This is a genomic window from Pseudomonas putida (genome assembly GCF_028682635.1).
Taxonomy (GTDB): Bacteria; Pseudomonadota; Gammaproteobacteria; order Pseudomonadales; family Pseudomonadaceae; genus Aquipseudomonas; species Aquipseudomonas putida_AE.
This window is the reverse complement of the sequence record NZ_JANHLK010000005.1, coordinates 55,824-112,451: the sequence shown is the minus strand read 5'-3', so window position 1 is coordinate 112,451 and position 56,628 is coordinate 55,824. Positions and strand designations below refer to the sequence as shown.

Here is a 56,628-nt window from a genome sequence, read left to right as displayed (position 1 = left end):
GTCGCCCATGAACTGCGCTCGCCGCTGACCAACCTGATCGGCCAGACCCAGGTCGCCCTGACGCGCGGGCGCTCGGCAGAGCATTATTTCGAGGTGCTGCAATCGAACCTTGAAGAGCTCGAGCGACTGCGCTCGATCATCAACGACATGCTGTTCCTGGCCAGCGCCGACCAGGGCAGCAAGGCCACCAAACTGACGTCCACCTCGCTGGCGGAGGAAGTGGCCACGACTCTGGAATACCTGGATTTCATTCTCGAGGATGCCCAGGTACGGGTTCAGGTCAGCGGCGATGCCCTGGTGCGAATCGAGATCGCCCACCTGCGCCGGGCCTTGATCAACCTGCTCAACAACGCCGTGCAGCACACCAGCCCCGGACAAATCATCGAGGTACGGATCGAAGCCGGCGAGCACCAGGTCAGCATCGGCGTGGCGAACCCGGGCGTACCCATTTCCAGCGAGCATCTGCCGCGCCTGTTCGAGCGCTTCTACCGGGTCGATGCCTCACGCGCCAACAGCGGCAACAACCACGGGTTGGGGCTGGCCATCGTCAAGGCGATTGCCCTGATGCATGGCGGGGATGTGTTCGTGCGCAGTGACCATGGGATGAATACCTTTGGTATGCATTTGCCGGTCTGACGGCCGCAATGGATTGTGGCATGACAGAGGATTTGCGGGGTGTGTTGGATTTGTGCTGTGACACCGATCTGTAGGAGCCGGCTTGCTGGCGATGGCTTCGATGGGATCGCCATCGCCAGCAAGCCGGCTCCTACAGTGGATCGGGTACAGCCACGAGCGATCTTTGCTCTTTGCGTAACAGTCCTTTCATGAATCCGCTCTTTTTCCTTTCTCCCAAGCCCCTTATCTTTGCCCGCACCAAACAGCACTTGCCAAGCAAGAAGGTTTAAAAGATGTCCAACAGTATGGGTATTGCCAGCGCTTTCGTTCTGTCTTCTCTGTTCCTGTCTCCGTTCGCCATGGCCGAAGAGTCGCAGGCCTTCGTCGCGCAAAATGCCGCCCGAGCCGCCGCTTACGAAGAGCACCAGATCGAGATGACCGCCAAAGCCCAGGAGGCCACCCAAGCCCCACAAGCGTCGAGCATTCAGGTCAAGCAGGCTGAAAAAGACAGCTGATTTGCGCGCATCGCTCCAGTTTCCCTCGACACTTTCCATCGGCTCTTCCCAATGAAAAGTTGTCTTCAAAGCCGCTGCCATCAGCGGCTTTTTTTCGTTGTGGTTTTACAACCCGCTGCGTCCTCCCCGCTCCAAAAAAAACCGCTGCAACTGCAAGAACAATGATGTTCCCCCGCTGACCCAGGAGCTTTACCCCCCGTGCGTTTCCCACTCAGTTCCCCTGCGCTGTTCGTTGCAGTCGCTGCAACGATGGCCACTAATACTCACGCTGCCGATGCTGCCCAAGGTTTCACCGAAGACGCCAGCCTCACACTCAACGCACGCAACTACTACATGAACCGCAACCGCCTGCAGCAGGCAGACGACAACATTGAATGGGGCCAGGGTTTTCTCGGCATCTTCGAGTCTGGCTTCACCGAAGGCACGGTCGGGTTCGGCATCGATGCCCATGCCATGCTCGGGCTCAAGCTCGACGGTGGCGGCGGCACGGACAATTCGAGCATCCTGCCGGTCGGCGATGGCAACGGCAAAGCACCGCGCTCGTTTTCCACCGCAGGCGGCACCTTGAAAATGCGCGCCTTCGATACCGAATTGAAGGCCGGCGACCTGTTCCTCACCAACCCGGTGATTGCCGGCGGTGAAACCCGCATGCTGCCCCAGACCTTTCGCGGCGTCAGCCTGAGCAACCACAGCCTTGATGGCTGGTTGATCGAAGGGGGTCAGGCGAGCTTCACCAAACCCTATAACCAAAGCGGCCACATCCGCATCGGCACTTCCTATGGCAGCCTGCCGGAGGGTGACGAGAGCCAGCATCTCAATTGGGCCGGCGTGGCCTGGAGCGGTTTGCCAGGCCTGACCAGCAGCCTGTATGCCGCCGAGCTCAAGGACATCTGGAACCAGTACTACTACGACCTCGATTACACCTATGCGCTCAACGAGGTTGTCAGCCTCAACCCGGGCCTGCACTTCTATCACACGCAAGACACCGGCGATGCGCTGCTCGGCCGCATCGACAACAACACCTACAGCCTGCATTTCACTGTGGGCGTGGGCAATCACAGCGTCACTGCCGCTTACCAGCGGGTCAACGGCAATACGCCGTTCGACTACATCAGCCAGGGCGACAGCGTCTTCCTCGACAACTCCCAGCAATACTCGGACTTCAACGGCCCGAACGAACGCTCATGGAAACTCAAGTACGCCTATGACTTTGTCGGACTCGGCCTGCCGGGTCTGACTTCGGCGCTGTCCTGGTCCCGAGGCGAACTGGACCTGACCAAGGTCGATCCCGACAGCCCCGGGTATAGCGCGTGGTACAGCGCCGACGGCAAGAATGCCCGGCACTGGGAGCGCGACGTCGAACTCAAGTATGTGGTCCAGGCCGGCCAGGCCAGGAACCTGGCACTGCGTCTGCAATGGGCAACCAACCGCGGCGGCAACGGCTATGGGGCACTGGACCAGGACACCGACGAGTACCGGGTGATTTTCGACTACCCGCTCAATGTCTTCTAAGCTTCTATAAACAAAAAGGCCGGCAGGTTTTGCTGGCCTTTTTTTTATCCGGGTGTCCGGGACGCTGCCCGATTCTTGTCAAAGAATGTCCCCGACGTCTAGACAGCAGAAGCCAGAACCATGAGCGAGCGCGCGACAACTCACCCAACAACCCGATCCAGGCAATCCGAGCGGCTGGTGATGCTCGGCAGCGTGTTGCTGGTGCTTGCCATCCTCAGCATTGTCGCGTTTCTGCTGGTGCGTGAACGCGCCAATGCCGAACTGTCAGCCAGCCGCTCCGCCTCCAACATCGTGCAATTGATCGAAGCCGACGTCCTGCGCAACGTCGAGCTCTACGACGTGTCCCTACTCGGCTTGATCGCAGCCTCACGACGTGAAGACCTCATGCAGGTCTCCCCGCAGATCCGTCATCTGGCCTTGTTCGATCGCGCCACTGCGGCCCCCTACAAGGGTGACATTCTGTTGCTCGATCGGGAGGGTAACGTGCTCGCCGACTCGGCTTCACGAGAACCCAGGGCAGGCAACTTTGCCGACCGCGAGTACTTTCAGACCCACGTGAACAACAGCGACCCGGGCATGTTCATCAGCCGGCCTTTTCGCTCCCGGATGGCCAACAACGAATGGCGCATCAGCTTCAGTCGCCGGATTAGTGGCGCTCAAGGCGAGTTCCTTGGCGTCGCCGAGGCGGCCATGCGCCTGAGCTACTTCGAACAGCTGTTCAACAGCCTGAACATCGGTCCCGACAGCTCGATCAGCCTGATCAACAAGGATGGAATCCTGTTGGCCCAGGTCCCTCGCCTGGGCGAAGACCTGACCGGCACCGACTTCAGTACCCGTCCCAACTTCCAGCGCATCGTCAAGGAAGGCAACGGCAGCTTCAGCAGTGTCTCCAGTCGTTATCAAGACCAGCGGCTCTACACTTTTTCCCAGGTGGGCAATCTGCCGCTGATTGTCATCGTGGCGCTGTCGGGCGCAGAAGTGTTCGATTCGTGGCAACGCACGGCGTTGGTGGTCAGCCTGGCGACCATTGCCCTGTGTGCGTGCCTGCTGTGGCTGACCTGGCTGCTCTGCCGCGAACTGCGCCTGCGCCACCATGCCGAACTGGAACTGGCGCAACTGGCCGCCACCGACGCGCTGACCGGCCTGGCCAACCGCCGGACGCTGGACCAGACGTTGCGCCATGAATGGTTTCGCGCCCAACGTTCCGGCAAGCCATTGTCGTTACTGATGATCGACGCCGATCACTTCAAGGCCTTCAACGACCGCCATGGCCATCAAGCCGGTGACGAGGCCTTGCGCACAGTGGCCCAGGTGTTGCGCAGCCACGTGCGGCGGCCGACCGACCTGGTCGCGCGCTACGGTGGCGAGGAGTTTTCGGTGGTCCTGGCGGAAACCGACATGGCGGGCGCGCAACTGATCGCCGAGCACATTCGAGAGGCCGTCGAACAGCTTCCATTGATCGACGGCGCCGACTCGCCGATGACCGTGAGCATTGGCATCAGCACCTGGAACGCCTGCAGCGACATCAACCTGGAGGTGCTGATGTTTGCCGCGGACAAGGCGCTGTACCAGGCCAAGGAGACGGGACGCAATCGGGTGGTGGCGTTGTAGCGAGCGGCGAGCAAGATCGACAGACATAAAAAAAGGCCGCCCGAAGGCAGCCCTTAAAAAACTAGAGAGGTTTTTTACTTACACGGCCGCAACAGGGCGCATGTAAGAGATCGGTGCGGTGCTGGCATCTTCGAACGTCACGACTTCCCAGGCATCTGTCTGCTCAATCAACTTGCGCAGCAGCTGGTTGTTCAGTGCGTGGCCGGACTTGAAGCCCTTGAACTCGCCAATCAGGCTATTGCCCAGCAGGTAGAGGTCACCAATTGCATCGAGGATCTTGTGCTTCACGAACTCGTCTTCATAGCGAAGGCCGTCTTCGTTCAGTACACCATCAGCGTCGACCACAATGGCGTTTTCAACGCTGCCGCCGAGTGCGAGGTTGTGCTTGCGCAGGTACTCGATGTCACTCATGAAACCAAAGGTACGGGCGCGGCTGACTTCTTTTACGAACGAAGTGCTGGAAAAATCCACGCTTGCACTTTGTGTGCGGTCACGGAAAACCGGGTGATCGAAATCGATCTCGAAGCTCACCTTGAAACCTTCGAAAGGGACGAAAGTGGCGCGCTTGTCGCCGTCTTCCACAGTCACTTCCCGCAGGATGCGGATGAACTTCTTCGCGGCGTCCTGTTCTTCCAGGCCAGCCGACTGAATCAGGAATACGAAAGGTCCAGCGCTACCATCCATGATTGGCACTTCGGACGCGGAGAGCTCGACGTAGGCGTTATCGATGCCCAGGCCAGCCATGGCCGAGAGCAAGTGCTCCACCGTGTCCACTTTGACGTCACCGTTGACCAGCGTGGTCGACATGGTGGTTTCGCCAACGTTTTCCGCGCGTGCAGGGATCTGCACCACAGGATCGAGGTCGGCACGACAAAACACAATGCCGGTGTCGATCGGCGCAGGCTTGAGGGTCAGGTATACCTTCTCCCCGGAGTGCAGACCTACACCTGTGGCACGGATAATATTTTTCAGTGTGCGTTGTTTAATCATGGCTTGGGCCGCTTCAGCGCAAATTGCGAACTGGTATCAACAAAGGCTGGCGATGATAGCAGACCATGCCTTTGCTGAACACCAATCAACTTCATAGCCCTGATACATTTCATCAATCGGCCTGACGACGCAGGAAGGCCGGGATGTCCAGGTAGTCCAGATCATCTTGCGGATTCATCTTCGCGGCAGTCGCAGCACCGGCCTGGGCCTGGTTGCGCATGACGGTCGGACGGTCCAGGTCACGGTAGTTCACCGCTGGAGCTTCCTGACGAACAGGGGCCTGTTGTTGCGGCTGGGAAGCCATCGACGTGTGCACGGTATTGTCGATGATCTTCACCGGCTTCTCGATTTTAGCGCCAAGACCGGTCGCAACGACAGTCACGTGCAGCTCGTCGCGCATGTCCGGATCGATAACGGTACCGACCTTGACCATGGCGTGCTCGGAAGCGAAGGCTTCGATGATGCTACCCACGTCGGAGTACTCACCCAGGGACAGGTCAGGACCGGCGGTGATGTTCACCAGGATGCCGCGTGCACCTTGCAGGTTCACGTCTTCGAGCAACGGGTTGCGAATGGCCGCTTCGGTGGCCTCGCGTGCACGGTTCGGACCGCTGGCGCAGCCAGTGCCCATCATCGCCATGCCCATTTCGCTCATCACGGTACGCACGTCGGCAAAGTCGACGTTGATCATGCCCGGACGCTTGATGATGTCGGAGATACCGCGAACGGCACCGGCCAGAACATCGTCAGCCTTGGCAAAAGCCGACAAGAGGCTTGCGTCCTTACCGAGGATGGTCAGCAGCTTCTCGTTGGGAATGGTGATCAACGAGTCGACGCTTTCCGACAGCAGGCGGATGCCTTCATCGGCGATCTGCATGCGCTTGCGACCTTCGAACGGGAACGGACGGGTCACCACCGCAACGGTGAGGATCCCCATTTCCTTGGCCACTTCGGCAATGATCGGCGCAGCACCGGTACCGGTACCACCGCCCATGCCCGTGGTGATGAACACCATGTTGGTTCCCTGCAGGACTTCGGCAATGCGCTCACGATCTTCGAGAGCGGCCTGACGACCTACTTCAGGGTTGGCGCCAGCGCCCAGACCTTTGGTCACGCCGGTACCCAGTTGCAGGATGGTCCGCGCGCCAATGCTCTTGAGCGCCTGGGCATCAGTGTTGGCGCAGATGAATTCAACGCCTTCAATGTTGCTCTTGACCATGTGATTCACGGCGTTGCCGCCGCCACCGCCAACACCGATAACTTTAATCACCGGGCTTGCGGGGATGTTGTCTACGAGTTCGAACATTTTCCCTCTCCTTTACGTTCTCTAGTTTTTTCGCCTACTGCCTGTATCTACAACGGTGTTGCGGTGTTGCGGTAAATCTTAGAAATTGCCCTGGACCCAGCTCTTGATGCGATCGAGCAAGGCGCCTTTGGGTTCTTCGTTGCTGAAGCTGTCGCGGCTGCCGATACCCGAGAACGAGATGCCGTCGGATTGCTTCTGCAAGCCGTACATCAACAGGCCAACGCCCGTGGAATAAATCGGGTTGCGCACCACGTCATCCAGGCCTTTCACGCCGTGAGGCACGCCCAGGCGCACCGGCATGTGGAAGATTTCCTCGGCCAGCTCGGTGGCGCCTTCCATCTTCGCCGTACCGCCGGTCAGCACGATGCCGGCCGGGATCAGGTCTTCGTAGCCACTGCGACGCAGCTCAGCCTGGATCAGCGTGAACAGCTCGTCGTAACGCGGCTCGACCACTTCGGCCAGGGCCTGGCGGGACAGCTCGCGCGGCGGACGGTCGCCAACACTTGGCACCTTGATGGTTTCACCGGCGCCGGCCAGTTTGGCCAGGGCACAGGCGTAGCGGATCTTGATTTCTTCGGCGTACTGGGTCGGGGTGCGCAACGCCATGGCGATGTCGTTGGTCACCTGGTCGCCCGCGATCGGGATCACCGCGGTGTGACGGATCGCGCCTTCGGTGAAGATCGCGATGTCGGTGGTGCCGCCACCGATGTCCACCAGGCACACGCCCAGTTCTTTCTCGTCGTCGGTCAGCACCGAGTACGCGGACGCCAGTTGCTCGAGGATGATGTCGTCGATTTCCAGGCCGCAGCGACGCACGCATTTTTCAATGTTCTGTGCGGCGTTGACGGCGCACGTGACCACGTGGACCTTGGCTTCCAGGCGTACACCGGACATGCCCAATGGCTCGCGGACGCCTTCCTGGTTATCGATCACGTAATCCTGCGGCAAGGTGTGCAGCACCCGCTGGTCAGCCGGGATCGCCACGGCCTGGGCGGCGTCGAGCACACGCTCGAGGTCGGCCGAGCTGACTTCGCGATCACGAATCGCCACGATGCCGTGGGAGTTCAGGCTGCGGATGTGGTTGCCGGCCACGCCGACAAATGCCGAGTGGATGCGGCAGCCGGCCATCAGCTGCGCTTCTTCGATGGCGCGCTGGATCGACTGCACGGTGGACTCGATGTTCACCACCACGCCCTTCTTCAGGCCACGGGACGGGTGGGTGCCGATCCCGACGATTTCCAGCGTGCCGTCGTCCGCGACCTCGCCGACCAGCGCCACCACCTTGGAGGTGCCGATATCGAGACCGACGATCATTTTGCCGCTTTGCACGTTTGCCATGGTCCTGCCTCTCTTAATTCTTCGCGACAGCGGGTTGGGCTGTCGTAGGCGCTACTGGTTCCCGCCAGCCAACAGCGAGGCCGTTGGCGTAGCGCAGATCGATGCGCGCAATGTTCGTAATCTGTTCTTTGAGCGTCTTGTCATAGATGGCAATGAAACGGCGCATCTTCTCTACCAGGTTGCCGCGTCCCAGCAGCAGTTCGATCCCGGGCCCGGCACTGCCAGGGCCGGTCGTCAGGAACCAGCTGCCTCGTTCGCGCAACTCCAGGCGCGCAATCGAGAAGCCCAATGGCCTGAGCAGCTGGCTCAGTACCTGGTATTGCTGCATCACTTGCTGCTGGGCCCGCTGCGGACCGAACAACTGCGGCAAGTGTTCGTAATTGGCCAGCTCGCGCGGGGTAAACGCCTGCCCCTGGTTGTTCAATAGCGATTCGTCGCCCCAACGGGCCACCGGCAATTGTTCTTCCAGGCGAATCACCACCTGGTCCGGCCACACCCTGCGCACTTCGGCATGGGCAATCCATGGCATGGTTTCAAGCTCGGTGCGCATGCCCGCCAGGTCGATGGTGAAGAAGCTCGACGCCACGAACGGGGCGATTCGCTGCTGTACCGCCTGCTGGCTGATGTAGCTCAGGTCGCCCTGCACCGCGATCCTGGTGATCGGACGGTCGGCGTACGGCAACAAACGCTGCGCGCCTTCGTAGGTACCGAACCCCAACGCGACCAGCAGCACCGGCCAGAACAAGGCTTTGAGAACACCGAAGTTGGCTTTCGGCAGGCGCGCGGACATCGGCTCTTTGGCCACCATTCGGCTGGCACCCCGCGGCACCGGCTTGCGGCCGGGTGCGGGTGGCTGATGTCTCAACTGTGCGCCTTGCATGGTATTAACCTCGCGGCTCTTCGGTGCCGGCAGCGGGAACGCTGGCGGCCAGAATGGCCAGAACCAATTGCTGGAAATCCAGGCCGGCAGCGCGGGCCGCCATCGGCACCAGGCTGTGATCGGTCATGCCCGGTGCCGTGTTGACTTCCAGGAACCAGAACTGCCCTTCGGCGTCCTGCATCACGTCCGCCCTGCCCCAACCGGCGATACCCAGCGCTTCACAGGCTTTCGCCGTGAGGTCCATGAGTTCCTTTTCCTTGGCGCTGTCCAGGCCGCACGGAATGCGGTACTGGGTATCGTTGGCGATGTACTTGGCGTCGTAGTCGTAGAAACTGTGCGTCGTGCCCAGGGCGATTGGCGGCAACACCTGGTCACGCAGGGTGGCGATGGTGAACTCCGGACCGTGAATCCATTGCTCGACCAACACTTGCGAATCGTAGGTACTGGCCGCTTTCCAGGCGTCGATCAACTCAGACGCGGAACTCACTTTGGCCATCCCGATACTCGAACCTTCATGGGCCGGTTTGACGATCAAAGGGAAGCCCAGTTCCGTCGCCGCCGAAATACAATCGGCTTCGCTGCTCAGCACTGCGTGACGTGGCGTCGGAATGCCCAGGCTGTGCCAGACCTGCTTGGTGCGCAGCTTGTCCATGGCCAGTGCCGAGGCGAGGATGCCGCTGCCGGTGTAGGGAATCCCCAGGCACTCGAGCAGGCCCTGCATGCTGCCGTCTTCACCGCCACGGCCGTGGAGGATGATGAAGGCGCGGTCGATCTTTTCGTTCAGCAGACGCTGCAGCAGGTCATCGCCGACGTCGAGGCCAAACGCGTCCACGCCTGCGCTTTGCAGCGCATCCAGAACGGCATTGCCCGACTTCAACGACACTTCGCGTTCGGCACTCTTGCCGCCGAACAGCACGGCGACGCGGCCGAAGTCTTTCGGCGCGACGGTGCTGACGAGGTTGGCGTAGGCAGCAGTCATTTCAACTTCCCCTTCTCCGGCGCAGCAACGGCACCGGCGAACAACTCACTTTTCAACAGTTTCGGTGCAAGACCGCCGATATCGCCGGCGCCCTGGCACAGCAGGATGTCGCCGGCACGCAGCAGCGGCTTGACCAGCGGCGCGAGGTCGACTCCGCGCTCGATGTAGATCGGGTCGAGCTGCCCGCGCTGGCGGATGCTGTTGCACAGCTTGCGGCTGTCGGCGCCCGGAATCGGCTCTTCACCGGCCGGGTAGACTTCCATCAGCAGCAGGACGTTGGCGTCGGCCAGTACATTGACGAAATCGTCGTACAGGTCGCGGGTACGGCTGTAACGGTGCGGCTGGTAAACCATCACCAGGCGACGCTCCGGCCAGCCACCGCGGACGGCCTTGATCACAGCCGCGACTTCGGTCGGGTGGTGACCGTAGTCGTCCACCAGCATCACGTTGCCGCCGTCCACCGGCAGTTCGCCGTAGACCTGGAAGCGTCGGCCAACCCCCTGGAACCCGGACAGGCCCTGGACGATGGCTTCATCGCTGACGCCTTCGTCGGTGGCGATGCAGATGGTCGCCAGCGAGTTCAGTACGTTGTGGTTGCCCGGCATGTTCACCGAAACATCCAGCGGCTCGCGGTCTGGGCGCAGCACGGTGAAGAAGGTCTGCATGCCTTGCTGGCGCACATTGATAGCGCGCACGTCGCAGTCTTCGCCGAAGCCGTAGGTGACGGTCGGACGCTTGACCAGCGGCAGGATTTCACGCACCACCGGATCGTCCAGGCACACCACCGCCAAACCATAGAACGGCAGGTTGTGGAGGAACTCGACGAAGGTTTTCTTCAGTTTGTTGAAGTCACCGTCGTAGGTCGCCATGTGGTCGGCGTCGATGTTGGTGACCACGGCCACCAGTGGCTGCAGGTGCAGGAAGCTGGCGTCGCTTTCGTCGGCTTCGGCGATCAGGTAGCGGCTGGTGCCGAGCTGGGCATTGGTGCCCGCGGCATTCAGGCGGCCACCGATGACGAACGTCGGGTCCAGGCCACCGGCGGCGAACACCGAGGCGATCAGGCTGGTGGTGGTGGTTTTGCCGTGGGTACCGGCGACGGCGATGCCGTGGCGGTAGCGCATCAGCTCAGCCAGCATTTCTGCACGGGGCACTACTGGAATACGACGCTCCAGCGCGGTGGCGACTTCCGGGTTGGAAGTGTTCACGGCACTGGACACCACCAGCACGTCGGCAGCCGCGGCATTCTCGGCGCGGTGACCGATGAAAATCTGCGCACCGAACGATTCCAGGCGCTCGGTGACCGGCGAAGCCTTCAGGTCGGAACCGGACACTTCATAGCCCAGGTTCAGCAACACTTCGGCAATCCCGCACATGCCCACGCCGCCGATCCCGACGAAGTGGATGCGCCGGATGCGGCGCATTTCCGGTTGCGGCATGGCTTTCTGATTCTCAACCATGGGCCACCTCCAGGCAGGTATCGACCACGTTACGGGTGGCATCGGGTTTGGCCAGGCGGCGGGCCGCAGTGGCCATATCGTTGAGTCGTTGTGGTTGCATCAGGACCTCTGTCAGGCGCGCGGCAAGATCCGCTGCACCGGTCGTTCTTTGCGGCATCAGGAAGGCAGCGCCTTCACGGGCCAAATAATCGGCGTTGCGGGTCTGGTGATCGTCGATCGCGTGGGGCAACGGCACCAGCATCGAGGGCAGACCGGCGGCGGCCAGTTCACTGATGGTCAGCGCACCTGCGCGACATACCACCAGGTCGGCCCAGCCATAGGCTTGGGCCATGTCTTTGATGAACGGCTGCACTTGCGCCTCGACGCCAGCCGCGAAGTAGCGCTGCGCAGTCACTTCATCATGGTTTTTACCGGCCTGATGGAACACTTCCGGGCGCAGGTCGACGGCGACTTGCGACAGGGCTTCAGGCAGCAGCTTGTTCAACGGTTCTGCGCCCAGGCTTCCGCCCAGGATCAGCAAACGCGCCTTGCGACCGGCCAGGGCCGGGCGCGGTGTTTCGAGGAACAGCTCGGTGCGCACCGGGTTACCGGTGGTCCGTCGGCTGCTCGACAGGGTAAAGGTGTCGGGGAACGCTTCACAGACTCGGGCGGCCAACGGCACCAGCAACCGATTGGCGGTACCCGCCACGGCGTTCTGTTCGTGAACGATCACCGGCACACCGGCCAGTTTGGCTGCGACACCACCAGGGCCGGTCACATAACCGCCAAAGCCCACCACGCAAGCCGGCTGCAAACGACGAATGATCGCCCGCGCCTGCCAGACCGATTTGAGCAACATGAACGGCGCCTTGAGCAGCGACAGCTTGCCCTTGCCACGCAAACCGCTGGCGTTGATCCGGTGCAGTTCGATACCGGCCATCGGAACCAATTCGTTCTCGATACCGCGTGGCGTCCCGAGCCAGTGCACGGTGTAACCGCGGGCCTGGAATTCGCGGGCACAGGCCAGTGCCGGGAACACGTGGCCCCCGGTGCCGCCGGCCATGATCAATACGTTAGCGCCCATGGTTCGGCTCCTCGGCGAAGTCGCTCTCATGGAACTCCATCTCTTCGCTGCCCAGGTGGGTTCGACTCTCCCACTCGATGCGCAGCAACAAGCCGAGACAGGCACAGCAGATCACCAACGAACTGCCGCCATAGCTGAGGAACGGCAGCGTCAGGCCCTTGGTCGGCAGCAGGCCGACGTTCACACCAATGTTGATCAGGAACTGACCGATCCACAGGAACGACAGGCCGTAGGCGACATAGGCGGCGAAAAACTGCTTGGCCTTCTCGGCCCACAAGCCGATGTACATGCCACGAATACAAACGAAGACGAACAGCGCCACCGTGCACAGGGAACCCACGGCACCCAGCTCTTCGGCCAGGACCGAGAACACGAAGTCAGTGTGGGCTTCCGGCAGGTAGAACTGCTTCTGCACGCTGTTGCCCAGGCCAACGCCCAGCCATTCGCCGCGGCCGAAAGCGATCAATGCCTGGGACAGCTGGTAGCCGGCACCGAACTGGTCGGCCCACGGATCGGCAAAGTTGGTCAGACGCGCCATTCGATACGGCTGCATCTGAATCAGCAACACCACCGCCCCGACCGCCAGGACCACCATCAGGGAAAACCGGAACAGCCCGACCCCGCCGAGGAACAGCATCGCCGCCGCCGCACCCATCATCACCACGGTGGCACCAAAGTCCGGCTCCATCAGCAACAGGCCCGCCATCGGCAGCAGCACGATGAACGGCTTGAAGAAACCCATCCAGCTTTCACGCACTTCTTTCTGGCGACGCACCAGATAACCGGCGAGGTAGATCACCACGAACACCTTGGCGATCTCGGAAGGCTGGACGTTGAAAAAGCTGAAGCCGATCCAGCGCATCGAACCGTTCACTTCACGCCCGATCCCGGGAATGATCACCATCACCAGCAAACCGAATGCCCCCAGCAGCATCAACCAGCCCAGGCGTTGCCAGGTGGCGATCGGGATCATCATGGTGACGATGCAGGCAGCAAGGCCCAGCACCACGTAGATCAGGTGGCGAATCATGTAGTACAGGGCGCTGCCGGACTGCACCGCCGCCACTTCCGTGGAGGCCGATGCAATCATCACCAGCCCCAGGCCGAGCAGCGTCAGGCAACCGACGAGCATCGGGAAGTCGAGGTCGATGCCGCGCCCGGTGATCAGCGGCGATGGGTACGGCTTGATGATGCCCCGAAGACTCATGCCAGTTCCTCCACGGCTTGGACGAACTGGTGACCACGGTCTTCGTAGTGCTTGAACATGTCGAAACTGGCGCACGCCGGCGACAGCAGCACCACGTCGCCCGGCCGGGCAGCGGCGCGGCATTGCGCGACGGCTTCGAGCAGGGAGCCTGCACGAATCAGCGGAACGGCATCGCCGATGGCCTGGCCGATCTTGTCGGAGTCGCGGCCCATGAGGACCACGGCACGGCAGTTGGCCGCCACCGGATCACGCAGGTCCTTGAACTCGGCCCCCTTGCCGTCGCCGCCGGCGATCAGCACGATCTTGCCGTCGATGTCCGCACCCAGGCCTTCGATGGCTGCCAGCGCGGCGCCGACGTTGGTGGCTTTGGAGTCGTTGTAGTAACCCACGCCATCCAGGTCGCGGACCCATTGGCAACGATGCTCGAGCCCGGCGAAGGTGCGCAGCGCCGAGAGCATGGCGTCGAACGGCAAGCCGACGGCGTGACCGAGTGCCAATGCCGCCAGGGCGTTGGATTGGTTATGGGCGCCGCGAACTTTCAATTCGCGCACCGGCATCAGGTTCTGGAATTCGAAGGCCAGGTACTTCTCGCCGCCTTCTTCGCGGATACCGAAGGCCTTGAAATCCGGTTTGGTCAGGCCAAAGGTCCAGCACGGCTGGCCCTCGCCCATCAACGGCCGGCTCAGGGCATCCTGACGGTTGACCACAAACTGCTTGGCGCCACGGAAGATCCGGTGCTTGGCCAGGTGATAGGCCGGCAGGCCGCTGTAGCGGTCCATGTGGTCTTCGCTGATGTTGAGCACGGTCGCTACTTCGGCGTTGAGCTGATCGGTGGTTTCCAGCTGGAAACTCGACAACTCCATCACGTACAACTCGACGTCGTCGCTGAGCAGGTCCAGCGCCGGCGTACCGAGGTTGCCGCCTACAGCGACACGTTTGCCCGCCGCCGCCGCCATCTCGCCGACCAGTGTGGTCACGGTGCTCTTCGCGTTGGAACCGCTGATGGCCACGATCGGCGCCTTCGCGTTACGCGCGAACAGCTCGATGTCGCCGGACAATTTCACGCCACGGGCAGCAGCGGCCTGCAGGGCCGGGGTCGCCAGTGCCAGGCCGGGGCTCACGTAGAGCTCGTCGGCACGGCACAGGAACTCGACGTCCAGCTCGCCGCAACGCACTTCCACCTGCGGGTAGTCACGCTTGAGCGTGGCCAGTTCCGGCGGGTTTTCCCGCGTATCGGCCACCGCAAACGCCACGCCCCGGTTCGCCAGGAAGCGAACCAGGGACATGCCGCTCTTGCCGAGGCCGACAACGATGCGGAAGTGGTCAGACGCGATCAGGGACACGGGTTTCTACCTCAGTTTCAGGGTGGCAAGACCAATCAGCACGAGAATCACGGTGATGATCCAGAAACGGACAATCACGCGTGGCTCGGGCCAGCCCTTGAGTTCAAAGTGGTGGTGAATCGGTGCCATGCGGAACACACGGCGACCGGTCAGCTTAAAGGACGCAACCTGAATGACGACTGACAGGGTTTCCATCACGAACACGCCGCCCATGATGAACAGGACGATTTCCTGACGGACGATCACGGCGATGGTGCCCAGGGCCGCGCCCAGCGCCAGCGCGCCGACGTCGCCCATGAAGACTTGTGCGGGATAGGTGTTGAACCAAAGGAAGCCCAGGCCGGCACCGATCAGCGCGCCGCAGAACACGATCAGCTCACCCGCGCCCGGTACATAAGGGATCAGCAGGTATTCGGCGAATTTCACGTTACCCGACAGGTAGCAGAAGATCCCCAGGCCACCACCGACCATCACGGTCGGCATGATCGCCAGGCCGTCGAGGCCGTCGGTCAGGTTGACCGCGTTGCTCGAACCGACGATCACGAAGTAGGTCAGGACGATGAAGCCTGCGCCCAGCGCAATGCTGTGGTCCTTGAGCATGGGCAGGATCAGGGTGGTTTCCACCGGCGTCGCGGCGGTCATATAAAGGAAGATCGCAGCGCCAAGGCCGAACACCGACTGCCAGAAGTACTTCCAGCGGCTCGGCAGGCCACGGGAGTTCTTCTCGATCACCTTGCGGTAGTCATCGACCCAGCCGATGGCACCGAACAACAGGGTCACCAACAGGACGACCCAGACATAACGGTTGGTCAGGTCAGCCCACAGCAGGGTGCTGACACCGATCGACGACAAAATCAGCGCACCACCCATGGTCGGGGTGCCGGATTTGGACAGGTGCGATTGCGGGCCGTCGTTGCGGACGGACTGGCCGATCTGACGGTTCTGCAGAGTACGGATCATCCACGGGCCATAGCACAGCGACAAAACCAGCGCGGTCAGCACACCGAGAATCCCGCGCAGGGTCAGGTACTGGAAGACCGCGAAGCCTTTGTAGAACTGTTGCAGATACTCCGCTAGCAGCAGCAGCATTAATGTTTCTCCAGACTGGTCCCGCACAAAGCGGCAACGATGTTTTCCATCGCAGCGCTGCGCGAGCCCTTGATCAAAATGGTGGTGTTTGTATCCTGCTCGGCCCCCAGGGCCTTGATCAGTTCAGCCTGCGTGCTGAAGTGAAAGGCTTGTGGACCGAAAGCGTCGACGGCGTGAACCATCATCGGCCCGACGGCGTACAGCGCAGAAACCTTGCCACGGGCGTATTCGCCCACGTCGCGGTGCCCCTGCTGCGCCCAGTCGCCCAACTCGCCGATATCCCCGAGCACCAGAACGGTGCGACCGGAAAAGCCGGCCAGTATATCAACGGCGGCGCACATGGAGGTGGGGTTTGCGTTGTAAGTGTCATCAATGACGCGCATGCCATTGCTGGCCAGTTGCGCAACGGTACGACCCTTGACCGGTTGCACCGCGCCGAGGCCGGTGGCGATGCCGAACAGCGACACCCCCAGGGCATGGGCGGCAGCCGCGGCAGCCATGGCGTTGGCGACGTTATGGGTGCCGAGCAGGTTCAGTTGAACGCGCTCCACACCTTCAGGACTGTGCAGGTTGAACGCCGGGCAGCCACGGGCATCGGTGGCCAGGTCGCTGGCGTAGAAATCGGCACTGACATTGCTCAGGGCGAAGGTCAGCACCTTGCGCTCGCCAGCGCGGGTCTTCCAGATGTCGAACGCCTTGTCGTCGAGATTGAGCACGGCGACGCCATTGGCATCCAGCCCATCAATGATCTCGCCCTTGGCTTCGACGATTTTTTCCGGCCCGCCGAACTCGCCGACATGGGCGGTTCCGGCATTGTTGAGAATGGCCACATGGGGTTTGGTCAGGCCCACGGTGTAGGCAATTTCACCCAGGCGCGAAGCACCGAGCTCGATCACGGCGGCGGTGTGTTCCGGTGCCAGTTCGAGCAGGGTCAACGGCGCGCCGAGGTCGTTGTTCAGGTTGCCGCGGGTGGCCAGCACAGGGCCACGGGTGCGCAGGATGCTCGCGAGCATTTCCTTGACCGTGGTCTTGCCGCTGGAACCGGTGATGGCGGCGACTGGCTGGGTGAATGCCGCACGATTGAGCGCGCCCAGTTGGCCCAGGGCCTGGCGGGTATCGGCCACCAGCAATTGCGGCAGCGCGCTGTCGGCGACTTCACGCTCGACCAAGGCTGCCACGGCACCTTTGGCCGCGACTTCATTGAGGTAGTCATGGCCATCGAAGCGCGGACCGGCCAGGGCAATGAACAGCTGGCCCGGCTTGATGGCGCGACTGTCGATGCTGACGCCGTCGAAGCTCGCATCTGCTGCGATCAAGCGTGCATTCAGCGCGCCGGTCAGTTCGCTCAGTTTCAAGGCTTTAAGCATGGGCCACCTCCCACGCGGTCAAGGCATGATCGGCCTCGACCAGATCGGAAAAGGCATGCCGTTCGCCGTTGATTTCCTGATAGTCCTCGTGACCTTTACCGGCCAGGACAATCACGTCATCAGCCGACGCACCGGCGATCAACTGGGCAATTGCCTGGCCACGGCCAGCCACGAAGGTCACTTTATCCACAGCGGTGAAGCCGGCACGGATGTCGTCGAAAATCACCGATGGATCTTCAGTGCGCGGGTTGTCGTCGGTGACCAGTACGCCATCGGCCAGACGCTCGACCACTTCGGCCATCAGCGGACGCTTGCCGCGATCGCGGTCGCCGCCACAGCCGAACAGGCACAGCAGCCGTCCTTTGACGTGAGGGCGCAGGGCCGTCAGGACTTTTTCCAGGGCGTCCGGGGTGTGGGCGTAATCGACCACCACCAACGGCTGGGTACCGCCGCCCAGGCGTTGCATGCGCCCGGCCGGGCCTTCGAGTTTGGGCAGCACCTTGAGAATTTCGTCCAGGGCATAGTCCAGACCGAGCAAGGCGCCGACCGCCGCCAGCACGTTGCTCAGGTTGAAACGACCCAGCAGCGTGCTGCGCAGGTGGTGTTCGCCCTGGGGCGTAACCAGCGTGGCGCGCACGCCGTGATCATCGAACTGCGCTTCGCGGCAATACAGGTAAGCGCTGCTGTCGAGCAGGCTGTAGGTGATCAGACGCGACTCGCGTTTTTCGGCAGCCAGTTGCCGGCCGAAATCATCGTCGAGGTTGACCACCCGGCACTTCAAGTCATTCCAGGCGAACAACCTGGACTTGGCTTCGCCATAGGCCTGCATGGTGCCGTGGTAGTCCAGATGGTCGCGGGACAGGTTGGTCATCACGGCCACATCGAATGCCAGCGCGGTGACCCGGCCCTGATCCAGGCCATGGGACGAGACTTCCATGGCAACCGCCTTGGCACCGGCCTTTTTCAGGTCGCCCAAGGTCGCTTGCACTGCAATCGGGTTTGGCGTGGTGTGCAGGCCGCTTTCCAGCGCGCCATGAAACCCGCTGCCGAGGGTGCCGACAATGCCGCAGTGCTGACCAAGCAGATCCAGTGCCTGGGCCACCAGTTGGGTCACACTGGTCTTGCCGTTGGTGCCAGTTACGCCCACCAGTTTCAGGTGATGGCTCGGCTCGCCATAAAAACGCCCGGCGATGTCCGACAGCTGCGCTGCCAGGCCCTTGACCGGAATCAGCGGCACGTCGGTGATCGGCAGCACGGTAGCGCCTTCCACTTCATAAGCCACGGCCGCAGCGCCTCGCGCAAGCGCATCGGCAATGTGCGCACGGCCATCGAATTTGCCGCCCGGCACCGCGAGGAACAGGTCACCCGCGCGTACGTTGCGACTGTCCAGCGCCAACTCACGGATCAACAGATCGTGGCCGGCGTGGGGGAAAATCTTGTTCAGGCTCAAAGACATCAGCCGCGCCCTCCATTGGCTTTCAGTGGAACGACCGGCGCTGCGTTCGCTTGTTGGGTAGGTGGCAGGTTGTCCGGGGTAACGTTCATCAGGCGCAGGGTGCCGGACATCACGCGGCTGAACACCGGCGCAGACACCAGGCCACCGAAGTAACCGGCCTTGGTCGGCTCGTCGATCACCACCACGATGGCGTAGCGCGGATCGCTCATCGGGCCGAAACCGGCGAACAGCGAGCGGTAGGAGTTCTCGGCGTAGCCTTTGGTGCCGACCGATGTTTTACGCGCAGTACCGGACTTGCCGCCTACGTGATAAGCCGGCACCTGCGCACGGAATACCCCGCGCGGCGCTTCGATCACTTGCTGCAGCATGCCTTGCATGGTTTTCGCGACGGCTTCCGGCAACACCTGGGTGGTCTGCGGCGCCTTGTCGGTTTTGATCAGTGTCAGCGGCGCCAGGCGACCGTTGTTGGCCAGGGCCGAGAAGGCGTGGACCAACTGGATCGCCGTCACGGAAACACCGTAGCCGTAGGACAGCGTGGCGGTTTCAGCCTTGCGCCATTCGCGGTAGTTCGGCAGGTTGCCGACACGCTCGCCCGGGAAGCCAAGGCCGGTATCCTGGCCGAGACCGACTTTCTGCGCCAGGCGGAAAATCGTCTCACCACCGATATCGAAGGCGATCTTGCTCATGCCGACGTTACTGGAATTGATCAGGATACCGGCAAGGTCAAGCACCGGACCTTCGCTCTTGGAGACGTCCTTGATGGTGTACTTGCCGATCTGCAGGGAGCCCGGGTACACCTCGACGGTGTCGCTCGGCTTCCAGCGTCCGGTTTCGATGGCGGCGCTCATCGAGATCGCCTTCATGGTCGAACCCGGTTCGAACACGTCGATCATCGCGCGGTTACGCATCATTGCCGGTTGCAGGTTGCGGCGGTTGTTCGGGTTGTAGGTCGGCTGGTTGACCATGGCGAGGATTTCGCCGGTCTTCACGTCCATGATCACCAGGCTGCCGGCCTTGGCGCCGTTCTCGATGATCGCGTTGCGCAATTCGCGGTTGGCGAGGTATTGCAGGCGCAGGTCAATGGACAACGCCAAGGGCTTTCCGGCCTTGGCGTTTTTGGTGACCTGGACATCCTTGATCAACCGGCCGCGCCGGTCCTTGATCACTTGCCGTTTGCCGGGGACCCCGGCCAGCCATTCATCGTAGGCGAGCTCGACCCCTTCTCGACCATGGTCGTCGATGTCGGTAAAGCCGACCATATGGGCGGTGACCTCACCGGCCGGGTAGAAACGGCGGAACTCTTCGATGCCGTAGACACCCGGCACTTTCAGGTCGAGTACGGCCTGGCCCTGCTCAGGCGTCAGCCCGCGCACCAGATAAATGAATTCCTTGTTGGCTTGTGCTTCAAGGCGCTCGGCCAGTGCCTTGGGGTCCTGCCCCAGTGCAGCAGCCAGTGCTGGCCACTTTTCCTTGGCCAGCTGCATTTCCTTGGCATTGGCCCACAAGGTGGTGACCGGGGTGCTGACGGCCAGGGGCTCGCCATTACGGTCGGTGATCAGGCCACGGTGAGCCGGAATCGGAATATGCCGAACGCTGCGCGCGTCGCCCTGACCTTTGAGAAAGGCACGGTCAACCACTTGCAGGTCAATGATGCGCCAGGCGATCGCCGCCACCATGACGCCAAGCAGACCCAGCACCAGGCGGAAGCGCCATGGAAAAAGAGCGCCTTCGAGTTTCATCATGGCGCCACCATCTGCACTTCGGCGGCGCCGGGAATGCGCATTTTCAGTTGTTCGGTGGCCAGCACTTCGATACGGCTGTGGGCGGTCCAGGTGCTTTGTTCAAGAATCAGGCGACCCCATTCGGCCTGCGCCTTGTCGCGCACGCTCAACTCGCCGTACAGCGTGTTCAGCAACTGGCGGTTCCAGTGGGCGCTGTAGGACACGCCAATGGCCGACACGAGCACGCCCACGAACAACAGCAGCATGAAAAAGCTTCCGCCGGGAAGTGGCTTGGCGAAGAGCTTGCTCACCGCAGCTTCTCCGCCACGCGCATGACAGCACTACGGGAGCGTGGGTTGGCCTTCAGCTCGGCGTCGGAGGCCGTCTGCGCTTTGCCATGGATTTTGATTTTCGGTTCGAAAGCGACATGCCGAACCGGCAGGTTGCGTGGCAGGTTGTCGGCTTCGCCTTTGACCAGCTTGCGCATGAACAGCTTGACGATGCGATCTTCCAGCGAATGGAAGCTGATCACCACCAGGCGACCGCCCACTTCCAGGCTCTCCAGCGCGGCTTCGAGACCGGCTTCCAGATCGCCCAGTTCGTTGTTGACGTGGATGCGCAACCCCTGGAATGCACGGGTAGCCGGGTTCTTGCCCTTTTCCCACGCAGGGTTGGCGACCTTCAGCACTTCAGCCAGATCGGCGGTGCGCTCGAACGGTTTGATATCGCGACGTTCGGCCACGGCACGGGCCATGCGCCCGGAAAAACGCTCTTCGCCGTATTCCTTGAACACCCGGGCGATTTCTTCCACGGGCGCGGTGTTGACGAATTCGGCAGCGCTGATCCCGCGGGACGGGTCCATGCGCATGTCCAGCGGGCCATCGTTGAGGAAGCTGAAACCGCGCTCAGGGTCGTCCAGCTGTGGCGAAGAGACGCCCAGGTCAAGCAGCACGCCGCTGACCTTGCCGTTCATGCCGCGCGCGGCAACTTCCGCACCCAGCTCGGCAAAGCTGCGCTGTACAACGACAAAGCGGCCGTCTTCGGCCGCTAGCGTCTGCCCGGTGGCAATCGCTTGAGGGTCTTTGTCGAACCCGAGCAACCGACCATCGGGACCGAGCTGGCTGAGGATCAACCGGCTGTGTCCGCCCCGTCCGAACGTTCCGTCCAGATAGCAGCCATCAGGACGTACGGCGAGAGCCTCGACGGCTTCGTCAAGCAGTACGGTGATGTGGTTAAAGCCGCTATCTATAGTCACAGGATCAATTCACGCAGGTTATCAGGCATCGCGCCCGGTTCTTGAATAGCAGCCAGGTCAGCGGCAGCAACCGCATCCCAGGCATCTTCGTCCCACAATTGGAACTTGTTCAGTTGGCCTACCAGCATCGCGCGCTTATCCAACTTGGCATATTCACGAAGACGCGGTGGAACCAGAAAACGACCACTGCCATCGAGCTCGAGGTCGACGGCATTGCCAATCAGTAAACGTTGCAGACGGCGGTTCGCTTCGTGAAGCGAAGGCAGTGCGCGCAGTTTGGTTTCAATAATTTCCCACTCATCGAGGGGGTAAACACACAGACACGGATCAACGGCATCAATGGTGACGATCAACTGACCGGAACTACGCGAAACCAGCTCGTCACGGTACCGGCTCGGCATAGCGAGACGGCCCTTTGCATCGAGACTGATTGCGTTGGCTCCGCGAAACACGTCAGCGTTTCTCCAAATTCTAGCGTTTTACGTTCAGAAAACCCACTTTACGCCACTTTCCGCCACTTGCGCACACTATAGGAATGCGCCCACCACACCGTCAAGGCGCGGATTACAGGAAAACCCTTACAGAACTGAGATTTAGGAGCATAAAGAGAGGAGCAATCAGAATCAGACGGATGAAACCGCCCAACAACTTGAATCAGCACAGGAGGCTGCGTTCAGAAGTTAAAGTGATTTATTAAGAGTAAGATTTTTTTGATATTACGAAAGTGATAATGAGGACGAATGTGAAAGGAGGGAAATTGCCATCATCGGACCCCTGCTCAATGATTTAAGCAGAGGGGAGAAAAAAGGTGGAGAGTCGATCTGTAAGCCGGGTTCTGTCTTGAACAGTCATTCGTCTACGATGGCCATCACTGGACATCTTTAGCAACCTACCCGGTCCCAGCGCGGGCCACGCCTTGGGACCCTATTTGGTCTTGCTCCAAGTGGGGTTTACCTAGCCACGAACTGTTGCCAGACGTGCGGTGCGCTCTTACCGCACCTTTTCACCCTTACCGGCGCCGAAGCGCTTAGGCGGTTATTTTCTGTGGCACTTTCCGTAGGCTCACGCCTCCCAGGCATTACCTGGCACTTCGCCCTATGGAGCCCGGACTTTCCTCCCCCCCCTAATTTTCATAGAGGGCAGCGACTGTCCGATCGACTCTCCGCCGCGAAGGTTACCGGCAGAGCGCCCGAAGAACAAGCGTTAAGCGCCGTTGCGCACGCCGGTGCGTCGGGTTTTACTCGCCCTTCTGTTTATCCAGCGCAATCTGATACAGCACATTCTTGCGTTCGCCGGTAATTTGCGCCGCCAACGCCGCGGCACGCTTGAGCGGCACTTCTTCGAGCAACAGATCGAGGATACGCATCGCTTCACTGCTGACCGCGCCCTCCTCCTCGGGGGCCGTCCAACCCGCCACCAACACCACGCACTCGCCGCGCTGTTGATTACTGTCCGACTCGACGAACTCGCGCAACTCGGCCAGCGGCAAGCCCTTGAGCGTTTCGAACGTCTTGGTCAGCTCCCGCGCCAGCAACGCCGGGCGTTCGGCACCGAACACCAGCTCCATGTCCTGCAGGCATTCGAGGATACGGTGCGGCGCCTCGTAGAAAATCAGCGTACGCGGCTCTTCCTTGACGAGTTCAAGACGCGCGCGTCGCCCCACCGCCTTGGCCGGCAGGAAGCCTTCGAAGATGAAACGGTCCGACGGCAAACCCGCCGCCGACAGGGCCGCAATCAACGCACAGGCCCCCGGCACAGGCACAACATTGATGCCCGCCGCACGCGCCTGGCGAACCAGGTGATAACCCGGATCGGAGATCAGCGGCGTACCGGCATCGGAAATCAACGCGACATCGTCACCCGCGAGCAGGCGGGTGATAAAGCGGCTACCTTCATCGCGCTCGTTGTGTTCATGACAGGCAGCCAGGGGCGTGGGAATGCCGAAATGCTGCATCAGGCGCTGGGAGTGGCGGGTGTCTTCAGCGGCAATCAAGGCCACCTCACGCAATATTTTCAGCGCCCGGGCACTGATATCGTCCAGGTTGCCGATGGGCGTCGCCACCACATAAAGCGAGCCAGCAGCGGAATTCAAAGCACCTGGAGCAGTCAAAGCGCACACCTCATGATCGATAAAACGGCCATTGTAGCGCGTAGCGACGTTCGCGATACGGGCAAGCAACACCCGCTTTTGCAGGCTTTTGTAGCGCACGGCAACATTTACACCAGCTAAATTGATCGTTTCTTACCAGCAACATCGCGCCCCGGCCAGTGCTTGGGTACAATTCCACGCTAATTTGATCGAGTATCAGGAACACTACATGATCGCTTGCCTGCGGCTGTTCTCTGCCCTATGCCTCGCTGCCTTGCTGGCGGCTTGCGCCAGCTCGCCCTCCTCCAGCCTTGGCGAACTTCCACGGACCCCGGATGCCAGCATCGAGCAACTGCTCGAAAAGGCCGCCCAAAGCAAAACGCCGGAAGACGCGGCACTGCTACGCCTGAGCGCAGCCGACCTGGCCTATCATCAGGGCAATGCCGGCCAGTCCGCGCAGATCCTGCAACAGGTGCCCGTTGAAACACTCAAGCCAGGCCAACAGATCTTCGCCAACACCCTGGCGGCTGAACTGGCCATGACCCGCAACCAGCCGAAAGCCGCGCTGACCGCCTTGAGCCACCCGAGCTTCCAGCGCCTGGGCGAGATGCCGGAAGAGCAACAGGTCCGCACCGGCACCGTTCGCGCCCGCGCCCTTGAAGCCGATGGCCAGACCCTGGCCGCGGCAAAGGAACGCATTTTTATCGCACCGATGTTGAGCGGTGAAGCGGCGAGCAAAAACCACGAGGCCATCTGGACCCTGATCGCTTCGCTGCCGACCGAGCAATTGCAGCCGACCACCGACGACGATCTTGGCGGCTGGATGGCCCTGGCACTGGCGGTAAAAACCGCTGGCACACTTGAACAGCAGCAGGCGGCGATCGACAACTGGCGCGCCCAGAACCCGAAACACCCGGCCGCCCGCCAGTTGCCGCTGCCACTGACCAACCTCAAGGACCTGGCCAGCCAGCCCCTGAATAAAATCGCCCTGCTGCTGCCGCAGGACGGCCCGCTGGCGTCGGTCGGCAAGGCATTGCGCGAAGGCTTCATGGCCGCCCACTACCAGGCACAACAGTCCGGACAGAAACCGCCGGCCATCGAGTTCTACGACAGCTCGCGCCTGACCTCGCTCGACGAGCTCTATCGCAAGGCCCAGGCCGATGGCGTGCAACTGGTGGTAGGTCCGCTGGAAAAACCCTTGGTCAAACAGCTGAGCGCCCTCCCGCAGCTGCCGATCACTACCCTGGCCCTGAACTACAGCGAAGGTGCTCAAGGTCCGGCCCAGCTGTTCCAGTTTGGCCTGGCCGCTGAAGACGAAGCCCGCGAAGTCTCCCGCCGCGCTCGCGCCGACGGCCTGCACCGCGCCGCCATCATGGTACCGAAAGGCGAATGGGGCGACCGCGTACTCAAGGCGTTCAGCCAGGACTGGCAAGCCAATGGCGGCAGCATCGTCGCCACCGAGCGTGTCGACCAGCCGGTACAACTGGCCCAGCAGATCGCCGACATGTTCCAGCTGCGCCAGAGCGAAGGTCGCGCCAAGAGCCTGCAAAGCACCGTTGGCTCGCAGGTAGCCGCCCAGCCGTCGCGTCGCCAGGACATCGAGTTCATTTTCCTCGCTGCCACGCCGCAACAGGCCCAGCAGATCAAGCCGACCCTGAACTTCCAGTACGCCGGTGACGTTCCGGTCTACGCCACGTCCCACGTCTTCAGCGCCAGCGGCGACGTCAACCAGTACAACGACATGAATGGCGTGCGCTTCTGCGAAACCCCATGGCTGCTGGACGCCAACGATCCGTTGCGCCGCCAGGTCACCGCGCAATGGCCTCAAGCGGGCGGCAGCCTGGGCCGTTTGTACGCCATGGGCGTGGACGCCTACAGCCTGGCACCCCGCCTGGGCCAGCTCAAGGCCCTGCCGGACAGCCGTATCGAAGGTCAATCGGGCAGCCTGAGCATGACCCAGAACCAGCGCGTAGTGCGCGAGCTGCCGTGGGCGCAGTTCGTCAATGGTCAGGTTCAACGCCTGCCGAACACCCCACGCTGATGCCTGAAAGGTCACGCCAGCAATGCGGTAAAGATGCCGAGCGCCATGCGCTCGAGCATCTTCAGCGACAAGGCCTGCAGCTACTGGCGCAGAACTGGTTGTGTAAACGCGGCGAGCTTGATCTGGTCATGCTGGAGGGCGATACAGTAGTATTCGTTGAAGTTCGCTACAGAAAAAACACTCAATGGGGTGGCGCGCTCGATAGCATCGATGAGCGCAAACGGCAAAAACTGATTTTTGCCGCGCAGTATTTTCTTCAGCGTGAGTCGCGCTGGGCCAACGCCCCTTGCCGCTTCGACGTGGTTGCGATCGACAGCGACCTCGATCAGTTGAACTGGTTGCAAAATGCCTTCGACAGCTGATTGCCTACGCCCCGAACCGGACACCACCACTCAACAATTTTGCTCTTTGCTTTGCGGGCTGCACATTCACGTGCCGGACAGCCGCGCTCATTAAGGTCACACAGATGGACATGCAATCCCGAATTCGCCAGCTTTTTCAGGCCAGTATCGACACCAAGCAACAGGCGATGGAAGTACTTGCACCGCACATCGAGCAAGCCAGCCAGGTGATGGTCAACGCCTTGCTCAACGAGGGCAAGATGCTTTCCTGCGGCAACGGCGGCTCTGCCGGTGACGCACAGCACTTCTCGTCCGAGCTGCTCAACCGCTTCGAACGTGAACGCCCGAGCCTGCCAGCCATTGCGCTGACCACCGACAGCTCGACGATCACCTCGATCGCCAACGACTACAGCTACAACGAAATCTTCTCCAAACAGATCCGTGCACTCGGCCAGCCGGGCGACGTACTGCTGGCGATTTCCACCAGCGGCAACTCGGCCAACATAATTCAAGCGATCCAGGCCGCACATGATCGCGAAATGATTGTCGTAGCATTGACCGGTCGCGATGGCGGCGGCATGGCGTCGCTGCTTTTGCCCGAGGACGTCGAGATTCGCGTTCCGGCCAACGTCACCGCACGTATCCAGGAAGTCCACCTGCTGGCGATCCATTGCCTTTGCGATTTGATCGACAGCCAACTGTTCGGGAGTGAAGAATGACCCCTAATCGCCTCGGCCTACTGGCCCTGACCCTATGCCTCGGCATCAGCGGCTGCACCTCGGTGGTCAATGCCAGCCGTGAAGCACCGATTGAAGATGACCGTGGCACCCGCACTTTCGGCAGCAAGATCGACGACTCATTGATCGACACCAAGGTCGGCGTGAACATCGCCAAGGCCGATCCGGCCCTGGACAACGACTCGCACATCGTCGTCACCAGCTTCAACGGCGTCGTACTGCTCGCCGGGCAAACCCCGCGTGCCGACCTCAAGGCCAAGGCCGAACAGGCTGCTGCCGCTGTTCAGCGGGTCAAGACGGTGCATAACGAACTGCAGGTGCTGCCACCTTCCGGCTTCCTTGCCCGCCAGAACGACACCTGGCTGACCTCCAAGATCAAGACCCAGATGCTCACCGACCCGAACATCCCTGGCTCGCGCATCAAGGTGGTGACCGAGAACGGCATCGTTTACCTGCTGGGGTTGTTGACCAAGCAGGAAGCTGCACAGGCGACCAACCTGGTGCAGGGGGTTTCCGGGGTGCAGAAGATCGTCAAATTGTTTGAATACATCGACTGATCTTTGTTTGTCGGGGATGGCGACGCTGGAACGCCATCGACCTGTAGGAGCCGGCTTGCCGGCGAAGGCGTCATTAAACATTGCGCTGGTCTTTCGACCGCTTTCGCCGGCAAGCCGGCTCCTACAGTGAAATAAAAAGGGCGATCCTTGCGGATCGCCCTTTTTTTATTTCACCACCTTCAAGCTCGGTCGACCGCTCGGTCGCGGCGGCTCGCTGTCCGGAGGCGGGATATCGTCATCCGGCTCGATCTCTTCCTCGTCCTCCAGGGGCGACTCCAGATCGAACACCATGCCCTGGCCATTCTCCCGGGCGTAGATGCCCAGGATCGATGCGATAGGCACGTACAGGGTATGCGGTACCCCACCGAAGCGGCCTTCGAAGCTCACCGCCTCGTTGTCCATGTGCAAATGACGCACGGCCTGTGGCGATACGTTCAGGACGATCTGGCCATCGCTGGCAAAACCTTGCGGCACCTGCACCGAGGGATACTCGGAATTGACCAGCATGTGCGGGGTGCAATCGTTATCAACAATCCACTCGTAGAGCGCACGGACCAGATAAGGTCGACTGGAGTTCATAGCGGCTCCTTAAGCCTTAGCGCATGTCGCGTTCGACACCAGACAGACTCGCCTGGAAAGCCTCACGCGCAAACTGGCGCTCCATGTAATCAAGCAGCGGCTTGGCTGGCCGCGGCAGTTCTATACCCAGAATCGGCAATCGCCAGAGTATTGGCAATAGGCAGCAATCCACCAGGCTTTGTTCCTCACTGAGGAAAAATGGCTTGTCGGCAAACAACGGCGACACGCCTGTCAGGCTTTCACGCAGCTCTTTACGCGCCACGGCGCGCGCTGCTTCCTTGGTCCGCGAATCCAGGATCAGATCCACCAGACCACACCAGTCACGCTGAATACGATGAATCAGCAAACGACTGTTGGCACGCGCCACCGGATAGACCGGCAACAGCGGCGGATGTGGGTAACGCTCATCCAGATATTCCATCACCACCGTAGACTCCCACAACGCCAGGTCACGATCGACCAGCGTCGGCAAGCTGCCGTAAGGGTTCACTTCGATCAGTTTAGGCGGCTGGCGACCAGCCTCAACGTAAATGATCTCAGCGCTGACACCCTTCTCTGCCAGTACGATTCGCACTCGGTGGGAATAGTGGTCGGCGGGGTCGGAGTAACAGGCCAACCGATTGGTCACGCCCATGGCGATCCTCCTCGCTTGTTGAAATTATCGGAAGCGGAAAAACGAGCGCGCCCAGAGGGCGCCTCCCGTAACGCCTGGTTCACCAGGCTCGTTACACCTTCAGAGGCGCCCTTGGGCGCGCGCGATTAACAGCAATTGCTTGAAGCTTTATCAGTGCACATCTTTCCAGTATTCGCGCTTGAGCAGATAAGCGAATACGAAGAAGAACGCCAGGTACAGCAATACGTACGTACCGATGCGCTGATGTTGCAACTTAACCGGGTTAGCCGAGTAAGCCAGGAAGGTTACCAGATTCTTGACCTTCTCATCGAACTGCTCTTCGGTCAGGGCGCCACTCTTCGGCACGATGGTCAGCTGATCGCACGCTTCATGAGTCAGCGGCGTACCGGTCAGCGGATCATATTGCTTCTTGCCGTCCTCGACGATCTGCACCTGCTTGCAACCGACGACCTGACGACCCTGCAGGCCGACCAGTACGTTAGGCATGCCGACGTTCGGGAAGACCTTGTTGTTCACACCCCAAGGGCGCGACGGGTCTTCATAGAACGACTTCAGGTAACCGTAGAGCCAATCGGTGCCACGAACACGAGCGACCAGGGTCAGGTCGGGCGGCGCCGCACCGAACCAGGTCTTGGCGTCAGCCGGCTGCATGCCGATGTTCATGTGATCGCCAATCTTGGCGCCGGTGAACACCAGCTTGTCGAGCATCAACTCGTGCGGAATGCCAAGGTCATCGGCAACACGCTCGTAACGCTGGAACTTGGCGCTGTGGCAGCCCATGCAATAGTTGGCGAACGTACGCGCGCCATCCTGCATCGCCGCCTTGTCAGCCACGTCGATGTCGACTTTTTCCAGCTCGGGGCCACCGTGCTCTGCTGCGAAAGCGAACACCGGCAGGGCAGCAAGCATCAATACAGCAAATAGTTTTTTCATCAGCCAGTCACCCTTTCCGGAACCGGTTTGGTCTTCTCGAGCCTGGTGTAGAACGGCATCAGAATGAAGTAGGCAAAGTACAGGAAGGTACATACCTGCGACAGCAGCGTACGGCCCGGAGTCGGCGCCAGGACACCCAGCACGCCCAGGATCACGAACGAAATGCAGAATACCCAGAGCCAGATCTTGCTCATCCAGCCCTTGTAGCGCATCGACTTGACCGGGCTACGATCCAGCCACGGCAGGACGAACAGCACGGCGATGGCCGCACCCATGGCGATTACACCCAGGAGCTTGTCCGGAACCGCGCGCAAGATCGCGTAGAAGGGTGTGAAGTACCAGACCGGAGCGATGTGCTCTGGGGTCTTGAACGCGTTCGCCACTTCAAAGTTCGGCTTCTCGAGGAAGTAGCCGCCCATTTCCGGGAAGAAGAACACGATCGAGCAGAAGATGAACAGGAACACCACCACGCCGACGATATCTTTCACGGTGTAGTACGGGTGGAACGCGATACCGTCCAGCGGCACGCCGTTTTCGTCCTTGTATTTCTTGATGTCGACGCCGTCCGGGTTGTTCGAACCGACTTCGTGCAAGGCCAGGACGTGCAGCACCACCAGGCCGAGAATCACGATCGGCAAGGCCACCACGTGCAGGGCGAAGAAGCGGTTCAGGGTGATCCCGGAAATCAGGTAGTCACCACGGATCCACTGGGTCAGGTCGTTGCCGATGACCGGGATCGCACCGAACAGCGAGATAATCACCTGGGCGCCCCAGTAGGACATCTGGCCCCAAGGCAGCAGGTAGCCCATGAAGGCCTCGGCCATCAGCGCCAGGTAGATCAGCATGCCGAACACCCACACCAGCTCGCGCGGCTTCTGGTACGAACCGTAGAGCAAGCCACGGAACATGTGCAGATAGACCACGATGAAGAACGCCGAAGCGCCGGTGGAGTGCAGCAGGCGCAGGATCGAGCCGTACTCGACGTCGCGCATGATGTACTCGACGGAAGCAAAGGCCTCTTCCGCCGAAGGGGTGTAGCTCATGGTCAGCCAGACACCGGTAACGATCTGGTTGACCAGGACGAGCAGCGCCAGGGAGCCAAAGAAATAGAAGAAGTTGAAGTTTTTCGGAGCGTAATACTTGCTGAGATGGTCTTCCCACATCTTGGTGGCGGGAAAGCGCGCATCAACCCAATCCATGAACTTGCTCATCACGCTTTCTCCGTATCGACGCCAACGACGATGATGTCATCGGTCTCATAGGAATGCGGGGGAACTGGCAGGTTCAAAGGCGCAGGTTGCGACTTGTAGACGCGGCCAGCCAGGTCGTAGTGGGAGCCGTGGCAAGGACAGAAATAGCCACCTACCCAATCCTTGCCCAAATCGGCGGGAGCGACTTCGGGACGGAAGGTCGGCGAGCAACCCAGGTGCGTGCAGATACCGATCAGCAGCAGAACCTCAGGCTTGATCGAACGGGTTTCCGGATCAACATAGGTTGGTTGAGTCGAGTTCTTGGAGGTCGGGTCAGACAACTGACCCTCGATCTTCTTCAGATTCCCCAGGATTTCCGGCGTACGGCGGACGATGAATACCGGCTGGCCGCGCCACTCAGCAATCATCTGCTGGCCTGGCTCGATCTTGCTGACATTCACTTTCACCGGTGCACCTGCGGCTTTCGCCTTGGCACTGGGAAACCATGACCCCACGAACGGGACCGCAGCCCCCACCGCTCCTGCAGCACCCACCACGGATGTGGCTGCTACCAAGAAGCGACGCCGGCCTGCATTCACGCCGTCATTGCTCATTCAGTCCTCTCCCATCAGCTTTGTGGCCTGTTAAATCAGGCATCTACTAAGTAAAACTCTGTACTTATAAAAATTTTGCCGAATGGTAATGAAAAGCCCCAATTCTGACAAGGTAATTACCCCGAGGCACCACTGCCAAGCCTTGGAGTATAGGGGCTCTGCTGATGTGGCAAGTTGTCACAGCGCAATTCTTTGAGAAAATCACAGGCACAAAAAAACGCCCAGCTCCGTGAGGAAACTGGGCGTTCTTTTTTGAACGTGGAAGCGAATTAACGCTTCGAGTACTGCGGACGCTTACGCGCTTTACGCAGACCAACTTTCTTACGTTCAACTTCACGTGCATCGCGGGTTACGAAGCCGGCTTTACGCAGAGCGCTGCGCAGAGTTTCGTCGTAGTCCATCAGAGCGCGGGTGATGCCGTGGCGGATTGCGCCAGCTTGACCACTCACACCACCGCCGATCACGGTGACGTAGATGTCGAACTTCTCGACAGTCTCAGTCAATTCCAGCGGCTGACGAACTACCATGCGGGCAGTTTCGCGGCCGAAGAAATTATCCAGCGAACGGTTGTTGATGGAGATGTTACCAGTACCCGGACGCAGGAAAACGCGTGCGGTTGCGGTCTTGCGACGGCCAGTGCCGTAATTTTGAGTCGCCGACATAATGAACTATTCCGTTAAATCTTCAGTTCTTGGGGCTGCTGAGCAGTATGAGGGTGTGCAGCGCCCGCATAGACTTTCAGCTTACGGTACATGTCGCGACCCAGCGGGTTCTTAGGCAGCATGCCTTTGACCGCGGTCTCGATCACGCGCTCAGGGGCCTTGGCGATCAGCTTTTCAAAGTTGATCGACTTGATGCCGCCCGGGAAACCGGAGTGGGAGTAGTACATTTTGTCAGTGGTTTTAGCGCCGGTAACACGGATCTGCTCGGCGTTGATTACGACGATGTAGTCGCCGGTGTCAACGTGAGGAGTGTACTCAGGCTTGTGCTTGCCACGCAGACGGCTCGCGATTTCGGTGGCCAGACGACCCAGGGTCTGACCAGCAGCGTCGACGACAAACCAGTCGCGCTTTACTGTTTCCGGTTTAGCAGTAAAAGTTTTCATTCTTTATAGCCTCAGGGGCCGCCCTGTAAATTAGACGGCGGATCTTACTGAATAGTGCGTACTTTGACAAGTCAAAGGCAGCCGGATACAGACGCTTTCGGGGGCTCGGGTCGGCGCGTCCGTTCAACGGCAAGATTCTTCGGCGGCGGCGCATCACTTCCACTGCAGAAAGAGGTGCGCAATTATGCAGATTGCGAAAAATAATTCAACCTGCTTTTATGATTGTTTTGCCCAGGGGAGCACCCGATGGACTATCGCCAGCTAGGCCGAACCAACCTGAACGTGAGCGCAATCTGCCTCGGCACCATGACCTGGGGCGAGCAAAACAGCGAGGCAGACGCTTTCGCCCAGATCGAGCGGGCCAAAGGTGCGGGGATCAACTTCATCGATACCGCCGAAATGTACCCGGTGCCGCCCAAGGCCGAAACCTATGCCACCACCGAGCGCTACATCGGCAATTACTTCAAAAGTCGCGGGGACCGTGCCGACTGGATCCTCGCCAGCAAGATCGCCGGCCCGGGCAACACCATCGACTACATCCGCGACAAGAACCTGCGACACAATCGCCAGCACATCACCGAGGCCGTGGATGCCAGCCTCCAGCGCCTGCAGACCGACTACATCGACCTGTACCAGCTGCACTGGCCGGAGCGCAGCACCAATTTCTTCGGGCAGTTGGGCTACAAGCACCAGACCGAAGCCAACCTGACGCCCCTGGAGGACACCCTCGAAGCGCTGGACGAACAGGTCCGGGCCGGCAAGATCCGCCACATCGGCCTGTCCAACGAAACGCCGTGGGGCACCATGCGGTTCCTGGCCCTGGCCGAGCAACGCGGCTGGCCGCGCGCGGTGTCGATCCAGAACCCCTACAACCTGCTCAACCGCAGCTTCGAGGTCGGCCTGGCGGAAATCGCCATCCGCGAACAGTGCGGCCTGCTCGCCTATTCACCGCTGGCGTTCGGTTTCCTGTCAGGCAAGTACGAAGGTGGGGCGCGCCCGCCAAAAGGCCGCCTGAGCCTCTACAGCCGGTTCAGCCGCTATTTCAACCCGCAGTCGGAAGCGGCCTGCAGCCGTTACGTCGCTCTGGCCCGTGAGCACGGCCTGGACCCGGCGCAAATGGCCCTGGCATTTGTGACGCAACAGCCGTTCGTGACCAGCAACATCATCGGCGCCACGACACTGGAGCAACTGGACAGCAACATTGCCAGTTTTGATCTGAAGTTGTCGGAGGAAGTACTGGAAGGGATCGAGGCGATCCACAAGGATCACCCGAATCCTGCGCCATAACCCGCACCTGTAGAAGCGAGCTTGCTCGCGAAAAACCTGAGCACACCGCAGGGTGTCAGCGTTATCGTTGACGCCCATCGCGAGCAAGCTCGCTCCTACAATGACCTGGCAATTATCTCCTTCATGATTTCATTGGTCCCCGCATAAATCCGCTGCACCCGCGCATCCGCCCACGCCCGGGCGATCGGGTACTCCCACATGAAACCGTAGCCGCCATGCAACTGCACGCACTCGTCGAGCACCTTGCATTGCAGGTCCGTGCCCCAATACTTGGCCATCGCAGCCGTCGGCACATCGAGCTTGCCTTGCAGGTGCAACTCCAGGCAGCGGTCGACAAAGACCCGGCCGATCTGGATCTCGGTCGCCATCTCGGCGAGCTTGAACCGGGTGTTCTGGAAGTCGGCAATCGCCTTGCCGAACGCCTTGCGCTCGCGGGTGTAGTCCAGTGTCCATTGCAACGCCGCCTCGGCTGAAGCCAGGCCGCCGATGGCGACGGTGAGGCGCTCCTGCGGCAACTCCTGCATCAAATACGCGAAGCCCATCCCGGCCTGACCCAGCAGGTTTTCCTTGGGCACCCGCACGTCCTGGAAGAACAGTTCCGAAGTGTCCTGGGCTTTCATGCCGACCTTTTCCAGACGCTTGCCCTTATCGAAGCCGGGCGTATCGGCCTCCACCAGGAACAGGCTGGTGCCCTTCGCGCCCGCCTTAGGATCGGTCTTGGCGACGACGATCACCAGGTCGGCGAGGAAGCCGTTGGTGATGAAGGTCTTCGAGCCGTTGATTACGTACTCGTCGCCATCGAGCACGGCGGTGGTCTTCACCCCTTGCAGGTCGGAACCGGCGCCGGGCTCGGTCATGGCGATGGCACTGACCATCTCGCCAGACACCAGTTTCGGCAGGTATTTGTGTTTCAGCGTTTCACTGCCGTAATGCAGGATGTAGGGCGCAACGATGTCCGAATGCAGGGAGAAACCGATACCGGTCAGCCCCAGGCGCCCCACCTCTTCGATGACCACCGCGCTGTACAGGAAGTCTGCCCCCAGCCCGCCGTACTGCTCCGGCAGATGCGAGCACAACATCCCCGCCTCCCCTGCCTTGTTCCAGAGTTGACGATCGATATAGCCCTGTTTTTCCCATTGCCCGTGGTACGGCACTGCTTCTTTTTCGAGGAACGTTCGCACACTGTCGCGAAAAAGTTCGTGCTCGGAACTGAACAAGGTTCTGGGAATCATGCGGCACCCTTTTCTTTGTTGTTAGAAGGATTGGACCTTCAGAGACTATGCCTCGTGTCCGATACAGGACACTGGACACATCCGACAAAAAATAAGACGATCCAGCCGTCTGGTGACCACTTTCCCCTATAAGAATAAAGTTGAATTATGTCTAACCAAGCCTCCACGCCTCTACGGCGCGTCAGCATCCTGGCCATTGACCGGGTTTTCGCTTCCACCCTCATGCAGGCCAAGGATTTCTTCCACCTCGCCAGCCTGCGCTACGGCAAACAACTGGGCCACGGCCTGACTCCCGCGTTCGAAACCCGACTGGTCAGCCCCGACGGCAAACCGGTCAACACCTTCAGCGACGTGATGATCCCGGTGGATGGTGGCCTGGAAAATGCCGACATCATCGTCATCCCCGCGTTCTGGGACGATTTCGATACCCTGAGCAAACGTTATCCACAGGTCCTGCCCTGGCTGCGCCAGCAACATGCGCGGGGCGCCGTACTGTGCGGCGAGGCCACCGGCGTGTTCTGGCTCGCCGAAGCCGGCCTGCTCAATGGCAAGGAGGCGACCACCTACTGGCGCTTCTTCAACGCCTTTGCGGAGCGTTTCCCGAAGGTCCAGCTCAACCAGGACAAGCACCTGACCGACGCCGACAACCTGTATTGCGCCGGCGGCACCACCTCGGCATGCGACCTGTACATCTACCTGATCGAACGCTTCTGCGGCGCCAACGTTTCCCAGGCCGTGGCGCGCGACATCCTCTATGAAGTGCAGCGCAGCTACTCGCCGGGAAGAATCGGCTTCGGTGGGCAAAAGCTGCACCAGGACGTGATCATCCTGCAGATCCAGCACTGGCTCGAGGAACACTTCGCCGATAAATTCCGCTTCGAAGACGTCGCCCGCGAACACGGCATGAGCATCCGCAACTTCATGCGTCGCTTTCAGACCGCAACCGGCGACAAGCCGCTGCACTACCTGCAGCGACTGCGCATCGAAACCGCCAAAGGCCTGCTGTCCGGCAGCCGCAAGAGCATCAAGACCATCAGTTACGAAGTCGGCTACGACGACGCGAGTTTCTTCGCACGCCTGTTCCGCCAGCACACGGAGTTGTCGCCGAACCAGTATCGGCAGCAGTTTCAGCAAGCAGCTTGAGCCAATGTAGGAGCTGCCGCAGGCTGCGATCTTTTGATTTTCAAGATCAAAAGATCGCAGCCTGCGGCAGCTCCTACAGAGGGATCTTCAGTGCATAAAAAAGGCCTGCATTTGCAGGCCTTTTCAATTTTACGAATCGCCTTACGGCTTGTGCGCGCGCGCGAGGAATTCGTGGGATTGCATTTCCAGCAGGCGACTCAGGGTTCGCTGGAACTCGAAGTTCAGGCGGCCGCCGGTGTACAGATCCTTGAGTTCGACTTCGGCAGAAATGATCAGCTTGACGTTGCGATCGTAGAACTCGTCGACCATGTTGATGAAGCGTCGGGCGATGTCGTCGGTGGTGACGCTCATCTGCTCGACACCGCTGAGCAACACGGCGTGGAAGATCTTGCCCAGTTCGATGTAGTCGTTCTGGCTGCGCGGGCCGTCGCACAGTTCGCGGAAGTCGAACCAGGCCACGTCGTCACAAGTGCGCAGGGCACGGATCTCGCGATTCTCGATCATCAGCACGTCGTTTTCGATCGCTGCGGTGCATTCCGGCGTCAGTGCGCGGAAGCTCTTGCGCAGGCTTTCGTGGGACGCTTCGTCGAGCGGGAAGTGGAACAGTTCCGCCTGCTCGAGGTGACGCAGGCGATAGTCGACGCCGCTGTCGACGTTGACGATCTCGGTGTTCTGCTTGATCAGGGCGATGGCCGGCAGGAAGCGCGCGCGTTGCAGGCCATCCTTGTACAGACCGTCCGGCACGATGTTCGACGTTGCGACCAGGGTCACGCCGTTCTTGAACAGCTCTTCCATCAAGGTGCCGAGAATCATGGCGTCGGTGATGTCGGAGACGAAGAACTCATCGAAGCAGATCACCCGGGCTTCGGTAGAGAAGCGCTTGGCAATGATGGTCAGCGGGTTTTTCTCGCCGCCCAGGGTCTTCATTTCTTCGTGCACGCGCTTCATGAAGCGGTGGAAGTGAGTGCGGGACTTTTCCTTGAACGGCAGCGCTTCGAAGAAGGTGTCGACCAGGTACGTCTTGCCGCGACCCACACCGCCCCAGAAGTACAGGCCCTTGACCGGTGCCTGATCCTTCTTGCCAAACAGTTTGCCCAGCAGGCCCGGCTTGTTCTGCTCGGCCGCGACCAGATCGTCGTACAGGCGCTGCAGATGGCGCACGGCAGTTTCCTGCGCGGCATCATGGAAGAATTCCGGGCGTTTCAGATCAGCTTGATATCGTTCTAGGGGCGTCATAATTCGTTAGCAAGGCAACAAAAACGGGCCGTCACTGTAGCGATGGCCCGTGGGAATGGCAATCAGCCCTTGGTCGGGCCGAGCCGTTGATTATTCCTGAACTGGCGTCAGCGCGATGCGCAATGCCTCGATCGCCACATCGCGCGCGGCGCTGTCAGCGAACGCCGGGCTGTCGCCCACGCACTGGCCTTCAAGCCAGACGCTGAAGCCCAGGTCTTCGCTGCGCACGTCCAGTGGCTGGCCCGATTGCAGCTGCTTGGTCACCTGACCGGCGGTTTTACCATCGGCAAAGTGACGCGACAGCAACAATTGCTCGCCATCGGCCGCCAACAGACGGAAGCGGAAACTGCCGTCGTCTTCGCGGAAGCTGACAAAACGTGCAGCCTTCGCCGCTTTCTTCTTCGTGGTTGCGGCCACTTGAGCCTGGGCAACGAAAGAACGCAGACCCACCGCTTCACGCAACTCGTTGAGGAAAGGGGTCGCGACTGCGCGAGCCTTTTTCGCACCGTGCTGCAGGATGTCTTCAAGGTCCGCCGGACGCTCGATCAGCTGGTTGTAACGCTCGCGGGATTCGCCCAATTCGCTGTCCAGCAGTTGGAACAGGCGATTCTTCGCCTCGCCCCAACCCAGGCCCTGCAGCAGATCGCTGCGGAACTCGTCAGCCTGCGCCGGGGTGGCAAACGCCTGGAACAGGGTGAACAGGTGCGAGTTGTCCGGATCCTTTGCCTCGCCCGGTGCACGGGAGTCGGTGACGATACGGGAAATCGCGTCCTTCATTTCCTTGGCGCTGCTGAACAACGGAATGGTGTTGTCGTAGCTCTTCGACATTTTCCGGCCATCCAGGCCCGGCAGCGTGGCCACGCTTTCCTCGATCAGCGCCTCGGGCATGGTGAAGAATTCCTTGCCCTGGCCAAACAGATGGTTGAAGCGCTGGCCGATGTCCCGGGCCATTTCCACGTGCTGGATCTGGTCGCGGCCGACCGGCACCTTGTGCGCGTTGAACATCAGGATGTCCGCGGCCATCAGCACCGGGTAGCTGTACAGGCCCATGGTGATGCCGGCGTCCGGGTCTTCACCGGTCTCGACGTTCTTGTCCACCGAGGCCTTGTAGGCGTGGGCGCGATTGAGCAGGCCCTTGGCGGCCACGCAGGTCAGCAGCCAGGTCAGCTCAGGGATTTCCGGGATGTCGGACTGACGATAGAAGGTCACGCGGTCCACATCCAGGCCACCGGCCAGCCAGGTCGCGGCGATTTCCAGGCGCGAGCGCTGGATGCGCAGCGGGTCATCGCACTTGATCAGGGCGTGGTAGTCGGCCAGGAAATAGAACGAATCGGCATTGCTGTCACGACTGGCAAGGATCGCCGGGCGGATGGCGCCGGCGTAGTTGCCCAGGTGCGGCGTGCCGGTGGTGGTGATGCCGGTGAGGATACGGGTACGAGTCGTCATGGGTAATCGCTTGTCAGACTGCAATCAATTCGAGAGACGCGGCAGGATCAGATCCTTGAGATCGGTCAGCTTGCCATGAAAAAAGTGTCCGCATTCTGCCACTTTCAGCAGCTCATGGGGACGTTCAAGCTGGTCGGACCATTGGTAAACCAGCTGTGGATCGATCACTTCGTCGGTTTCCGGCTGGATCAGGGTCAGTTCGCCGTGTTGCGGCAGTGGGTCCTGAGCACCCAGGCGCATGACCGCCGGTGCGACCATGAACAGATGCTTGAGCTGCTCGCCTTGCGCTTCCAGGCGGCCGCCGAGACTTGCTGCAACAAATCCGCCGAAGGAAAACCCGAACAGGGTCAACGGCAATTCCGGGTGTTTGGCGCGAAACCATTCGGCGACAGATTGGGCATCGTCGACTTCACCGGTGCCCATATCGTGAGAGCCTTCGCTGGCACCGACGCCACGGTAATTGAAACGCAGGGTGATCAAACCGGCATCGCGCGCAGTGCGCTGCAGGGTCGAGACCACTTTATTGAGCATGGTGCCGCCCTGCACAGGGTTCGGATGGCAGATAAGCGCCAGGCCGCGCGGCTGCTCATTGTCCAGGTACAGCGCTTCCAGTTGGCCGACCGGGCCATCAATCACTACAGGGGTTTCACGCATAAGCAAGGAAGGAACTCCGTGACCTCGAATCGGGTCGACTCGTCTAGCAAATTGTCTGCAACTGTCTATTGCGAGCGAATCGCGGTATACAGCGCAGGTTCGAGCCGTTAACGTAAAGCAAAGCCGTTTATAGAGGAAGGACTCGTGGAACACTCGCTCTTAGTTTGGTTGTTGCCGACTCTTGCCCTGGTTGTGGGTGTCGCCATTGGTTTCCTGATCGCTCGCCTGGCGCCGAATGCCGCGCCTAGCAGCACGCAACGTCAGCTGGACGATATTCAGGAACGTTTCGACAGTTATCAGAACGAGGTGGTGACCCACTTCAACAGCACTGCAACATTGGTCAAGAAACTGACTGCGAGCTATCAGGAAGTGCAGGATCATCTCGCCGAGGGTGCCAACCGCCTGGCCCTGGACGAGCAGACCCGTCAACGCTTGCTGGCCTCCCTGCACGCCGACGCAACGCAGGCTCCACGGGAACGCCTGACACCGCCGCGCAATCAGGAACCGCCGCGCGACTACGCACCCAAAGCCCCGAACGCGCCGGGCATGCTCGATGAGCATTACGGCCTGAAGAAGTAATCAGGTTACAGGTGTGAAAAAGCCCCTGTAGGAGCTGTCGAGTGCAACGAGGCTGCGATCTTTTGATTTTCAGAAGCAAGATCAAAAGATCGCAGCCTGCGGCAGCTCCTACAAAAAAACCGCCCGACCTGTGAAGATCGGGCGGTTTTTTTTACGCCTGACGCTTATGGGTACTGCTGAACGTTGCCTTGCTGCTGGGCACCATACTGCTGGCCTGGAATCGCCTTCAGGTTGACCTCTACCCGGCGGTTCTGCGCCCGGCCATTGACGTCACCGTTGCTGGCGACCGGGTTATCCGGGCCGGCGCCACGGGCGCTCAGGTTGGCACCGCTGACGCCTTGCGAGGTCAGGTAGGTCGCCACGCTCTGGGCGCGACGCTGGGACAGGTCCATGTTGTGCTGGCGGGCACCGGTGCTGTCGGTGTAGCCGACGATTTCGATCTGGTTCTGGTTGAACTCTTTCAGCGAACCGGCCAGGTTGTTCAGCGGCTGATAGAAGCTCGGTGCGATATTCGCCGAATCGGTGGCGAACGTGATGTTGCCTGGCATGATCAGCTTGATCTGGTCGCCTTGACGTTGCACTTCGACACCGGTGTTGGCCATGCTGGCACGCAGCTTTTTCTCCTGCTGGTCGGCGTAGTAGCCGTAACCGGCGGCGGAAGCACCCACGACGGCAGCACCGATCAGCGCGCCCTTGCCACGGTTGTCGTGGTTGATGGCAGCACCGGCCAGTGCGCCTGCGAGAGCTCCGAGGCCACCGTACTTGGCGGTTTTGCTCATGCCCGTGGAGCCGCTATCGGCCTGGCCCTGGCCCTGGCCCTGGCCGTCGTAGGGGTTGGGCGATGCGCAACCGGCCAACAGTGCCACGGCAGTAGCGACAATAATCAAACGAGGCGTGGTGAACATGTAGAGCTCCTACTTTTTTGCATTCTGTGGTGCAACGGACTCAGCATCGGACCCTTGCGGGCGTTGGATCATTTCGACCCGTGAAAATTCCACTTGTTACAAATCAGGCTCGAACAAAAGGGTTCTCGCGCATTTCATCGCCCAACCGGGTGTCCGGACCATGCCCGGCCACCACGGTCGCTCCTTCGTCGAGGGTATACAGGCGCTGCTTGATCGAACGCACGATGGTCGCCTGATCGCCTCCCCACAAATCCGTGCGCCCTACCCCGCGGCGGAACAAGGTGTCCCCGGCAATCAGCAGCTTCGCGTCGGCAAACCAGAAACTCATGGACCCCGGCGTATGACCCGGTGTGTGCAAGGCCACGCCACAGCCACAGGCCAGCTCTTCATCGTCGGCCAGCCAGCGGTCCGGCGACGGTACCGGCGTGTAGGGCACACCGAACATCTGGCATTGCATCTCCAGGTTGTCCCAGAGAAATTGATCTTCCTTGTGCAGATGCAGGGTGGCGCCGGTTTTTTCCTTCAACTGGCCGGAGGCCAGGAAGTGATCGAGGTGCGCATGGGTGTGAATGATGCTGACCACCTTCAGGCCCAGGGCATCGAGCCGCGCGAGGATCAGTTCGTGATTGCCGCCCGGATCGACCACGATGGCCTTTTTGGTGATCGGGTCGCCGATGATCGTGCAGTTGCACTGCAAGGGACCGACAGGGAAGGTTTCGCGGATCAGCGCAGGTTTGGCAGCGTCCATGGGTGTTCCTGGAAAAAATGGATGGCATATTCTCGCACAGCTCGACGACATCGCCGATGCCACCCATTGCCACTGCCTGATTGCGGAAGCGGACTACAACAAACAAGGAAACGTCTGATTTACGTCTGACAGCCCCGGATAGAACCCTGTGCACGGCATTTTGCCACTCCTCCGTTCCATCGGGAGCAGGAGCAATTTGATCGTAAACAAGGAGTTCTAGCAATGGCAAAGGGATATTTCATTCGCAAGGGTGACAAGACCACCTGCGGTGGCGAGGTGCTGGAGACCGATACCCGCATCATGATGTTTGGCTTCGCCCATGTTCGCGCAGGGGATCCGGTGTCCTGCGGCAAAAACGACAAAACCTACGAAATCGAGGGTGGCATCTCGTTCATGGACAGTCACGGCAGGCTGATGGCGGGCTCGTTGGACAGCCGCACCAGCTGCCCCTGCAACGCCGGGTTCATCCCCTCGTTTACCACCGCCACCTACGACTCCAGACAGGATGCTGCGCCGCCAGTGGCAAGGAGTGCCACTCAACAGGCGGCCGCGCCCGTTGCACCCAGCAATCCGGTGAAGCCACGACAATCCACTTTCACTTCAGCGCGGGCGCCCACACCAACGCTCAGCGAACGGCCAGGGACGGTCTGCGAGAACCTTTGGCGCGGCTACCAGCAGCGGGTCGAAAACGTCGTAGCACCGGGCGGTAAGCTGATCGCCGACCCGAAGGCGCGCAACAAGGCGATCAATGCCGCCTACGCCCAGCTGTGGCGCCATGACCCGCGTTTCCAGTGGGCTGGTCTTGCGGCCTTCGCTTTTCCAGCCAGTGCCGTCCCATCGAGGACGGACGCACCATTGGTTTTGGCAGTAATCCCTTTGCCAACCTGGCTGACATCGAACGGCGCATGATCTTTGTGCTCAAAGCCGCGGCGCAGTTTGACGATTTGCTGCACAGCGACCAGCGCGACCAAATTGAGCAATCGATTCGGGACATCGCCTGGGGTGGAGGCGTGCGATGAGCCTGCTGCAGCGCATAGGCTGGCGACGCGGTGCGTTGGCACTGGCGATCGCGGCCCTCCTGACGTCCGCCGCGATTCAAGTACTCTCGGATGAACCGGAAATCGCCCTGTTGATCGGCGAGCCGTACGAAGCCATGCGCCAGCGCTCCAGCGCAAGCATTGGCCCGGCCGTTCCCGGGCACTCGTGGTTCAGTATTCCGAAATCAGATGCACGCCTGCGTTTCATTGATCCCAAGTACGGTTTTGTAACGCCTCTGGCCCGTTTTTTCACGGTGATGTTTGATGATGAACATATCCACGGTGTCCGCATGTCCCCACAAATCGAGCCGCTATTACTCGACGACGCTCTCAAGGTCGTGCTGGATTTGCAGGAGCAATGGCGCAACGCTGGCTGGACCCCCATCAAGGTCGATTACTTCCCTTCATTCGCCGACACTCCTGAGTGGCGAGCCCAATTACGGGACGTTAACAAAGGCGGCACATCCTATTGGCACGCGTCCAACCGGTATCAAGTGATGTTGATTGTGAATCGATTCAAGGACCAGAAACGGCCCACAGAGGAGCGCTATCTCATCACGCTGTCACTGGCCACGCCATGGACGAACCCTTGACCATACTTCATAACGACGAACGTGCGATTTGCACTGGCGACGCGACCACGGCCTAGGACGCCAGCAAGAAAACCCGCGCAACGCTACACCAACACCCCCAACTCCTTCGCCCGCGCCACGGCCTGCGTGCGCCGCTCTACCCCCAGCTTGCTGTTGATATGGCTGGCATGGGTTTTCACCGTGTGCAGGGAAATGAACAGCTGGTCGCTGATTTCCTGATTCGAGCAGCCTTGGGCAATCAGGCGCAGGACGGCCATTTCCCGGGTGCTGAGTTGTTCCGAGGCGGGAGTGGGTTCCGGTGTCGGGCGAGAGGCCACGGCTGGAAGTTTTTCTGAGAGGTCCCGGGAAACCGTGGTCGGCGTGCAGAGTTGAAGTTGTCCGCGCAGCCAGTCCGGGTGCTCGGCCAATAGCCCTTCGAAGGGTTGCAACACGCCCCCGGCTGCGGCGTCCAGCGCCTGGATTAGCGCCTTGCGGGCCTCCGGTTCGCGTCCGCTGCCCAACAACAACGAAACCTTTTGCGTCAGCGCCATGGCACTGAGCATCTGCCGACCGGTTTGCTGGCCATTTTCCAGCAGCGTATTCAAACGCCCTTCGGCCAGCATCGGCTGGTTCTGGATTGCCTCCAGCAACGCTTGCTGCAATTCGATATGCAGCGGCAGTTGCGGATGGAATTCCGGGGGTGCGGCCGGCTGCTCGCCGTTGTAGGTCTGACCCAATCGGGTCAACCAGGCTTGCGCCAGGTCGGTACGCCCCTGGGCCAGCCAGAGTTCGCATTTGACCAGGGTAATCATCGCCAGGTAGTAGATCGGCGGCACGTCCCAGATGTGCATCAGCCGTTCCGCTTCGGCGAGTTCGGCAAAGGCCTTGGCGAACTCGCCGCTGCTGCCCTCAAGCCGGGCGATCACGCAATGACCAATCAGCACGCTGATGTCGCGACAGGCACGGGCCTCGCTCAAGCCGGCCTGCAAGCGCAACCGTGCGGCTTGGGGTTGCAGGCGCACGGCCAACAGAAAACCCTCGTACAGCGTCAGTCGGGCGCGTACTGCGAAGAGCCTCTGCGCAGGCAAACCCTGCAGGCGCTGCAGCCCCTGGCGGACTTCATCCAGCGAACGCAGCACTTCACCCCGCGCCTGCAATACTCGAGCGCGGTCGTAGTGCGCCAACGCCTCGAACAGCGGATTGCCAACCCGTTGCGCCAGCTCCAGGGACTCGCGGTTCAAATTCCTCGCACGCCACATGTCGCCATCAGCAATGGCCAGGTTGGACAGGGTCGAGAGGCACACCAAGCGCTGGCCATAACGCTTGCACGGCAGGCTCTCCAGCGCTTCGGTGCAATATCGTATGGTCAGTTCGCGGTTACCGCGCCCGCGCGCGATGATCCCGCTCAAGGCCAGCCATTGCGCCAGCATCGACTTTTGCGCGGTGGCCGACGGCGCCGGCAGGAAGCGGCTCAGGTGGCTGGCCAGTTCCTCGGCGGCGTCCAGCTGGCAGGCCAGCCCCAACGCCCAGCTGTAGAGCACGATCAAGCGCGGCGTGCTGATCAACAGGCTATCGGGCAAGTCCATTTTCCAGCGCAGCAACATGCCGACGTTCTGTTCGGCCAGCAGTTGTTCTTCGGAAAGGTTCTGCACCAGGTTGGCCGCAACGTCCAAATGTCCTGCCCGCAACGCCTGCTCGACCGCCTCATCGAGCAGGCCCTGGGCATTGAACCAGCGACAGGCGCGCAGGTGCAGGCTCGCGGCCGGCACCATCGACTGCGCGCCGGGCCGGGTGCGCAGCAGATCGGAAAACAGATGGTGGTAACGATACCAGTGGCCGTGCTCGTCCAGCGGCACCAGGAACACCTGGTGGGCGGCCAGGAAGCTGAGGATCGCGGCGCTGTCATGGGCGTCGCGCACGGCGTCGCATAGCTCACTGCAAAAGCGTTCCTGGGGGGCGGTGTCGTAGAGGAAGGCTTGTACTTCGGCCGGCAGGCAATCGATCACCTCTTCGAGCAGGTAGTCGCGGATCAGCCCTTCCCCGCCGTGCAGCGCCTGGGGCAACGCGCCTTGGGTGCCAGCCTCGGAGGCGGCGAGCAACCAGAAGCGCAACCCGGCTACCCAGCCTTCGCTGCGCTGGATCAGGTTTTCCAGCGCCTCGCCACGCAAGGAACTGCTGTGCCGATCGAGCAGGCTCAAGGCTTCATCGTGGGTCAGACGCAGGTCCTGCTCATGCAGTTCCAGCAACTGGCGCGACAGGCGCAATCTCGCCAGGTGCCAGTCGGGACGCTGGCGGCTGGTGACCATCACCAGCAAGCCGTCGGGCAGGTGATTGAGGAAAAACTGCAGGCAGCGATCGAGTACGGGGCCCTGGGCCAGGTGATAGTCATCGAGCACCAGCAAGAGCGGGGTGGCCGTCGACAGGTGCACGGCCAGTTCGTCGAGCAGCCCGTCCAGCCATTCTTCGAAGGCGAACGGCTGATGCCGCTGGCGCATTTTCAACAAGCCAAGGGACTGCCTGCCCAATTGCGGAAAGAAGTCCTGCAGACCTTCGAGCAACCGCTCGAGGAATCGGCCGGGGTCGCTGTCTCGCGGGCTCAACCCCAGCCACAGACTTTGCCAATGAGCTGGTAGCGCCTGACAGAACTCCACCGCCAACGAACTCTTGCCGAACCCGGCCGGTGCGCTGACCAGCAGCAACCTGCCACCCAAGCCTGCGCTCAAGCGCTCGCACAGGCGTGGGCGCAACACATGGCCGTCGGGCAATGGCGGTCGGAAAAAGCGCCCGTCCAGCGCGGCGACAGCGACGCTTGCAGGACCGGGTGGTGGGGACAGATCAGTCATGGCCGGCTCTTGTTTGAATTGCGGGTGGCGGCGTTGCAGATGTCCGCAGACTAGCGGTAAACGATGAGGGAATGAAGGTTATTGCTACAAATGGCTACAAAAACTCTAAACACTGTAGGAGCGAGCTTGCTCCGGGCGGCGTTCCGACGAGTAACCAGAGAGCGCCGCGGGCTGCCTGGTTTCAAGCGTTATCGTTGACGACCATCGCGAGCAAGCTCGCTCCTACAGAAAAAAAACGCCCCGAACCAGTCGGGGCGTTTTTCCAGAGGATGCGGCCTCAGGTCAGTGCACGTTAGCGAACACCATCCTGGCGCAACGCCGCCGGGGTGAAGTCGCTGGTGGTGGCGGTGAAGCCGAAGTCATACGCCGACTTCTCTTCGTTCTTCATGCCCAGCGCCAGGTAGCGACCCGATTGCAGGTCGTACAGGGTTTCCAGGGCGTACCACGGCACTTGCTTGTCGTAGTAGTTCTCGGCATGCGCCTCGGCAACGCGCCACAGTTGGTTGCGGCCGTCGTAGTGGTCGATCACTGCGGCCTGCCAGGTGTCTTCGTCGATGTAGAAGTCACGCTTGGCGTAGATGTGACGCTGGCCTTCCTTCAGGGTTGCAACCACATGCCAGACCCGGCGCAGCTCGTAGCGAGCCAGGTCCTGGTTGATATGGCCGGCCTTGATGATGTCGGTGTACTTGAGCTTCGGATCGTCGAGCTTGTAGGCGTCGGAGGCGATGTACATCTCTTTCTTGCCTTCGAGTTTCCAGTCGTAACGATCCGGCGCACCGTTATACATGTCCAGGTTGTCGGAGGTACGCAAGCCATCGGCAGCGGTACCCGGCCCGTCATAGGACACTTGTGGCGCACGACGCACACGACGCTGACCGGCGTTGTAGACCCATGCCGAACGCGGCTCCTTGACCTGGTCGAGGGTTTCGTGAACCAGCAGCACACCACCGGCCAGACGCGCCGGCGCGGTCACTTTCTGCTTGAAGTAGAACAGGATGTTGCCCGGGTTCGCCGGATCGTAATCCTTCATCTTGTCACGGAACACGAACTGGTCCTGGAAGTACACCAGGCTGAACGAGCCGTTCGGCTGTGGCGTGGCCTGGGTGACCAGACGGGTCACGCTGCCGCCGCGATAGCGGGTGATGTGGTTCCAGATCACTTCGACGCCGCTTTTCGGAATCGGGAACGGTATGGCGGTTTCGAAGTTCTCCAGGCCGTTACCACCGGACACCAGGTTGGTCTTGGTGGCGTTGCGCTTGATGGCGGCGAACACGTCATCCGGCACGGTTGCACCGCGATGGGAGGTGTAGACCGGCATCTTGAAGGTTTCCGGGTAGCGCTTGAACATCGCGTACTGACCCGGGGCGAGCTTGTCCTTGTACTGGTCGACGTTCTGCGCCGTGATGGTGAACAACGGTTTTTCGCTGGCGTACGGATTGGACAGGAAACCCTTGCTGTCGACAGTACCGGCGTTTTTCGGCATGGGCTTCCAGGCCGGGATCGAACCATCGGCATTACCGGCCATTTCGGCGCCCATCGGGGTCAGGCTCTTGCCCAGCTTGTCCGCTTCGGCCGCCGGGACCGCTGCCATGACACCGGTCGCCAGCAGCGAAAGCCCCAGGACACCGGCGTGGAACAGACTCTTGGTTATTTTCATGTGTATGTGCTCGTCCTGAAAATAGAGTGCTTAGAAGTTCACGCCGAAGCTGAGCGCAACGAAGTCGCGGTCATCCACGGTGGTGTACTTGCCGTCGAAGAAGTTGGTGTACGCCAGGCTTGCGGTGTAGGTGTTCTGGTACTCGGCATCGACACCCAGGCTGACCGCTTTGCGACCTTCCTCGAAGTTGCCGCCAGGACCAGGCGAGTAACCTTCCACGTCGTGGGACCAGGCCACGTTCGGCTTGAGGTTCACACCGGCGAATACGTCGTTGTATTCCCAGATGGCACGACCGCGGTAACCCCAGGAGTTGGCCGTGGTGAAGCCGTCGTTTTCGCAGTAGCGACTGACGTTGTTTTGCGGGCCGCCTGCCAAGGTACCGCTGTTCAAGGTCACGCACTGGTTGTTTGGCAATGGGCCAGGGCCATAGCTCGGGTCACGGCCGTAACGTGCCTTGGAATTGCTTTCCAGGCCGCCAACGTGGGTCCAGCCGACTTCACCCACCAGGGTCAGACGCTCGGCGCCCATCACCTGGTCGAAGAAGTGGGTCAGGGTCGTTTGCAGCTGGGTCACTTCCTTGCGGCGATAACCTTGTTGATCCTGCCCTGGGGTGCCCTGGAGCACGGACACGTTAGGGTTCAGCGGCGTCAGGCCGGAGAAGAGGATGTCGGTGGTGTTGAGCTGGACCGGAGCGTTCGGACGGTAGCTGAGTTCACCACTCCACGCGGTGCCTGTCGGCAAGGTGGTGGAGAAGCTCAAGCCGTACAGGCGGATATCCTCTGGGTATTCGACGTAGTAGCTGGAGTTACCGGCCACCACCAACGGCAGCAAGGTCGGTGCCAGGCCCGCCGCGACACCCAGGGGTACGCCGTTGCCCACCAGGCCGCCCACCAGGCCTGCGCCACTGTAGGCGCTCGCCGGGGCCCCGTGACCACTGAAAATCGGCGCACGGCTGTGGTAGTTCATGAAGTAGGCACCGAATTCGGTGTCCAGCGGATCGAACATGTACTTGAAGGAAACGCCGAACTGGCCGCTGTCACGGGCATCGCGATCCGGGCCACGACGCACGATCACGCCTTCGTCCGGGTTACCCCAGGTCACGCCCCGGGCGCCGAGAGTGTTGATCGCGGCATTGCGCAATCCGGCTGGCAGCCCAGCCGCCGCCAGGGCGCTGTTGAGGCCGTTCTGGGTGCGCAGTACCGCCAGGTTATTGTCGCAACCATCGGCGATCACGTCCGGTTGCGAGAAGAAGGTGCCGCAGTTGTCGGCGACCGTCTGGTCCCATTCGATCTGGTAGAAGGCTTCGGTGGAGAGGTTCTCGGTCAGGCTCTGGGACACGTAGAACATGTTGACCGGAATCAGGCCTTCCTTGATCTCGGCACCGGGACGACGGAATGCGGACACATCGATCGGGTTGATCGAGTTGATGCCGCCGCCGATGAAGGTACTTTCACCCCAGCTCACCACTTGCTTGCCCAGACGTACCGAACCTGGCTGATCGGCAATGGCGTAGTTGTGGTAGACGAAGGCGTCGAGGATCTGGCCGCCAGATGACTTGGCGCCTTCCTTGCGATTGTCGTCGCTGATGTCCTTGAACGGGCGGCTCTCGTCCTTGAGCTCGAAGTCGTACCAGTATTTGCCACGGACGAAAATGCCGGTGTCGCCATACTTCAACTCAAGGTCATGGATACCCTTGAAGATTTTCGAGAAGGTTTCACCGCTTTTGAAGTTCAGGTGACCGTCATCGGAAGTCTGGGACAGGCCGCGGCCGCCGTTGTTGACGCCGATGAGGTTTTTGTTGGCGCTTTCAGTAGACCAACTCGCGCCGATCGACAGGGAAGAGTCGAACTGACCTTCGATTTCACCGATGTTGAAACTGACGCCGAATGCAGGCCCGGCGAGCGTAGAGGCAAGGCTGACGGCCAGAGGCAGTTTAGCCCGGCGCCAGAACTGGTTTACTGATGTCATCGACGCTACTCCATGTGCATTTTATTGTTATGGCAAATAGCACTTCTAAAAACGCTTGGATAACAGGGAGCCATGGCTTCCCAAAGTCACTCCAAAGTTGCATCGCCCCGGTTTGTGCGTTTGCTCCGTTCTTAAAAATCCTTGAGCGGACTATAGCCAGCAGGTAGTACTGCTTGATCCCTCTAAAGTGTGATTTGAGCCTGCCGACCACTCTGGAACAGTCCTTTGCCAAGCCGACAGGTGTCGGCACGGCAAGAATGGCTGAAAATACGGATTTGACAAGCCAAGCGCTTGCTTGGTGGGGCTGGCGTGCCCTTTCGGGCACGCCAAGGGACGCTTAAAGCGTCGAGAGGAAGGTGCTGTTGTTGGCCTGCCATTCGGTGATGTCGACGCGAATTCGCTTCTTGTCGAGCTTGCCGACACTGGTCTTGGGAATTTCAGTAACAAGGGCGATCTGACTCGGAATCGCCCACTTGCTCAGGTGCCCCAATTCCACGAACGGCTTGAGGTGCTCCTTGAGTTCCCGGGCGCCGATGGCATGGCCCTCGCGCAGCACCAGCAAGGCAAACGGCCGCTCGCCCCACTGCGGATCGGCAATCCCCACCACTGCTACTTCGCGTACCGCCGCGTGGCGACTGATCAGGTCTTCGAGGTCCAGGGAGGAGATCCATTCGCCGCCGGTCTTGATCACGTCCTTGATCCGGTCGCGAATATCGATCACCCCCATGCTGTCCAGCGTCGCCACGTCGCCGGTGTGCAGCCAGCCACCGGCCCAGAGTTCGGCGCCCTTCTGCGGTTCGTTGAAATAGCCCTCGGTCAGCCACGGCGCGCGTAACACCAGCTCGCCCTGGGTTTCGCCATCGGCCGGCAGGAAGTTGCCTTCGGTGTCGACGATCGCCGCTTCCACCAACGGCCCTGGCACACCGGCCTTGATACGGTAGGTAGTGCGTTCGTCCTCGGAACCGGCCATCAGTTCGTCATTGAGGTGCGCGCAGGACACCAGCGGCCCGGTCTCCGACATGCCGTAGGCGGCGGTCAGCTGGATGCCCTTGGCTTTCGCGGCTTCGTACAGCGCACGGTTGAGCGCACTGCCACCGATGACGATTTTCCAGCCACCGAAGTCGATGTCCTGGGCCGCCTTGGCGTTGAGGACCATTTGCAGGATGGTCGGCACGCAGTGCGAGAAAGTGACCTTTTCCTTGCGCCACAGCTCCACCAGGTACTCCGGATCGTAGCGCCCCGGATACACCTGCTTGAGCCCGAGCATGGTCGCCACATAGGGCAGGCCCCAGGCATGCACGTGGAACATCGGCGTGATGGGCATGTACACGTCGCTGGTACCCAACAGGCGCACGCTGTCGATCGAACCCATGATCGTCGAGACACCCATGGTGTGCAGAACCAGTTGGCGATGTGTGAAGTACACGCCCTTGGGGTTGCCGGTGGTGCCCGTGGTGTAGAACGTGGTCGCCACCGAGTTTTCGTCGAAGTCCTGGAAGTCGTACTGCGGGCTTGCCGCGGCCAGCAATTGCTCGTACTCACCGATGAGGTTCGGCAGGTCGGCGGTCTTTTCCGGCAGGTCGGTCAGGAGCAGGGTTTTCTCGACAGTGGTCAGGTTCCCGGCGATCGCGTTGTACAGGCCGACGAATTCGCTGTTGACCAGGACAAAGCGGTCTTCGGCGTGATTCATGGTGTAGAGGATCTGCTCCGGCGACAGGCGCACGTTGATGGTGTGGATCACCGCGCCGATCATCGGAATGGCAAACATGCATTCCAGGTATCGGTGGCTGTCCCAATCCATCACCGCCACGGTATCCCCGGGCTTGACCCCGGCGGCCGTCAGCACGTTGGCCAGGCGTGCGACCCGTTCGATCAGGGTCGGATAGCTATAGCGCAACTGATCGCGGTAAACGATCTCGCGGGTTTTCTCATAACGCGCGCCGGACATCAGCAGCCGTTTGATCAGCAGCGGAAACTGGTAAGCGCCTTCGGCTGGGGGGATAACGCGAGTCTGCAACATAAGAATCCCTTTTCTGACTGCTCGGTCGTGGCTGTAGAGTTAGCACTGTAGTGCCCCTGATCGCCAGCCAAATCAGCCAAAGGGATGATTTGCAGAGCCGCACGGATGCTAGCGTTGCGCCAGCATCCATGGGTCATTGTGGACGGTTTACGCTCAATGCATTTCGGTAAACGCCAGTTTCACGCCAATGGCGATCAACACCGCGCCCATGGTCCGGTCGAACCAATGCCCCATGCGGGCGAAACCGGCGCGCACGCGCTGCTGGCTGAACAGCATGGCCACCAGGCAGAACCAGATCGCCGTTGCCACCGCCAGGTACACCCCGTAACCGGCCTGCACGGCCAGCGGTGTGTGCGGATTGATCACCACGGTGAACAGTGACAGGAAAAACAGCGTGGCTTTCGGGTTCAGGCCATTGGTCACGAACCCCGAAGTGAAGGCGCCGCGCGCGGTGCGCTCGCCGGCTTCCTGGTGCAGATCGTCGGTCACGGCCTTGGCCGGTTGCGCCCGCAGCGCCTTGAAGCCGATGTACAGCAGGTAAGCGGCGGCGGCCCATTTCAAGGCGTTGAACAGCACGATCGATTGGGACACGATCAGGCCGATGCCCAGCAGCGAGTAGCCAACGTGGAGGAAAATCGCCGTACCGACGCCAAGCGCGGTCCAGGTGCCGGCGCGACGGCCATGGGTCACGCTTTCCCGTACCACCACGGCAAAGTCCGGGCCGGGGCTGGCCACGGCCAGCAGGTGAATCAGAGCAACGGTCAAGAACTCGGTCCAGTACATTGGGGCTCCTTAAGGTCAAGCGTAACTATTTATTTCATCTGGTAGGCTCGGCAGATTACGCCTTCAGTTCATTGCACAAAAGGTACAGTTGATGACGAACATTCACCGCGCTGTTTTCCTCGACCACCCCTCCCTGGACCTGGGCGATCTCGATCTCAGCCCGCTGCGCGAAGCTTTCAGCGACCTGCAGTTGTTCAACCAGACCCTGCCCGACCAAGTGATCGAGCACCTCAAGGGCGCCAGCGTCGCCATCACCAACAAGATCCAGATCAACGCGGCCGCCATCGCTGCCAGCCCCGAGCTGAAACTGATCCTGATCGCCGCCACCGGCACCAACAACATCGACCTCGCGGCCGCCCGCGCCCACGGGATCACCGTGTGCAACTGCCAGGGGTACGGCACGCCATCGGTGGCGCAACACACGATCATGCTGCTGCTCAACCTGGCCACGCGCCTGGCCGACTACCAGAAAGCCGTCGGTGAAGGGCGCTGGCAACAGGCCAAACAGTTCTGCCTGCTGGATTATCCAATCGTAGAACTGCAAGGCAAAACCCTCGGCCTGCTCGGTCACGGCGAATTGGGCGGCGCCGTCGCGCGCCTGGCCGAGGCGTTTGGCATGCGCGTGCTGCTGGGCCAGATCCCGGGTCGCCCTGCCCGCCCCGACCGCTTGCCGCTGGATCAACTGCTGCCGCAAATCGACGCACTGACCCTGCACTGCCCGCTCAACGAACACACCCGCCACTTCATCGGCGCCCGTGAACTGGCCTCCATGAAGCCCGGCGCGTTCGTGGTCAACACCGCCCGCGGCGGCCTGATCGACGAGCAGGCACTGGCCGATGCCTTGCGCAACGGCCACCTGGGCGGTGCCGCCACCGACGTGCTGAGCGTTGAGCCGCCGGTCAACGGCAATCCCCTGCTGGCCCAGGACATCCCACGCCTGATCGTCACCCCGCACAACGCCTGGGGCAGTCGCGAAGCGCGGCAACGAATTGTTGGCCAATTGACCGAAAACGCCCAGGGCTACATCAGCGGTAAGGCGCTGCGGGTCGTCAGTTGATAAACTGCGGCACTTTTTTTCACAGGAGCAGTTATGGATCCGCGCAGTGAAGTACTGCTTCGTCAGGCTGAATTATTCCAGGGCTCGGTGTTGTTGGCCGGCCTGCCCGCCGACGACTTGCTGGGCCGCCTGCCCGACGCCCACGGCTGGAGTTGGCACGCCGGCGATCAGGCCGCGCTGGATGCGCGCTTCGCCGAGCGCAGCCATTTTGGCGTTGACGCGCCTGAGCGCGCGTTCGATAGCGCCGTGGTGTTTCTGCCCAAGTCCAAGGACCTGACCGATTACATCCTCAACGCCCTCGCCTCTCGGCTGGCCGGCCGCGAGTTGTACCTGGTCGGTGAGAAAAAAAGCGGCATCGAAGGCGCCGCCAAGCAGTTGAACCCGTTTGGCAAGCCACGCAAGCTCGACAGCGCGCGGCATTGCCAGCTGTGGCTGGTCACCGTAGCCAACGCGCCAGAGGCCAAATCCCTGGAAAGCCTGGCCCAGACGTACGAGTTGCCGTTGGCCGAGGGCCCGTTGAAAGTCATCAGCCTGCCGGGCGTGTTCAGCCACGGTCGACTGGATCGCGGCAGTGCTTTGTTGCTGGAACACCTGGATAAACTGCCCAGCGGCCACTTGCTGGACTTCGGTTGCGGCGCCGGGGTGCTGGGTGCGGCGGTAAAACGCCGTTATCCGCACAACCAGGTCACCTTGCTCGATGTCGATGCCTTTGCCGCTGCCAGCAGTCGCCTGACCCTGGCGGCCAATGGTCTTGAAGCGGAGGTCATTACCGGTGACGGTATCGACGCGGCACCCATGGGTTTGAGCGCAATCCTGAGCAACCCACCCTTCCATGTCGGTGTGCATACCGATTACTACGCGACGGAAAACCTGCTGCGAAAAGCAGCAAAACATCTGAAAAATGGCGGCGAACTACGGCTCGTAGCCAACAGTTTCCTGAAGTACCAACCGCTGATCGAAGAGCACCTCGGGGTCTGCGCGATCAAGGCCGAAGGACAGGGTTTTCGCATCTACCGCGCAAAACGCGGATAGAAATTTGCACTTGCCTAATGGATTTTGCCTAGGCAGAATCCGCTCCGTCCTAGGGGAGTAGTCTCCCACGAGCGCCATGCTCGTCCGGCATGCGTCAACATACTTGGTCCTCAGGCCATGGCGCATGCGACCCAAGCATCCACATCAGATGGATCGCAGGGTTTGACAAGACCTATGACACGAACACCTTACCCGGGGCGGGAAGGCTGTACGTGTCATAGCCGTGTCGACCCGCCCCTTAGGAAAACCCCTGATGCTGGATTCACTACTGGTACCCACCGCAATCGTTGCCTTGGCCGAAATCGGCGACAAGACGCAACTGCTCGCGCTCATTCTCGCTGCCCGCTTCCGCAAACCCTGGCCGATCATCGCCGGCATCGTCGCCGCGACCCTGGCCAACCATGCGGCAGCCGGTGCGGTAGGCGCATGGGTGGGCAGTTTCTTCTCGGATACGATGCTGCACTGGATCCTCGCGGCGAGCTTCGCCGCCACCGCCCTGTGGACCCTGGTGCCGGACAAGATGGACGATGACGAAGCCAGCACCGCGCGCAAGTTCGGACCGTTCCTGACCACGTTGATCGCGTTCTTCCTCGCCGAAATCGGCGACAAGACCCAGATCGCGACCGTGATGCTCGCCGCGCAATACCCGGAGCTGTGGCTGGTGATCATCGGTACCACCCTGGGCATGCTGATTGCCAACGTGCCGGTGGTTCTGGCGGGTAATTTTGCGGCGGACAAACTGCCCTTGACGCTGATCCGTCGACTGGCGGCGTCGGCGTTTTTCATCCTGGCGATTGTCGCGGTGTACAAGGCGATGCAGAGCAGCGGGTGGGTTTGACGCAGTAGGTCGACAGACCGCGTTATCGTTCATCGCCAGCAGGCTGGCTCCCACAATTGGAATGCATTCCCCTGTGCGAGCCAGCCTGCTGGCGATGAGGCCCTTACAGACGATGAATCAACATCAGGATTTCTTGGCCTGCTCATAAAGCGGCATGACTTTCGGAATCGCCGCCTGCAACGATGCAATCCGGCTCGACGAAGCCGGGTGTGTGCTCATGAACTCCGGCGGCGAACCTTCCGACGCCTTGGCCATCTTGTTCCACAAGGTGATCGCGGCGTTCGGGTTGTAGCCGGCACGGGCGGCCAGTTCGAGGCCAATCAGGTCCGCCTCGTTTTCATTGGCCCGGCTGTTCGGCAAGGTCATGCCGTAGTTGGCCACGGTATCCGCCAGCGCCAGGCTGTCCTGACCCAGGCCGAACAAGGCACCAGCGCCCTGCTTGGCCATTTCGATGCCATAGGCCTTGGACATCGCTTCACGACCGTGCTCGCGCAGGGCGTGGGCGATTTCGTGGCCGAGGATGGCGGCGATTTCATCGTCGGTCAGCTTCAGGCTGTCCATCAGGCCGGTGTAGAAAATGATCTTGCCGCCAGGCCCGCAGTTGGCGTTGAGTTCATCGCTCTTGATCAGATTGACTTCCCATTTCCACTGGGCCGAATCCGGGCGGAAGACCGGCGCCTGGGCAATCAATCGATCGGAAATCACCTGGATGCGCTTGGCATCGCTACTGGTCTTGTCCAGCACGCCCTGGCCGCTCGCCTCACCCACCGTCTTTTGATAGGACTGGGCGTACATCTGATTGACCTCATCCGTGGACAGCATGCTGAACATGTATTGCTTGCGCTCGACACCGACGGCGCCACCGCTGGTGGTGTTGACCGACTGACAGCCGGCGAGCAGCAGCGCTGCGCTCAGTGCACCTACAACGAAAATCTTGCTCATTGAAAAACTCCATGAAAACTGCCGCCTATCCTAGGCGTGGAAATGTATCGACGCCAGATACACAGGAGATAAGACGCCTTTTTCAGGCAAAGCTCTCACCAACACAGGAAAAATTAACCCGGAGT

General features: G+C 60.7%; 53 protein-coding genes, 1 other RNA gene, 1 pseudogene and 1 riboswitch (2 of these 56 running past the window's edge). Of the genes and pseudogenes, 17 read left to right on the top strand and 38 right to left on the bottom strand.

The window, feature by feature from the left end; translation table 11 throughout:
- From NPS56_RS08210 to NPS56_RS08195, 4 genes are all read left to right on the top strand, one after another.
- Positions 1–636 carry the final stretch of a heavy metal sensor histidine kinase gene (locus tag NPS56_RS08210; RefSeq protein ID WP_274074215.1) on the top strand. The gene continues 729 nt to the left of window position 1, outside the view, so only the last 636 of its 1,365 coding nucleotides appear in the window; the start codon falls outside the window, past its left edge; it ends in the stop codon at positions 634–636.
- Between the two features lie 272 nt (positions 637–908).
- Complete coding sequence (locus NPS56_RS08205; protein WP_274074214.1) at positions 909–1,130, top strand: hypothetical protein; 222 nt, start codon at positions 909–911, stop codon at positions 1,128–1,130.
- A gap of 249 nt (positions 1,131–1,379) precedes the next feature.
- The gene (locus NPS56_RS08200; protein WP_414920979.1) at positions 1,380–2,642 is read left to right on the top strand and encodes an OprD family porin; all 1,263 of its coding nucleotides are present in this window, start codon (positions 1,380–1,382) and stop codon (positions 2,640–2,642) included.
- 120 nt (positions 2,643–2,762) lie between these two features.
- On the top strand, positions 2,763–4,253 hold the full coding sequence (locus NPS56_RS08195; RefSeq protein WP_274074212.1) for a GGDEF domain-containing protein: 1,491 nt from the start codon (positions 2,763–2,765) through the stop codon (positions 4,251–4,253).
- Positions 4,254–4,331: 78 nt separating this feature from the next.
- Here NPS56_RS08195 and lpxC read toward each other — a convergent pair whose 3' ends face one another.
- From lpxC to rsmI, 18 genes are all read right to left on the bottom strand, one after another.
- Positions 4,332–5,243 carry a UDP-3-O-acyl-N-acetylglucosamine deacetylase gene (gene lpxC / locus NPS56_RS08190; RefSeq protein ID WP_008060300.1) on the bottom strand — a complete coding sequence of 304 codons (912 nt, stop codon included), beginning with the start codon at positions 5,241–5,243 and terminating at the stop codon, positions 4,332–4,334.
- Positions 5,244–5,355: 112 nt separating this feature from the next.
- Positions 5,356–6,549 carry a cell division protein FtsZ gene (gene ftsZ, locus NPS56_RS08185; RefSeq protein ID WP_046819017.1) on the bottom strand — a complete coding sequence of 398 codons (1,194 nt, stop codon included), beginning with the start codon at positions 6,547–6,549 and terminating at the stop codon, positions 5,356–5,358.
- A 78-nt stretch (positions 6,550–6,627) separates the two neighbouring features.
- On the bottom strand, positions 6,628–7,887 hold the full coding sequence (gene ftsA / locus NPS56_RS08180; RefSeq protein ID WP_008060298.1) for a cell division protein FtsA: 1,260 nt from the start codon (positions 7,885–7,887) through the stop codon (positions 6,628–6,630).
- Between the two features lie 13 nt (positions 7,888–7,900).
- The gene (locus NPS56_RS08175; RefSeq protein ID WP_274074211.1) at positions 7,901–8,767 is read right to left on the bottom strand and encodes a cell division protein FtsQ/DivIB; all 867 of its coding nucleotides are present in this window, start codon (positions 8,765–8,767) and stop codon (positions 7,901–7,903) included.
- 4 nt (positions 8,768–8,771) lie between these two features.
- A complete protein-coding gene (locus NPS56_RS08170) occupies positions 8,772–9,746 on the bottom strand; it encodes a D-alanine--D-alanine ligase (RefSeq protein WP_274074210.1) in 975 nt (324 codons plus the stop codon).
- On the bottom strand, positions 9,743–11,203 hold the full coding sequence (gene murC, locus NPS56_RS08165) for a UDP-N-acetylmuramate--L-alanine ligase (protein ID WP_046819014.1): 1,461 nt from the start codon (positions 11,201–11,203) through the stop codon (positions 9,743–9,745). The genes NPS56_RS08170 and murC overlap by 4 nt, the downstream gene beginning before the upstream one ends.
- Positions 11,196–12,266: an undecaprenyldiphospho-muramoylpentapeptide beta-N-acetylglucosaminyltransferase gene (gene murG / locus NPS56_RS08160; RefSeq protein ID WP_274074209.1), complete on the bottom strand. Its 1,071-nt coding sequence runs from the start codon at positions 12,264–12,266 to the stop codon at positions 11,196–11,198. Before murG ends, murC begins: the two co-directional genes overlap by 8 nt.
- Entirely contained in the window at positions 12,256–13,473 is a 1,218-nt protein-coding gene (ftsW, locus tag NPS56_RS08155) for a putative lipid II flippase FtsW (RefSeq protein WP_274074208.1), read from the bottom strand. The genes murG and ftsW overlap by 11 nt, the downstream gene beginning before the upstream one ends.
- Positions 13,470–14,816, bottom strand: a complete 1,347-nt coding sequence (gene murD / locus NPS56_RS08150) for a UDP-N-acetylmuramoyl-L-alanine--D-glutamate ligase (protein ID WP_274074207.1) — start codon at positions 14,814–14,816, stop codon at positions 13,470–13,472. The genes ftsW and murD overlap by 4 nt, the downstream gene beginning before the upstream one ends.
- A gap of 6 nt (positions 14,817–14,822) precedes the next feature.
- On the bottom strand, positions 14,823–15,905 hold the full coding sequence (gene mraY, locus NPS56_RS08145) for a phospho-N-acetylmuramoyl-pentapeptide-transferase (RefSeq protein WP_008060275.1): 1,083 nt from the start codon (positions 15,903–15,905) through the stop codon (positions 14,823–14,825).
- Positions 15,905–17,272 carry a UDP-N-acetylmuramoyl-tripeptide--D-alanyl-D-alanine ligase gene (locus NPS56_RS08140; RefSeq protein ID WP_274074206.1) on the bottom strand — a complete coding sequence of 456 codons (1,368 nt, stop codon included), beginning with the start codon at positions 17,270–17,272 and terminating at the stop codon, positions 15,905–15,907. Before NPS56_RS08140 ends, mraY begins: the two co-directional genes overlap by 1 nt.
- Positions 17,265–18,728, bottom strand: a complete 1,464-nt coding sequence (locus NPS56_RS08135) for a UDP-N-acetylmuramoyl-L-alanyl-D-glutamate--2,6-diaminopimelate ligase (RefSeq protein ID WP_274074205.1) — start codon at positions 18,726–18,728, stop codon at positions 17,265–17,267. Before NPS56_RS08135 ends, NPS56_RS08140 begins: the two co-directional genes overlap by 8 nt.
- The gene (locus tag NPS56_RS08130; RefSeq protein ID WP_178134366.1) at positions 18,728–20,467 is read right to left on the bottom strand and encodes a peptidoglycan D,D-transpeptidase FtsI family protein; all 1,740 of its coding nucleotides are present in this window, start codon (positions 20,465–20,467) and stop codon (positions 18,728–18,730) included. Before NPS56_RS08130 ends, NPS56_RS08135 begins: the two co-directional genes overlap by 1 nt.
- On the bottom strand, positions 20,467–20,760 hold the full coding sequence (gene ftsL / locus NPS56_RS08125; protein ID WP_032834661.1) for a cell division protein FtsL: 294 nt from the start codon (positions 20,758–20,760) through the stop codon (positions 20,467–20,469). The genes NPS56_RS08130 and ftsL overlap by 1 nt, the downstream gene beginning before the upstream one ends.
- A complete protein-coding gene (gene rsmH, locus NPS56_RS08120; protein ID WP_046819006.1) occupies positions 20,757–21,704 on the bottom strand; it encodes a 16S rRNA (cytosine(1402)-N(4))-methyltransferase RsmH in 948 nt (315 codons plus the stop codon). The genes ftsL and rsmH overlap by 4 nt, the downstream gene beginning before the upstream one ends.
- Positions 21,701–22,156, bottom strand: a complete 456-nt coding sequence (gene mraZ, locus NPS56_RS08115) for a division/cell wall cluster transcriptional repressor MraZ (RefSeq protein ID WP_274074204.1) — start codon at positions 22,154–22,156, stop codon at positions 21,701–21,703. The genes rsmH and mraZ overlap by 4 nt, the downstream gene beginning before the upstream one ends.
- 356 nt (positions 22,157–22,512) lie before the next feature.
- Positions 22,513–22,866: RNase P RNA component class A (rnpB, locus tag NPS56_RS08110), an RNA gene on the bottom strand.
- Between the two features lie 75 nt (positions 22,867–22,941).
- Positions 22,942–23,814: a 16S rRNA (cytidine(1402)-2'-O)-methyltransferase gene (rsmI, locus tag NPS56_RS08105; RefSeq protein ID WP_274074378.1), complete on the bottom strand. Its 873-nt coding sequence runs from the start codon at positions 23,812–23,814 to the stop codon at positions 22,942–22,944.
- A 208-nt stretch (positions 23,815–24,022) separates the two neighbouring features.
- Here rsmI and NPS56_RS08100 point away from each other — a divergent pair, with 208 nt between their 5' ends.
- From NPS56_RS08100 to NPS56_RS08085, 4 genes are all read left to right on the top strand, one after another.
- Positions 24,023–25,834: a penicillin-binding protein activator gene (locus tag NPS56_RS08100; RefSeq protein ID WP_274074203.1), complete on the top strand. Its 1,812-nt coding sequence runs from the start codon at positions 24,023–24,025 to the stop codon at positions 25,832–25,834.
- Positions 25,834–26,196, top strand: coding sequence for a YraN family protein (locus NPS56_RS08095; protein ID WP_274074377.1), 363 nt, complete (start codon positions 25,834–25,836; stop codon positions 26,194–26,196). The genes NPS56_RS08100 and NPS56_RS08095 overlap by 1 nt, the downstream gene beginning before the upstream one ends.
- A 104-nt stretch (positions 26,197–26,300) precedes the next feature.
- Entirely contained in the window at positions 26,301–26,894 is a 594-nt protein-coding gene (locus tag NPS56_RS08090) for a phosphoheptose isomerase (protein WP_007972584.1), read from the top strand.
- A complete protein-coding gene (locus tag NPS56_RS08085) occupies positions 26,891–27,469 on the top strand; it encodes a BON domain-containing protein (protein ID WP_008147477.1) in 579 nt (192 codons plus the stop codon). Before NPS56_RS08090 ends, NPS56_RS08085 begins: the two co-directional genes overlap by 4 nt.
- 165 nt (positions 27,470–27,634) lie before the next feature.
- On the opposite strand, the gene NPS56_RS08080 is transcribed toward NPS56_RS08085, so the two are convergent.
- The 7 genes from NPS56_RS08080 to rplM form a co-directional block, all read right to left on the bottom strand.
- Positions 27,635–28,048, bottom strand: coding sequence for a ClpXP protease specificity-enhancing factor (locus NPS56_RS08080; protein WP_046819002.1), 414 nt, complete (start codon positions 28,046–28,048; stop codon positions 27,635–27,637).
- A gap of 16 nt (positions 28,049–28,064) precedes the next feature.
- Complete coding sequence (locus NPS56_RS08075; RefSeq protein ID WP_007972581.1) at positions 28,065–28,682, bottom strand: glutathione S-transferase N-terminal domain-containing protein; 618 nt, start codon at positions 28,680–28,682, stop codon at positions 28,065–28,067.
- Positions 28,683–28,832: 150 nt separating this feature from the next.
- Entirely contained in the window at positions 28,833–29,615 is a 783-nt protein-coding gene (locus tag NPS56_RS08070) for a cytochrome c1 (RefSeq protein WP_274074202.1), read from the bottom strand.
- Positions 29,615–30,826, bottom strand: a complete 1,212-nt coding sequence (locus tag NPS56_RS08065) for a cytochrome b (protein ID WP_008060256.1) — start codon at positions 30,824–30,826, stop codon at positions 29,615–29,617. Before NPS56_RS08065 ends, NPS56_RS08070 begins: the two co-directional genes overlap by 1 nt.
- The gene (gene petA, locus NPS56_RS08060) at positions 30,826–31,419 is read right to left on the bottom strand and encodes a ubiquinol-cytochrome c reductase iron-sulfur subunit (protein ID WP_274074201.1); all 594 of its coding nucleotides are present in this window, start codon (positions 31,417–31,419) and stop codon (positions 30,826–30,828) included. Before petA ends, NPS56_RS08065 begins: the two co-directional genes overlap by 1 nt.
- 269 nt (positions 31,420–31,688) lie before the next feature.
- Entirely contained in the window at positions 31,689–32,081 is a 393-nt protein-coding gene (gene rpsI, locus NPS56_RS08055) for a 30S ribosomal protein S9 (protein WP_003228056.1), read from the bottom strand.
- A 14-nt stretch (positions 32,082–32,095) separates the two neighbouring features.
- On the bottom strand, positions 32,096–32,524 hold the full coding sequence (gene rplM, locus NPS56_RS08050; RefSeq protein WP_003228062.1) for a 50S ribosomal protein L13: 429 nt from the start codon (positions 32,522–32,524) through the stop codon (positions 32,096–32,098).
- Positions 32,525–32,770: 246 nt separating this feature from the next.
- Between rplM and NPS56_RS08045 the strand changes: the two genes are divergently transcribed.
- Positions 32,771–33,811 (top strand): NADP(H)-dependent aldo-keto reductase, encoded by a 1,041-nt coding sequence (locus tag NPS56_RS08045; RefSeq protein ID WP_274074200.1) that lies wholly within the window; start codon positions 32,771–32,773, stop codon positions 33,809–33,811.
- 95 nt (positions 33,812–33,906) lie between these two features.
- Here NPS56_RS08045 and NPS56_RS08040 read toward each other — a convergent pair whose 3' ends face one another.
- Positions 33,907–35,043, bottom strand: a complete 1,137-nt coding sequence (locus tag NPS56_RS08040; RefSeq protein WP_274074199.1) for an acyl-CoA dehydrogenase family protein — start codon at positions 35,041–35,043, stop codon at positions 33,907–33,909.
- Positions 35,044–35,265: 222 nt separating this feature from the next.
- On the opposite strand from NPS56_RS08040, the gene NPS56_RS08035 reads away from it, so the two are divergent.
- Positions 35,266–36,186, top strand: a complete 921-nt coding sequence (locus tag NPS56_RS08035) for a GlxA family transcriptional regulator (RefSeq protein ID WP_274074376.1) — start codon at positions 35,266–35,268, stop codon at positions 36,184–36,186.
- 141 nt (positions 36,187–36,327) lie between these two features.
- On the opposite strand, the gene zapE is transcribed toward NPS56_RS08035, so the two are convergent.
- The 3 genes from zapE to NPS56_RS08020 form a co-directional block, all read right to left on the bottom strand.
- The gene (gene zapE / locus NPS56_RS08030; RefSeq protein ID WP_274074198.1) at positions 36,328–37,422 is read right to left on the bottom strand and encodes a cell division protein ZapE; all 1,095 of its coding nucleotides are present in this window, start codon (positions 37,420–37,422) and stop codon (positions 36,328–36,330) included.
- Between the two features lie 90 nt (positions 37,423–37,512).
- The gene (locus tag NPS56_RS08025) at positions 37,513–38,868 is read right to left on the bottom strand and encodes a tryptophan--tRNA ligase (protein WP_274074197.1); all 1,356 of its coding nucleotides are present in this window, start codon (positions 38,866–38,868) and stop codon (positions 37,513–37,515) included.
- Positions 38,869–38,892: 24 nt separating this feature from the next.
- Positions 38,893–39,522, bottom strand: coding sequence for an alpha/beta hydrolase (locus tag NPS56_RS08020; RefSeq protein ID WP_274074375.1), 630 nt, complete (start codon positions 39,520–39,522; stop codon positions 38,893–38,895).
- Positions 39,523–39,666: 144 nt separating this feature from the next.
- Here NPS56_RS08020 and NPS56_RS08015 point away from each other — a divergent pair, with 144 nt between their 5' ends.
- On the top strand, positions 39,667–40,101 hold the full coding sequence (locus tag NPS56_RS08015) for a YhcB family protein (protein WP_008060245.1): 435 nt from the start codon (positions 39,667–39,669) through the stop codon (positions 40,099–40,101).
- 164 nt (positions 40,102–40,265) lie between these two features.
- Here NPS56_RS08015 and NPS56_RS08010 read toward each other — a convergent pair whose 3' ends face one another.
- Together NPS56_RS08010 and NPS56_RS08005 are read right to left on the bottom strand one after the other, a co-directional pair.
- On the bottom strand, positions 40,266–41,006 hold the full coding sequence (locus NPS56_RS08010) for an OmpA family protein (RefSeq protein WP_274074196.1): 741 nt from the start codon (positions 41,004–41,006) through the stop codon (positions 40,266–40,268).
- Between the two features lie 103 nt (positions 41,007–41,109).
- Positions 41,110–41,754, bottom strand: a complete 645-nt coding sequence (locus tag NPS56_RS08005) for an MBL fold metallo-hydrolase (protein WP_046818992.1) — start codon at positions 41,752–41,754, stop codon at positions 41,110–41,112.
- Positions 41,755–41,976: 222 nt separating this feature from the next.
- On the opposite strand from NPS56_RS08005, the pseudogene NPS56_RS08000 reads away from it, so the two are divergent.
- The 3 genes and pseudogenes from NPS56_RS08000 to NPS56_RS07995 all read left to right on the top strand — a co-directional run.
- Positions 41,977–42,570, top strand: a pseudogene (locus NPS56_RS08000) (PAAR domain-containing protein); the annotation flags it as partial.
- Entirely contained in the window at positions 42,546–42,773 is a 228-nt protein-coding gene (locus NPS56_RS31310; RefSeq protein ID WP_425313621.1) for a DUF2515 family protein, read from the top strand. The pseudogene NPS56_RS08000 and the gene NPS56_RS31310, both read left to right, overlap by 25 nt.
- Positions 42,770–43,384, top strand: coding sequence for a hypothetical protein (locus NPS56_RS07995; RefSeq protein WP_274074194.1), 615 nt, complete (start codon positions 42,770–42,772; stop codon positions 43,382–43,384). Before NPS56_RS31310 ends, NPS56_RS07995 begins: the two co-directional genes overlap by 4 nt.
- An 83-nt stretch (positions 43,385–43,467) precedes the next feature.
- On the opposite strand, the gene NPS56_RS07990 is transcribed toward NPS56_RS07995, so the two are convergent.
- The 5 genes from NPS56_RS07990 to NPS56_RS07970 form a co-directional block, all read right to left on the bottom strand.
- Positions 43,468–46,206 carry a LuxR C-terminal-related transcriptional regulator gene (locus NPS56_RS07990; RefSeq protein ID WP_274074193.1) on the bottom strand — a complete coding sequence of 913 codons (2,739 nt, stop codon included), beginning with the start codon at positions 46,204–46,206 and terminating at the stop codon, positions 43,468–43,470.
- A 292-nt stretch (positions 46,207–46,498) separates the two neighbouring features.
- A complete protein-coding gene (locus NPS56_RS07985) occupies positions 46,499–47,863 on the bottom strand; it encodes a DUF1329 domain-containing protein (protein WP_274074192.1) in 1,365 nt (454 codons plus the stop codon).
- A gap of 30 nt (positions 47,864–47,893) precedes the next feature.
- On the bottom strand, positions 47,894–49,831 hold the full coding sequence (locus NPS56_RS07980) for a DUF1302 domain-containing protein (protein ID WP_274074191.1): 1,938 nt from the start codon (positions 49,829–49,831) through the stop codon (positions 47,894–47,896).
- A 337-nt stretch (positions 49,832–50,168) separates the two neighbouring features.
- A complete protein-coding gene (locus tag NPS56_RS07975; RefSeq protein WP_274074190.1) occupies positions 50,169–51,851 on the bottom strand; it encodes a fatty acid--CoA ligase in 1,683 nt (560 codons plus the stop codon).
- A 153-nt stretch (positions 51,852–52,004) separates the two neighbouring features.
- Positions 52,005–52,634, bottom strand: a complete 630-nt coding sequence (locus tag NPS56_RS07970) for a LysE family translocator (RefSeq protein ID WP_274074189.1) — start codon at positions 52,632–52,634, stop codon at positions 52,005–52,007.
- A 91-nt stretch (positions 52,635–52,725) separates the two neighbouring features.
- Here NPS56_RS07970 and NPS56_RS07965 point away from each other — a divergent pair, with 91 nt between their 5' ends.
- The 3 genes from NPS56_RS07965 to NPS56_RS07955 all read left to right on the top strand — a co-directional run bounded on the left by NPS56_RS07965 (position 52,726) and on the right by NPS56_RS07955 (position 55,561).
- Positions 52,726–53,691 (top strand): 2-hydroxyacid dehydrogenase, encoded by a 966-nt coding sequence (locus NPS56_RS07965; protein WP_274074188.1) that lies wholly within the window; start codon positions 52,726–52,728, stop codon positions 53,689–53,691.
- 33 nt (positions 53,692–53,724) lie between these two features.
- On the top strand, positions 53,725–54,723 hold the full coding sequence (locus NPS56_RS07960) for a class I SAM-dependent methyltransferase (protein ID WP_274074187.1): 999 nt from the start codon (positions 53,725–53,727) through the stop codon (positions 54,721–54,723).
- Positions 54,724–54,762: 39 nt separating this feature from the next.
- A riboswitch (yybP-ykoY riboswitch) is annotated at positions 54,763–54,887 on the top strand.
- Between the two features lie 89 nt (positions 54,888–54,976).
- Positions 54,977–55,561 (top strand): TMEM165/GDT1 family protein, encoded by a 585-nt coding sequence (locus NPS56_RS07955; RefSeq protein WP_008016665.1) that lies wholly within the window; start codon positions 54,977–54,979, stop codon positions 55,559–55,561.
- Positions 55,562–55,684: 123 nt separating this feature from the next.
- Here the strand turns inward: NPS56_RS07955 and NPS56_RS07950 are convergent, their stop codons facing one another.
- Both NPS56_RS07950 and NPS56_RS07945 read right to left on the bottom strand, forming a co-directional pair.
- Positions 55,685–56,503 carry a M48 family metallopeptidase gene (locus tag NPS56_RS07950; protein ID WP_274074186.1) on the bottom strand — a complete coding sequence of 273 codons (819 nt, stop codon included), beginning with the start codon at positions 56,501–56,503 and terminating at the stop codon, positions 55,685–55,687.
- A 113-nt stretch (positions 56,504–56,616) separates the two neighbouring features.
- On the bottom strand, positions 56,617–56,628 hold the 3' portion of the coding sequence (locus NPS56_RS07945; RefSeq protein WP_046818982.1) for an SOS response-associated peptidase. Its footprint extends 612 nt past the window's final position; only the last 12 of its 624 coding nucleotides appear in the window; its start codon lies beyond the right edge, outside the window; the stop codon is at positions 56,617–56,619.

What these genes read in the sequence shown, in the direction of transcription:
- NPS56_RS08205 (WP_274074214.1), top strand. Translation starts at nt 909, where the DNA reads ATGTCCAACAGTATGGGTATTGCCAGCGCTTTCGTTCTGTCTTCTCTG.
- NPS56_RS08200 (WP_414920979.1), top strand. Translation starts at nt 1,380, where the DNA reads ATGGCCACTAATACTCACGCTGCCGATGCTGCCCAAGGTTTCACCGAA.
- NPS56_RS08195 (WP_274074212.1), top strand. Translation starts at nt 2,763, where the DNA reads ATGAGCGAGCGCGCGACAACTCACCCAACAACCCGATCCAGGCAATCC.
- lpxC (WP_008060300.1), bottom strand. Translation starts at nt 5,243, where the DNA reads ATGATTAAACAACGCACACTGAAAAATATTATCCGTGCCACAGGTGTA.
- ftsZ (WP_046819017.1), bottom strand. Translation starts at nt 6,549, where the DNA reads ATGTTCGAACTCGTAGACAACATCCCCGCAAGCCCGGTGATTAAAGTT.
- ftsA (WP_008060298.1), bottom strand. Translation starts at nt 7,887, where the DNA reads ATGGCAAACGTGCAAAGCGGCAAAATGATCGTCGGTCTCGATATCGGC.
- NPS56_RS08175 (WP_274074211.1), bottom strand. Translation starts at nt 8,767, where the DNA reads ATGCAAGGCGCACAGTTGAGACATCAGCCACCCGCACCCGGCCGCAAG.
- NPS56_RS08170 (WP_274074210.1), bottom strand. Translation starts at nt 9,746, where the DNA reads ATGACTGCTGCCTACGCCAACCTCGTCAGCACCGTCGCGCCGAAAGAC.
- murC (WP_046819014.1), bottom strand. Translation starts at nt 11,203, where the DNA reads ATGGTTGAGAATCAGAAAGCCATGCCGCAACCGGAAATGCGCCGCATC.
- murG (WP_274074209.1), bottom strand. Translation starts at nt 12,266, where the DNA reads ATGGGCGCTAACGTATTGATCATGGCCGGCGGCACCGGGGGCCACGTG.
- ftsW (WP_274074208.1), bottom strand. Translation starts at nt 13,473, where the DNA reads ATGAGTCTTCGGGGCATCATCAAGCCGTACCCATCGCCGCTGATCACC.
- mraY (WP_008060275.1), bottom strand. Translation starts at nt 15,905, where the DNA reads ATGCTGCTGCTGCTAGCGGAGTATCTGCAACAGTTCTACAAAGGCTTC.
- NPS56_RS08140 (WP_274074206.1), bottom strand. Translation starts at nt 17,272, where the DNA reads ATGCTTAAAGCCTTGAAACTGAGCGAACTGACCGGCGCGCTGAATGCA.
- NPS56_RS08135 (WP_274074205.1), bottom strand. Translation starts at nt 18,728, where the DNA reads ATGTCTTTGAGCCTGAACAAGATTTTCCCCCACGCCGGCCACGATCTG.
- NPS56_RS08130 (WP_178134366.1), bottom strand. Translation starts at nt 20,467, where the DNA reads ATGAAACTCGAAGGCGCTCTTTTTCCATGGCGCTTCCGCCTGGTGCTG.
- NPS56_RS08100 (WP_274074203.1), top strand. Translation starts at nt 24,023, where the DNA reads ATGATCGCTTGCCTGCGGCTGTTCTCTGCCCTATGCCTCGCTGCCTTG.
- NPS56_RS08095 (WP_274074377.1), top strand. Translation starts at nt 25,834, where the DNA reads ATGCCTGAAAGGTCACGCCAGCAATGCGGTAAAGATGCCGAGCGCCAT.
- NPS56_RS08090 (WP_007972584.1), top strand. Translation starts at nt 26,301, where the DNA reads ATGGACATGCAATCCCGAATTCGCCAGCTTTTTCAGGCCAGTATCGAC.
- NPS56_RS08085 (WP_008147477.1), top strand. Translation starts at nt 26,891, where the DNA reads ATGACCCCTAATCGCCTCGGCCTACTGGCCCTGACCCTATGCCTCGGC.
- NPS56_RS08080 (WP_046819002.1), bottom strand. Translation starts at nt 28,048, where the DNA reads ATGAACTCCAGTCGACCTTATCTGGTCCGTGCGCTCTACGAGTGGATT.
- NPS56_RS08075 (WP_007972581.1), bottom strand. Translation starts at nt 28,682, where the DNA reads ATGGGCGTGACCAATCGGTTGGCCTGTTACTCCGACCCCGCCGACCAC.
- NPS56_RS08070 (WP_274074202.1), bottom strand. Translation starts at nt 29,615, where the DNA reads ATGAAAAAACTATTTGCTGTATTGATGCTTGCTGCCCTGCCGGTGTTC.
- NPS56_RS08065 (WP_008060256.1), bottom strand. Translation starts at nt 30,826, where the DNA reads ATGAGCAAGTTCATGGATTGGGTTGATGCGCGCTTTCCCGCCACCAAG.
- petA (WP_274074201.1), bottom strand. Translation starts at nt 31,419, where the DNA reads ATGAGCAATGACGGCGTGAATGCAGGCCGGCGTCGCTTCTTGGTAGCA.
- rpsI (WP_003228056.1), bottom strand. Translation starts at nt 32,081, where the DNA reads ATGTCGGCGACTCAAAATTACGGCACTGGCCGTCGCAAGACCGCAACC.
- rplM (WP_003228062.1), bottom strand. Translation starts at nt 32,524, where the DNA reads ATGAAAACTTTTACTGCTAAACCGGAAACAGTAAAGCGCGACTGGTTT.
- NPS56_RS08045 (WP_274074200.1), top strand. Translation starts at nt 32,771, where the DNA reads ATGGACTATCGCCAGCTAGGCCGAACCAACCTGAACGTGAGCGCAATC.
- NPS56_RS08040 (WP_274074199.1), bottom strand. Translation starts at nt 35,043, where the DNA reads ATGATTCCCAGAACCTTGTTCAGTTCCGAGCACGAACTTTTTCGCGAC.
- NPS56_RS08035 (WP_274074376.1), top strand. Translation starts at nt 35,266, where the DNA reads ATGCAGGCCAAGGATTTCTTCCACCTCGCCAGCCTGCGCTACGGCAAA.
- zapE (WP_274074198.1), bottom strand. Translation starts at nt 37,422, where the DNA reads ATGACGCCCCTAGAACGATATCAAGCTGATCTGAAACGCCCGGAATTC.
- NPS56_RS08025 (WP_274074197.1), bottom strand. Translation starts at nt 38,868, where the DNA reads ATGACGACTCGTACCCGTATCCTCACCGGCATCACCACCACCGGCACG.
- NPS56_RS08020 (WP_274074375.1), bottom strand. Translation starts at nt 39,522, where the DNA reads ATGCGTGAAACCCCTGTAGTGATTGATGGCCCGGTCGGCCAACTGGAA.
- NPS56_RS08010 (WP_274074196.1), bottom strand. Translation starts at nt 41,006, where the DNA reads ATGTTCACCACGCCTCGTTTGATTATTGTCGCTACTGCCGTGGCACTG.
- NPS56_RS08005 (WP_046818992.1), bottom strand. Translation starts at nt 41,754, where the DNA reads ATGGACGCTGCCAAACCTGCGCTGATCCGCGAAACCTTCCCTGTCGGT.
- NPS56_RS07995 (WP_274074194.1), top strand. Translation starts at nt 42,770, where the DNA reads ATGAGCCTGCTGCAGCGCATAGGCTGGCGACGCGGTGCGTTGGCACTG.
- NPS56_RS07990 (WP_274074193.1), bottom strand. Translation starts at nt 46,206, where the DNA reads ATGACTGATCTGTCCCCACCACCCGGTCCTGCAAGCGTCGCTGTCGCC.
- NPS56_RS07985 (WP_274074192.1), bottom strand. Translation starts at nt 47,863, where the DNA reads ATGAAAATAACCAAGAGTCTGTTCCACGCCGGTGTCCTGGGGCTTTCG.
- NPS56_RS07980 (WP_274074191.1), bottom strand. Translation starts at nt 49,831, where the DNA reads ATGACATCAGTAAACCAGTTCTGGCGCCGGGCTAAACTGCCTCTGGCC.
- NPS56_RS07975 (WP_274074190.1), bottom strand. Translation starts at nt 51,851, where the DNA reads ATGTTGCAGACTCGCGTTATCCCCCCAGCCGAAGGCGCTTACCAGTTT.
- NPS56_RS07970 (WP_274074189.1), bottom strand. Translation starts at nt 52,634, where the DNA reads ATGTACTGGACCGAGTTCTTGACCGTTGCTCTGATTCACCTGCTGGCC.
- NPS56_RS07965 (WP_274074188.1), top strand. Translation starts at nt 52,726, where the DNA reads ATGACGAACATTCACCGCGCTGTTTTCCTCGACCACCCCTCCCTGGAC.
- NPS56_RS07960 (WP_274074187.1), top strand. Translation starts at nt 53,725, where the DNA reads ATGGATCCGCGCAGTGAAGTACTGCTTCGTCAGGCTGAATTATTCCAG.
- NPS56_RS07955 (WP_008016665.1), top strand. Translation starts at nt 54,977, where the DNA reads ATGCTGGATTCACTACTGGTACCCACCGCAATCGTTGCCTTGGCCGAA.
- NPS56_RS07950 (WP_274074186.1), bottom strand. Translation starts at nt 56,503, where the DNA reads ATGAGCAAGATTTTCGTTGTAGGTGCACTGAGCGCAGCGCTGCTGCTC.